Raw genomic sequence first — 56,923 nt, 5'->3', positions numbered from 1 at the left:
GCTGGTCTTGCGCGTGTCCCAGATCCAGACCTTGACGGTCTGGTTGGCATAGGCCTGCATGTGGTGCGCGAAGCGGCTGTCCGCGGGGCTTTGCTGCAGCACGCCGCTGGCCATGTCGTCGCTGGCCAGCGCGGCCAGGGCGTAGGCGGTTTCGACCAGCGTGTCCTCGGTCACCTTGCGCACGCTGGGCTTGACCTCGACCATGAAGACGCGCAGCACGAAGAATGCGGCCAGGCCGTTGATGACGAAAAAGGCGAAGAACAGCCGCAGTCCGAGGCGCATGGCGTGCGGCGGCGCGTCAGCCCGGCAGCGTCAGGCTGTAGCCCATGCCGCGGTGGGTGGTGATGAAGTCCTGCTGCGGCACCTGGGCACGCAGCTTGGCGCGCAGGGTCTTGACGTGGGTGTCCACGGTGCGGTCCGTGCTGTCGCTGTCCTGGCCCCAGATGCTGTCGAGCAGGAACTCGCGGCTCAGGATGCGTCCGGGGCGCTCCAGCAGGCAGCGCAGCAGCTGGTACTCGCGCCGCGTCAGCTCCAGGGGCACGCCCTGCATGCGCACGCGCTGGCCTTGCGTATCGATGCTGAACAGGGCATCTGCCGGCGGCGCTGTGCTGGATGTGGGCGCGGGCTGCAGGCGCTGCGCACGGCGCAGCAGGGCGCGGGTGCGGGCCACCAGCTCGCGCGGGCTGAAGGGCTTGGTCAGGTAGTCGTCGGCGCCCAGCTCCAGGCCCAGCACGCGGTCCATTTCCTCGCCGCGTGCGCTGAGCACCAGCAGCGGCACGGCGGCGCCGGCCTGGCGCAGTTCGCGGCACCAGTCCAGGCCGTTGCCATCGGGCAGGCCCACGTCCAGCAGCAGGGCATCGGGCGGCTGCGCCTGCCATTGCGCGCGTGCATCGGCCAGCTGCAGGCAGTGGCGCACGGCGATGCCGTCACGCTCCAGCGCATAGCAGACGGTGCGCGCGATGGCGGGATCGTCCTCCACCAGCAACACGCGCGGGGCGTTCGTCATCGGCATGCCTTGCATCGCAGTACTCCGGGAGCGGACCCTGGCGCTTCAGATGTCGTGCGCAAGCAGGTCGGCAGGCTTGGGGGTGGGCCGGCTGTCCAGCGAGCGGTGCCGGCACAGCGTGGGCCAGCGCGGGGCGAAGTGCCGCGCCAGTTCCTCGACCAGGAAGACCGAGCGGTGCTGGCCCCCCGTGCAGCCGATGGCCACGGTGACATAGCTGCGGTGGTTGCTGGCCATCATGTCCAGCCAGGACTCCAGGAACTGCTGGATGTCTCGGCGCATCTGGTCCACGCCGGGCTGCTGGCGCAGGAACTCGGCCACGGGCGCGTCCATGCCGGTCAGCGGGCGCAGCTGGGGTTCGTAGTGCGGGTTGGGCAGCATGCGCACATCGAACACATAGTCGGAATCCGAGGGCAGGCCGTGCTTGAAGCCGAAGGACTGGAAGACCAGCGTCATCTGGCCCACCGGGGCCGCAATCAGCTCCTTGATATAGCTTTGCAGCTGGGACGAGCGCAGGTGGCTGGTGTCGATGACATGCGATTTCTCGCGCAATTCGCCCAGCAGTTCGCGCTCGGTTTCTATGTCCTGCACCAGGGCGCGGCGGCCCTCGGCGACAGGCCCTTGCGACAGAGGATGGCGGCGCCGCGTTTCGGAGAAGCGCCGCACCAGGGTGCCCGTGGTGGCGTCCAGAAAGACCAGGTGGGGCACGACACCCTGGCGCTGCAGCCGCTCCAGCTGCCCGGGCAGGTGGGGCAATCCCCCGGCGCTGCGCGCATCCATGGCGATGGCCACCTTGTTGCTGTGGCGGCCGTGCTCCAGTTCGACGAAGGCGGACAGTAGCTCGGGAGGCAGGTTGTCCACGCAGTAGTAGCCGGCATCCTCCAGCGCATGCAGGGCGACGGATTTGCCCGATCCGGACATCCCGGTGATCAGCACGATCTCAAGCGACATGGCATCAGCCTCCATTGGTGTTGCGCGCGCCGTTGGCCGCACGGCCCGGCTTGGGCCGGGTACGCTGCGCGTCGGCCTGCGGCCGCTGCCGGCCGGGCCTGCGCGGCGCCGGGCGGGGCGGGGGTGCCTGGCGCGCCATGGCCAGCATTTCGCGGGCATGGGCCATCGTGGTTTCGGACTGGCGCTCGCCGCCCAGCATGCGGGCCAGCTCTGCCTCGCGCGCGGTGCTGTCCAGCGGCTGCACGGTGCTGAGCGTGCCCTGCCTTGCGCGCTGCTTGGCCACCAGATAGTGGTGGTCGGCACAGGCCGCGACCTGCGGCAGATGGGTGACGGACAGCACCTGGCGCGATCGGCCCAGCGCATGCATGAGGCGGCCCACGGTCTCGGCGACGGCGCCGCCCACGCCCGAGTCCACCTCGTCGAAGATCAGCGTGCCGGCCTCGCCCAGCTCGCTGGTGGTCACGGCAATGGCCAGCGAAATGCGCGACAGCTCGCCGCCCGACGCCACCTTGGCAATCGGCTTGGGGCTGGCTCCAGGATGGCCGGCGACCAGGAAGGCCACGCTGTCCACGCCAAAGGCACCGGGAGAATCGGCTGTGGACAGGGCGGCCTCGAACAGGCCGCCTTCCATGCCCAGGCCCTGCATGGCCTGGGTGATGGCGCGCGACAGGCGCGGCGCAGCCAGGGCGCGTTGCTGCGACAGCACCCGGGCGCTGGCCTGGTAGTGCTGCTGCGCGGATTGCTCTGCAGCGTGCAGGGCCTCTATGTCCACGGCGGCATCCAGCTGCTGCAGCTCCTGGCGCCAGCCGGCCAGCAGTGCCGGCAGCTCATCGGGCGTGCGGCGGTAGCGGCGCGCCAGCTGCATCCACAGCGACAGGCGTGCATCCAGCTCGGCCAGGCGTTCGGGGTCCAGGTCGGCGCGGCGCAGATAGGCCTGCAGCGAATGGCGCGCATCCTGCACCTGGGCCGTGCACGAGGCCAGCACGTCGGCGATGTTCTGGAACTCGGGCTCCAGGTGTTCCTGGTTCTGTATCAGATGGCTGGCGCGGCCCAGCGGAGTGATCACGCCGGCCTCGTCGTCCTCCAGCATCTGCAGCGTGGTCTGGGCGGTGTCTATCAGGGTCTGGGCATGCGACAGGCGCGTGTGCTGGGCATTGAGCTCGTCCCACTCGTCGGCCTGCGGGGCCAGCTTGTCGAGTTCGGTGATCTGCCACTGCAGCCGTTCGCGTTCGCGCTGCAGGCTGTCCTGGGCGGATTGCGCATGCTGCAGGGCTTGTCGTGCCTGGCTCCAGCGGCTCCAGCAGGCCTGGACCTCGCGGCTGTCTATGCCCGCATAGGCGTCCAGCAGCGCGCGTGCTGCGTCGGGCCGCGTGAGGCTTTGCCAGGCATGCTGGCCGTGGATGTCGATCAGCTGCTCGCCCAGTGCGCGCAGCTGCGTGGCCGTGGCCGGTGTGCCGTTGATCCAGGCGCGGCTGCGGCCCTGGGTGTCCACTGTGCGCCGCAGCAGCAGGCTGTTGTCCTCGCAGGCCAGGCCTGCCGCCTCCAGCCAGGGGCGCAGCCGCGCGCAGCCGTCGAACTCCACGCAGATATCGGCCTGGGGGCAGCCTTCGCGCACCACGTCGGCGTCGGCGCGGGCGCCCAGGGCCAGCTGCAATGCATCGATCAGGATGGATTTGCCGGCGCCGGTCTCGCCCGTCAGCACGGTGAAGCCCGCATGCCAGTCCAGATCCAGGGCCTGCACGATCACGAAGTCGCGCAGCACGATGCGCTTGAGCGCCATGGTCAGGCGCCTCCCTCGTTCCAGCCCAGTTTCTTGCGCAGCGTGGCGAAGTAGTTCCAGCCCTTGGGGTGCAGAAAGCGCACGCTGTGGTGGGCGCGGCTCACGAGGATGCGGTCGCCGTGCTGCAGCGAGGCCAGCGACTGCATGTCGAAATTGGCGCTGACATCGCGCCCGGCCACGACTTCGATCGTGACCTCGTTGGCATCGGACAGCACGATGGGGCGATTGGACAGGTTGTGCGGCGCAATGGGTGCCATCACCCAGGCGGGGATGGACGGATGCATCATCGGCCCGCCGGCGGACAGCGCATAGGCCGTGGAGCCCGTGGGCGTGGCCACGATCAGGCCGTCGGCGCGCTGGTTGGAGACAAAGCGGCCGCCGACCTCGATGCGCAACTCCACCATGCCGGAGGTGCCGCCGCGGTTGACCACCACGTCGTTCATGGCCAGGGCCTCGAACACGCATTCGCCCTCGCGGATCACGCGGGCGCACATCAGGGGACGCAGGTCCTCTTCGTACTCGCCCTGCAGCATGGGGGTGAGCGTGGCCTCGAAGTCCTCCAGCGCGATGTCGGTGACAAAGCCCAGGCGGCCCTGGTTCACCCCGATCAGGGGCGTTCCGTATTGCGCCAGGTGCCGGCTCACGCCGAGCATGGTGCCGTCGCCGCCGACGACCAGGCCCAGGTCGCAATGCCTGCCCAGGCCATCGACATCGAGGGTGGGGTAGTCTGTGAGCCCTGCGTGCAGGGCCGATTGGGTATCAAGCACGACTTCGCAGCCCTGGCGCCTGAGGAAGTCCGCAATGCGCTCGAGCGCGTTGCTGGCATTCTCGGACGGGGCGCTTGCGCTGGGAGCGTGGTACTTCCCGATCAAGGCAACGTGGCGAAACGTGGACGTCATTTCTGGAAATTACATCATTAAAATCATCACATGCTCGACGAACGTGCCAAGTTGTTGCTCAAAGCGCTGATCGAGCGTTACATCGCTGACGGCCAGCCTGTGGGCTCGCGGACCCTGTCGCGTGCGTCGGGGCTTGAATTGTCGCCTGCCACGATACGCAATGTGATGGCTGACCTCGAAGACCTGGGGTTGATCATCAGTCCGCACACCTCGGCCGGCCGCATTCCGACCGCCCGGGGCTACCGGCTGTTCGTGGACACCATGCTCACGGCGGACCGTGCAGATATCGTGACGCCCGAGCTCGTGCCCGAGCAGCCGCAGAAAGTCATCGCCAACGCCGCCAACCTGCTGTCCAGCCTTTCCCAGTTCGTGGGCGTGGTGCTGGTGCCGCGCCGCACCTCGGTGTTCAAGCACATCGAATTCGTGCGACTGTCGGAGCGGCGCTTTCTGGTCATCATCGTCTCGCCCGACGGTGACGTGCAAAACCGCGTCATCTTCACCGACGTGGATTACTCGGCCTCTCAGCTGATCGAGGCATCGAACTTTCTCAACAGCCACTACGCAGGCCTGGCCATGGAAGAGGTGCGCGAGCGCCTCAAGGGCGAGGTCGAGCTTTTGCGCGGCGAGGTGGCCACCCTCATGCAGGCAGCCGTCAACGTGGGCACGGAGGCCATGACCAGTGCCCAGGAGGACGTGGTCATCGCGGGCGAGCGCAACCTGCTGTCGGTCAGCGATTTCTCCAGCGACATGGGCAATCTGCGCCGCGCCTTCGACCTGTTCGAGCAAAAGACCCAGATCCTCAGGCTGCTGGATTTCTCCAGCCAGGCTGAAGGTGTGCGCATCTACATCGGGGGCGAAAGCCAGGTCGTGCCCTTCGAGGAGCTGTCCGTGGTCAGCGCGCCCTACGAGCTCGACGGCAAGGTGGTGGGCACGCTGGGCGTGATCGGCCCCACCCGCATGCACTACGACCGCATGATCCAGATCGTGGACATCACCTCCAAGCTGGTCAGCAACGCGCTGAGCCACAAGCGCTGAGCCGCGCAGGTTAGGATCTACAATAGCCGTTTGCCATGGCGTGCATCCGCGCTGCCTTGGTGAATCAGGGGCCTTAGCTCATGCTTGGTTAGAGCAGCGGACTCATAATCCGTTGGTGCCCAGTTCGACTCTGGGAGGCCCTACCATCCATTGGTATGAAAAAGCCTGCCGCCTTTCCGGGCGGCAGGCTTTTTTGCTGGGAGCGACGCTGCCGGCTGGCATGGCTGCGCCCGGCTGCCGTTGAATGCGACTTCCAGGTTTTTTGCAGAAATATGGCGCTTTTGCCTGGAAGCTCCAAAACCCGCTGCTACAATGCGAAGCGTTGCGGCTGTAGCTCAGCTGGATAGAGTACTTGGCTACGAACCAAGGGGTCGTGGGTTCGATTCCTGCCAGCCGCACCAAAAAACGCAAAGCCCTGAAGTTGAAAGACTTCAGGGCTTTTTCGTTTTCACGGGCCATCCGCTGGGATCCGCTGGGATGACACCCCCGGTCAGGCTTGCTGCGCCTTCGGCAGCACGATGCTGAAGGTGCTTCCCTGGCCTGGCGCGCTTTCTATCTGCAGCTGCCCGCCATGGCGTGCAGCCACGGTGCGGACAAAGGCCAGCCCAAGGCCTGCGCCGTCCAGGTGCTGATGGTGGTCCAGGCGCTCGAAGGGCTGGCTCAGGCGGGCGACGGCCTGCGCATCCATGCCGGGTCCGTGGTCCCGGATGGCGATGCGGCAATGGCCGGCGTCCTGCAGCAGCAGGCATTGCACCGTGGCGCCGCTTGCCGGTTGCCCGTGCGCTCCGTACTTGATGGCGTTGCCGATCAGGTTGACGGCTGCGCGGTGGAGCATGCCCGGGTCGCCCAGCACGGGGCATTCCTGCTCGGGCAGGCTGAATTCCAGCTGCACATGGGCGGCGCTGGCCTGGGCCCAGCAGCTTTCCACGGCCTGGTCCAGCACCAGGCCCAGGTCCAGCTGCTGCTGGCGCAGCGCCTGCTGCTGGGCACGAGCCAGGTGCACGAAATCGTCGGCCAGCTGCAGGGAGGCCTGGGCATAGCCTTCGATGCGCGGGAGCAGCATGCCCAGGTCGGGCGCTTGTACGGAACCACGCTGCATCTCCAGCAAGGTGATGATGGATGCCACGGGCGCCCGGATGTCGTGCGAGATGAACTGCATGGCCTGGTCGCGCTGGGCCTGGGCGCTGCGCAGATCGCTGATATCGACCAGGGTGATCAGCCAGCCTGCGGTGGGCGGAGCCTCGAAGGCCTGGACCAGCAGCATCAGGCTGCGGCCGCGACCGTCGCGCCCCTCGCTGCTGAGCGGCAGGCCGCCGGCGGCAAGCGCCCTGGCCGTGAGCAGCGGGCTGCCGGCTTGCGGGCCGGGCGCCGTGTCCAACGCCTGCAGGCCATCGAGCAGCCTGGGAAGGGAGTCGCCAGCGCGCAGGTCGTGATCCAGGCTGCGCGCATAGGCATGGGCCGCGGCATTGGCCAGCAGCACATGGCCCTGGCGGTCGCAGACAAAGGTGGGCGAGGGCAGCTGGCGCAGGCTTTCGCTGACGAAATGGTGCAGGGCGCGCAGTTGCCGCGAAGCCTGCTCGACGGCGGCAATGCGCTGGTCCAGCAGGTCGCCGCCCAGGCGCAGCGCGGTGGGCAGGCCCTGGCCCTGCAGGTCTCGCAGTTCCAGCGCCAGAAAGCGGGCGGCGGCGCGCAGGCGCAGCCAGCTCCACAGCGGATAGGCCAGGGCCAGGCCCAGCAGGGCTGCGGCAGGGGCCGTCTGCACCTGCCAGATGCGTGGTGCCAGCCCGGCCAGCGACAGGCAGGCCAGGGCCAGCAGCGCGCAGGCCAGCATGCCGCCCGAAGGGCCCAGCCAGGCCAGGGCCAGCAGGGCCAGCAGCACGGCTGCGGTGTTGAGCGCACGGTCCAGCCCCGCCGAAGCGCGGTGTACGTGCGAGCCCTGCAGGCTGCCGTTGAGCACATGGGCCAGCATTTCCACGCTGGAGATGGGGCGCGCGCTGGCACCCAGCGGTGCGGTGAACTGCGCTCCCAGTCCGGCGGCCGTCGTTCCTATGAGCACGTATTTGCCGCGAAATGCCGCAGCAGGAATGCGGCCGCGCAGCACGTCGATGTACGAATAGGTGGTGAAGGGCGAGCGGTCACGCGCGCCCTGCTCGGGCCTGGCCTGTGCGAAGGCAATGATCTCCCGCTGGCGGCGCTGCCATGCGGGTGTGCCGGGGTCCAGCGGCGGCACGGGTTCGGGGCGGGCGCATGCGCGGCCGTGCTGGCCCACGCAGTGCAGGGCCAGCGCCATGTGCCACCAGGGCTGCTGCGCGCTGCCTTCAATGGCATGGAAGCTGCGCACGGCGCCGTCGGAATCCACGGGCAGCTGGGTGTGGCCCAGCGCTGCCGCAGCCTGTGCAAAGGCCGGCAGCGGATCCGTGCCCGGCGCCACGGGCAAGGCGGTGCGGCCGCTGCGCTGCAGGACGCGCGCCAGCAGCAGGTCATCGCCTGGATAGTCCAGATCTTCTTCGCTGAGCATCACGTCCAGGCCGATGGCGCGCGGCGGGGCCTGGCTGATGCGCTCCAGCAGGCCCGCGTGCAGGGCACGCCGCCAGGGCCAGCGGCCTATGGCGTCGATGCTGGCATCGTCGATGGCCACGATGACGATGTCCTGAGATGCCTTGGGGCGGTGCAGCCAGCTGGCCGTGTCCTGCACCAGTCCGTTGATGCGCTCCAACTGCCCGTCACCGCTGAGCCAGAACACCAGGGACAGCAGTCCCGCCGCCAGCAGCAGCCAGTCCCGCCGCAGCCCCCGGCCACGCGCGGGCGCCGGCTGCACCTGCTGCGCCGGCGTGGCGGGACTGTCAGGCGAAGGCGGCAGGGTGGACAAGCGCGGTCAAGGATTGAACGGGTGCGGTTACTGGCGCTGCAGGCGCTCTCCGCTGCCCGATTGCATCATCTCGCCGCTGGCATCGACGATCCAGCTGCCGGTGCGGAACTGGCGTGCGGCCGAGAAATCGCTGCGCAGGCCGTTGGCGTCCTCGATCTGCAGCCGCAGGTAGTAGCTGCCTGCGGGCAGGTCCTCGGTGCTCCATTGCGGCTGGTCGGTCCAGAGGTCAACCAGCGGCGCGGTGAACTCCTGGTCGCGCGCCACCATCACGTGGTAGCGCTGGCCGGGCTCGCCACTCCAGCGGATCTGGCGGCTGCCCTCGGCGGGGCCGTCGCCCATCTGCAGCGCGCTGGCCGAGGGCTGGGGCGGCACGGCCGCCAGCTGCATGGCCTGGGCTGCGGCGAACGGGCCCTGGTCGGGCTTGCCGTCGGCCAGCGTGCGGATGCTGGCGGCGCGCCAAAGATAGCGGCCGGCCGGCAGCCGGGCCAGCGCGGCTGCGGGCAATGTGCAGTCGTTCAGGTCGCGCGCGTCGATGGCAGGTTCGGCAAAGCCGGCCTGGGCATCGGCAGAAACGACCTGGATGCGGTAGCGCACGGCGCCCACCACCTTGGTGCACTGCAGGCCGGCGCGGCCCAGGCCCACGGTGGCGTCGGCCTGCGGTGATTCGTACAGCGGCGGCACGGGATGGGCCTTGACGCGCAGGGCGCGCCGGCTGGCTGCACCCGGAATGCCCTGGGCGTCGATGCCGCGCAGGGACAGTACATAGTCGCCATCGTCCACGCCTGCCAGGCGCAGCGGTGAGGCCGTGGCCTGGAAGCTGGCGCTGCGCAGCACCTGGGTCATGTCCGCGTCGCGCGACAGCTGCAGCTGGTAACGCACGGCGCCGGGCAAGGCCGGCAGGGGCAGGCTGATCCAGTTGGCGTCTTCCGCCAAGGCGGGCCAGGCGGTGATGTCGGGCGCACCCAGCATGGGGCGGGGTTGGCCGACGCGGCCGTCTGCCGCCACGGCCACGCCCTGGCCGGGGTGCAGCAGCGCATCGCCGGAAGGTGCGCCAGAGGCGTCCGAGCCCACGGCGACCGTGCCTTCATCGACGGCGGCCGCTGTCCTGCCTGCTGCATCGGTCTGCACCAGGAAACGCGTGCCCCGCACGCTGGTCGATGCCGCAGGCGTGCGCACTTCGAAGCGGCGCTGGGCATTGCCCTGCTCGGGGGGGACCGAGGCCTCCACGCTGCCTTCTCGCAGGTCGATCACGGACTGCAGGCTGCCGGCCCGGCCCTTGCGGCGCATCTGGCGCAGCAGGACATCGGACTGCGACTGCACGCGCACCAAAGAGCCATCGGCCAGGCGCACGGCCACAAAGGCGTCCGGCGCAAGCTGCAGTCGATCGCCTTCCTGCAGCGTCTGTCCCTTGCGCAGGACCTGGCCTGCGTCTTCGGCCGAGCCGCTTTGCGTGTCGGCCAGATGGTCGAGCGCGCGTGTGCTGCGCGCATCGCCCTGCACGAATTCCACGGAGGCCACGGCGGCGCGCAGCAGGCGCACGGGAATCTCCAGCACGGAGCCGGGCCGCAGACGGTACGGGTTGGCCACGCCGTTGTGCTGCTGCAGCTGGGTCCACTGGCGTGCATCGCCCAGGTAGCGGCTGGCCAGCTGTTCCAGGGTGTCGCCTGTGGCCACGCGGTGGGCGAGCATGTCGCCGCCGCTGGCGGCGGGTTTGATCTGGGCCTGTGTGGCGGCAGCGCCCAGCAGGGCCAGGCTTGCCAGCAGGCAGGCCCGCGCGACGGGCCCGCGCAGGCTGGCGGCGAGCAAGAGTCTGTTCATGGTGTTTGAGGTGCCGCCTGCAATGCCTCGTCAGGCACGTCCAGGCGGTAGCCGTAGCCGTACACGGCGCTGATGGCGTAGGGCTGACCGGCGCGCAGGTTCAGCAGCGCGCGAAGGCGCGAGATATGTGTGTCCAGCGAGCGTGACTGCACTTCGGCGTTGTGGCCCCACACGGCTTCGCGCAGGTGTTCGCGCGACAGCAGGCGGCCCTGGTTCTGGAACAGCGTCAGGGCCAGCGTGTATTCGCGGTGCGTCACCTCGATGGGCTGGCCATTCATTTCCAGGCTGTTGGTGGTGGTGAGGAACCGGAAGGGGCCGAACTCCAGCACGCTTTGCGTGTTCACCGGATAGGCGCGGCGCAGCAGGGCGGCCATGCGCGCGCGCAGCTCGCCGTGGCGCACGGGCTTGACCATGAAATCGTCTGCGCCGCAGGACAGGCCTTCGACGATGTCGGCCTCTTCGCTGCGGTGGGTGATGATGAGGATGGGCAGCTCGCGGCTCACATGTCCGCGCGTCCACCGCACCAGGTCCGTTCCTTCCATGTCCGGAAGGTGCCAGTCCACGATCAGAAGGTCGAAGCTCTCGCGGCGCAGTTCCAACTGCAGGGCCGAGCCCGTCTGGTAGGTGTGGCAGCTGTGGCCCGTCTCCAGCGCAACCTGACGCAGCATCTCCAGTTGCAGCGGATCATCGTCCAGAGCAGCGATACGCATCCCAATGTCCTTTCACGCAAGCGCCAGAATCCCGGGCGCAGGGCTTGCGGGCAAGACTGCCCGCAAATATGCGGTTTCTCAAGCGAAGCTTACCCTTACTCCGAAGCATCGCGCAGTTGCTGCAGGGCGGCCAGCACCAACTGCGCGTCGGCGGGCTGCAGCCGGGACTGCAGTGCGGACAGGGCCGCCTCGCCTTCCCTTTGCAGTTGGCCGATGGCCTGGCCGGCTTCCTTGGGGGCGTCGAAGCCCAGGCTTTGCAGCAGCAGCTGGCCGTCGGCAGCCACGAGCTTGAAGTAGAACTTGCCGTCGGCTTCGCGGTATTGCTTGAACTGGGGCAGGGCCTGCTTCGCGGCCTTGGCCTTGGCGGCCACGGGGGCCTGGGCCAGGCTGCGCAGGCCGACGGCCGAGCGCAGTTCGCGGATCAGGGGCAGGGTCTCGCGGCGGGCCTTGGTGGCGCCGGCCTGCAGGATGTCCTCCAGTTCGCCTGGATGGGCCACCAGGTGCTCGTAGCGTTCGCGCATGGGGGCCAGCTCGCGGTCGATGCGCTCGAACAGCTGCTGCTTGGCGTCGCCCCAGGCAATGCCTTCGGCGTACTGGCGGCGCAGCGCCTCGGTTTCTTCCTCGCTGGCAAAGCCCTGGTAGATCTGGAACAGGGCCGAGCCCTCGACTTCCTTGGGCTCGCCGGGCGTGCGCGAATCGGTGGTGATGCTGCCGATGAGCTTGCGCAGCTGCTCGCGCGTGGAGAACAGCGGGATGGTGTTGTTGTAGCTCTTGCTCATCTTGCGGCCGTCCAGGCCGGGCAGCGTGGCCACGTTGTCCTCGACCTGTGCCTCGGGCAGCGTGAAGAACTCGCCGCCATAGATGTGGTTGAAGCTGGAGGCCATGTCGCGCGCCATCTCGATGTGCTGGACCTGGTCGCGGCCCACGGGCACCTTGTGGGCGTTGAAGGCCAGGATGTCGGCAGCCATCAGCACGGGGTACATGAACAGGCCGGCAGTCACGCCGTCATCGGTCTCGGCGCCGTCCGCGTGGTTCTTGTCCACGGCCGCCTTGTAGGCGTGGGCGCGGTTGAGCAGGCCCTTGCCGGTCACGCAGGTCAGCAGCCAGCACAGCTCGGGGATCTCGGGGATGTCGGACTGGCGGTAGAAGGTCACATGCTCGGGGTCCAGCCCCGCCGCCAGCCAGCTGGCCGCGATCTCGATGGTGGAGCGCTGCACGCGCGCCGGGTCCTGGCACTTGATCAGTGCGTGGTAGTCGGCCAGGAAGTAGAAGTTCTCCACCTCGCGCGAGCGGCTGGCCGCGATGGCCGGGCGCAGCATGCCGGCATAGTTGCCGAGGTGCGGGGTTCCGCTGGGAGTGATGCCGGTGAGGAAACGGATGGTGCTCATGACGGGAGACTGCGACAGGCAATAGAGAGAAAAGAAGGGAATCTGACGGGCAGGCTGGGCGGGTCTGCCGCGCGTTCAGCGCAGCAGCGCGATCAGCGGCGTCAACGCGAGATCGATCACGGCATAGCCGAGATCCATCAGCGGCCGCAGCCACAGGCTGCCGACCACGCCGGCGATGACCAGTCCCATGACGATGAAGAATCCCCAGGGTTCGATCCGCGCCACCCATTGCGCCTGGCGCCAGGGCAGCAGGCCGACGAGGATGCGCCCGCCGTCCAGCGGCGGCAGCGGGAAGAGGTTGAAGGCCCACATCACCAGATTGACCAGGATGCCGGCGCGGCACATTTCAATGAAGAAGCGCTCGCCCACTCCCGATCCGACCAGAACCACGAGCAGCACGCCCCACATCAGCGCCTGCACGAAATTGGAGGCCGGGCCCGCCAGGGCCACCCAGATCATGTCGCGCTTGGGGTTGCGCAACTGGTCGAAGCGCACGGGCACGGGCTTGGCATAGCCGAACAGGAAGGCGCCCGAGGTGGCGAAATACAGCAGCAGCGGCATCAGGATGGTGCCGATGGGGTCGATGTGCTTGATGGGGTTGAGCGTGATGCGTCCCATCATGGCGGCCGTGTTGTCGCCGAAGTGGCGTGCGGCATAGCCGTGGGCAGCCTCGTGCACCGTGATCGCGAAGAGCACGGGCAGGGCATAGATGAGTACGGTCTGGATGAGGTTGGAGATGTCCACGGCGGGCATTGTCTCAGACGGCGGCCACCCTTGCCGCTGGGCACCGCCAGAGCCCGTGCGCAGCGCTGCGGCCGACCGGATATGGTGGTTTCCCGCGGATTGGCAACAGCCGCCTCTGTGTTGCAAAATGAAACAGCAATGCGATGGGCGAATCAACAGGTTTTTCACCAAGGCCCTCGGGCCATATGGACAAGAGGTGGCACGTGGGCGTACTGGGCTTGGGCAGGCTGCCGATAGGCTGGCGGCTGGTGATTGCGTTCGGCGGTATCAATCTGCTGGTGTTCACGATGATGGCGGTCACGGTGCTCTCGCTGGGGCAGGCCGAGCAGGCGCTGGCGGCCGGCGGGGCGACCACGGTGGCCGAGCAGGCGCTGGTGCACACGCGCTGGTGGGTGCTGGGCCTGGGGGCGGCCGTCTGCACACTGGCCCTGGTGGCCTGGTTCAGCCTGCGGCGCGGCATCGTGCAGCCGCTGGGCCAGGCCATCCTGATTGCCGAAACGGTGGCCGCCGGCGACCTGAGTCAGGAGTTTTCGACCGAGCTGCAGGGCGACTTCGGCCGCCTGCTGGGCGCGCTGGGCACCATGGAAGACACGCTGACCGAGCTGGTCGGCCGCATCAAGCAGTCCACGGATTCCATCGGCCTGTCGGCCGGTGAGATCGACGCCGGCAACACCGACCTGTCGCGCCGCACCGAGGCCCAGGTCTCGGCGCTGGCCCAGACGGCGGCCAGCATGGAGCAACTCACGGCCACCGTGCGCCAGAACGCGGAGCGCGCGCATTCGGCCAGCGGCCTGGCCGTCGATGCATCGTCCACGGCCAGGCGCGGGGGGGCCGTGGTGGGCGAGGTGGTGCAGACCATGGAGGCCATCAGCGGCAGCTCGCGCAAGATCGTGGACATCATCCAGGTCATCGAAGGCATTGCCTTCCAGACCAATATCCTTGCGCTGAACGCGGCCGTGGAGGCGGCACGCGCGGGCGAACAGGGCCGGGGCTTCGCCGTGGTGGCCAGCGAGGTGCGCAGCCTGGCCGGCCGTTCGGCCGAGGCTGCCAAGCAGATCAAGGAACTGATCACCACCAGCGTGCGCCAGGTGGAAAGCGGCGCGGGCCTGGTCAACCAGGCGGGCGCCACCATGCAGGAGATTGTCGGCGCCGTGGGCCAGGTCTCGGGCCTGCTCGGCGAAATGTCGCAGGCCCTGCGCGAGCAAAGCGAAGGCATTGCCCAGGTCAACGCCGCCGTGGGCCACATGGACAGCGCCACCCAGGAGAACGCTGCCCTGGTGCATCAGGCCTCGCGTGCGGCCTCGGCGCTGAGCGAGCGCGCCCAGGAGCTGGAGCAGGCCGTGGGCGCCTTCAAGCTCGATGACGAGCCGCAGGACGCTGGCGTGCGGGTGCAGCGGCAGATGCCGTCGATGGCTCCCGCCGCAGCCTTGTCCGCCGCTGTGACGAGGCCGTTGCAGCGCGTGCCGGCTGCTGCACCCCGGCCCCTGGAGTGGGCGCAGCACTGAACGCCTTTCAGGATCAAGCTGCAAAAACAGACGCCGGGCATGCCCGGCGTTGATGCTTGTGCGGGGGGTGGGGTGATTCAGGTCATTTCCAGGCCCAGGGCCTCCAGGCTGCCCCGGCCTTGCCGCACCACGGTGGGCGGATTGCCCAGGGCCATGGGCACCAGGTCGATCACCGTGGTCGGCTCCGAGGGGCAGGCACCTGCATCGACGATGGCATCGAGCTCGTGGGGAAAGCGCTCCAGGATGGCATCCGCGTCATGCAGGGCCTCGGTCTCTCCGGGCGGGATCAGCGTGGTGGCGATCAGCGGCTCGCCCAGCTGCTCCAGCAGCAGCTGCGTGCCCTTGCGGTCCGGCACGCGCAGGCCGATGGTCTTGCGCGACGGATGGCTCAGGCGCTTGGGCACTTCCTTGGAGGCTTCCAGGATGAAGGTGTAGGGGCCCGGCGTGGCCAGCTTCAACAGCCGGTACTGGCGGTTGTCCACGCGCGCATGGCTGGACAGCTCCGACAGGTCGCGGCACAGCAGCGTGAGGTGGTGCTTGTCGTTGATCTGGCGGATGCGGCGCAGCCGCTCCACCGCAGGGCGGTCGTCCAGATGGCAGACCAGTGCATAGCTGGAGTCCGTGGGAATGGCCAGGATGGCGCCCTGGCGCAGCATGTCGGCGGCCTGCTTGATGAGACGGGGCTGGGGATTGTCGGGGTGGGCTTCGAAGCGTAGGACCATGGTGTGCGTTGTTTGCGGGAAGGGCTCAGGCCGGCTGAATGCGCTCGCCCAGCAGTTCCCATACCGGCGTCAGCTGGCCCGGCAGGTAGGGCAGGTCGCCCAGGTCGGTATGCGACTCCTCGGGGCTGTGGAAGTCGCTGCCGCGCGAGGCGGCCAGGCCGAACTCGCGGGCCATGTCGGCATAGACGGCGTACTCGCTGGGGCGGTGGCTGCCGGTGACGACCTCCACGCCCTGGCCCCCATGGGCCTTGAATTCGGAAAACAGCGCGTACTCCTCGTTGGCCGTCAGCGCATAGCGGGCCGGGTGGGCGATCACCGCCACGCCGCCGGCCTGCGTGATCCAGCGCACGGCGTCGGCCAGGCGCGCCCAGGTATGGGGCACGTAGCCGGGATGGCCTTCGGTCAGGTAGTGGCGGAACACCTCGCCGGTGTCGCGGCAGCGGCCGGATTCCACGAGAAAGCGCGCGAAATGCGTGCGCGAGATCAGCGCGGGATTGCCGGCAAAGCGCAGCGCGCCTTCGTAGCTGCCTTCAATGCCGGCCAGCTCCAGCTGGCGGGCCATCTCGCGGGCGCGGGGACCGCGTCCGTCGCGCGTGGCATGCAGGCCTTCGACCAGGGCCGGGTCGTCTGCGTCAAAGCCCAGGCCCACGATGTGCACCGTGGTGCCTGCAAAGCTCACCGAGATCTCTGCGCCCGTCAGGTAGTCCAGGCCGCAGGCGCGCGCTGCGGCGGCTGCGCGGTGCTGGCCGCCGACCTCGTCGTGGTCGGTCAGCGCCCACAGCTGCACGCCGCGGGCCGCGGCACGTTCGGCCAGTTGTTCAGGCGTCAGCGTTCCATCCGAGACCACGGAGTGGCTGTGCAGATCGGCATTCAGATAGGACTTGGGCACCGGCCCATTGTAGGTGTCGGTCCTTTTCCGAGCCTGGCGCTGCGGCTGGGGACTTCCCTGAGTGCGGGTTTACCGCCCTCAATAGTGACAGCGGCATGACGATGATCAGCCAGGCGCCGTCAAGGGTGGACAAGAATGATTGCCCGGAGCGAAGGTCGGCGGGGCGCCATGGCCAGGCTCCGGCATTGTTAGAAAAAAGATCGGTTTTTCCATGAATCTGAATCAAATCACCGTCGCCCAGAAACTCTGGGCCCTGGTGCTGGGACTGCTGGTGAGCATGCTGGCGGTCAACGGCGGCATCCTGTTCTATCTGCACGGAGTCAACGAGAAGATCAACACCGACGTGATGACCGCGCAGCGCGGCGCCACGCTGGCGCGCGAGTGGCGGCATCTGACCCAGATGAGCGTGGAGCGCTCCATCGTCGCGGCCATGTCACCCGACGAGACGCTGGCCGCGCAGCAGCGCGCGCTGATGAGCAAGGGCATAGAACGCATCAACGTGCTGCAAAAGCAGGTGGGCGAGCTGCAGCTCGATGCCAAGGGCAAACAGGCGCTGGAGGCCGTGGCGGCCGAGCGCCGGGAAACGCTCAAGGCCAACTCGGCGGCCCAGGATGCGCGCAAGGCCAGCGACTTCGCCTCCACCTTCGACATCGTGGAAAAGCAGCTGCGCCCGGCGGCCGAGCGCTACAACACGGCGCAGGAAGCCTTTGTGCAGCAGCAGGAGCGCCAAAGCGAGCTGGCGCGCGAGGAGGGCGTCGCCCACCGCACCCGGGCCTACTGGATCGGCGCCCTGGCCAGCGCGCTCATCGTGGCCCTGGGCCTGTTCATGGGCATGGCCATCATGCGTTCCATCACACGGCCGCTGGACCAGGCCGTGGCGCTGGCCGACGGCATTGCCGCAGGCGATCTCACGGGGTCGGTGCAAAGCAACCGGGGCGATGAGCTGGGCCATCTGCTGCAGGCGCTCAACGGCATGGCCCAGCGGCTGCGCGGCGTGGTGGGCGAGGTGCGTTCGGGCGTGGAGTCCGTGTCCACGGCTTCCAACCAGATCGCCAGCGGCAACCAGGACCTGTCCTCGCGTACCGAGCAGACGGCGGCGAATCTGGAGGAGACGGCGGCCAGCATGGAGGAGCTGACGGCCACCGTCACCCAGTCGGCCGATACGGCGCGCCAGGCCAACCAGCTGGCCGCCACGGCCGCGCAGGCGGCCGAGCAGGGTGGCGCCGTGGTGGCCCAGGTGGTCACCAGCATGCAGCAGATCACGGACAGCAGCCGCAAGATCGCCGACATCATCGGCGTGATCGACGGCATTGCCTTCCAGACCAACATCCTGGCGCTCAACGCCGCCGTGGAAGCGGCCCGCGCAGGCGAGCAGGGCCGGGGCTTTGCCGTGGTGGCCGGCGAGGTACGTTCGCTGGCGCAGCGCAGTGCCGAGGCCGCCAAGGAGATCAAGCTGCTGATCACCACCAGCGTGGACAACGTGCAGTCGGGCTCGCAGCAGGTGGAGCAGGCGGGGCGCTCCATGGAGGAAATCGTCTCCAGCGTGCGCCGCGTCAGCGACCTCATCGGCGAGATCACCGCCTCGTCCACCGAGCAGCGCGACGGCATTGGCCAGGTCAACCAGGCCGTGAGCCAGCTCGACCAGATGACGCAGCAGAATGCGGCCCTGGTCGAGGAATCCAGCGCGGCTGCGCTGGCCATGCAGGACCAGGCGCGGCGCCTGTCCGAGGTGGTGGCGGTGTTCAAGCTGGGGCAGGAAGGCAGTGCGCTGGCACCGGCCCGGGCGCAGGCGCCAGCCAGTTCAGCCGCCGTGGCGCGCCGACCGGCAGCAGCCCCTGCAGCGGCGGCGCGTCCCGCGCCCGCGGCACGCCCGGCTGCCGCCGTGCGCAATGCACCGGCGCGCCAGATCCAGCCGCCTGTGGCCAAGGCGCCCGCCCGGGCACCTGCCAAGGCCGGCGCGGACGACGACTGGGAGACCTTCTAGCGGGAGGAGCGGGGATGCAGGCCGGCGCGTGCATGTGCGCCGGCCTGCAGGCCTTCGTCAGTTGCGCTGTTTGCCGTAGTCGGGCGAGCGCGGGCCCGGCAGCAGTCCGCGCTGCGCCATGGGCGACAGCAGGCGCTGGTTGGCGATGGAGGCGATCTGCACGCTGCGGTCGTTCATGGTGTCCAGGATCTGGTTGAGCAGTGCCGTCACCAGAATGCCGACCAGTCCGCCGCCCGAGCTTTGGCCTTCGGCACTGGAGGCCGTGGCGCTGCCGTCCCACAGCTGTGTGCCGGTACGCAGGTCCACCAGTTTGGCGTCCAGCGTGACCACCGAGGCGCTGCTGATCACCGCATAGCTGGTGCCGTAGTTGCGGATGTTCAGGTACAGGGCCGCATCGGCGCCAAAGATTTCACGGAGCTTGGCCACGGGCAGTTCCTGCGCATCGTCGGCGCTGACGATGCCGTTCTGGCGGAACATTTCCTCGGTGACCGCCACGGGCAGGACGTAGTAGCCAGCCTCGGCCAGCGGCAGCGTGATCTGCGACAGCACGCCCGCCGGCGCATTCACTTCCGGCGACTGGTTCAGCGCGGGCATGACCAGGATGGATGCAGGCTTGGATGCCCGCAGTGCCGAATAGTCATAGGGCGCAGTGGTGGCGCACCCGGTCAGTGCGACGGTCATGGCCAGGGCCAGGGTCTTGATGTGTGTGCTCAGGCGCATCTCAATCCTTGCGGGCCGTGAAGGTTTGCAGCAGCGTGTCCATGAACTTGGCGGATTCGGGGAAATGCTGCTTTTCCTCTGCCAATTGCTGCACCGTCTTTTCGTTGTTGCCGGTCCGGGAATACAGCATGGCCATATGGGCGCGATAGCCGGGGGGCAAAGCCTTTCCCTCGGCCTGCACCTTCAGGCGGGTTTCTTCCAGCTTGAGCAATTGGTCCTCGGCGCCTGTGCTTCCGTCATCCTTGAGGTATTGATAGACCTGGGGCTGGTAATCGTTCCAGGCATACAGCGGCTGGCGCGGTGCGGCGCAGCCGGCCAACGAGGCGCAAATGGCCAGTGCAGCCAGGGTTGCGGCCGAATGGGGAATCTGCTTCATTGCGCGGGCTTCCATGCACCGCTGTCCATGCCGGCCGCCAGCTTGTCCACGGCTTCGCGGATGGCCAGATCCAGCACCTTGCCATTGAGTGTGGAGTCATAGCCGGCCGTGCTGCCGAATCCCACGATTTCGCGGTTCGACAGGCTGTATTCGCCTGCGCCCTGCACCGAATAGACGACTTCGGAGGTCTGCACCCGGACGATGTTCAGGCTGACCTTGGCATAGGCCACCTGCTCCTTGCCACGGCCGAGCACGCCGAAGAACTGGCGGTCCCCGACCACCTTGCGGCCGAACTCGCTCACGTCGCCGGTCACGACGTAGGTGGCGCCCTTGATCGCCTGCTCCTGCCGGTTGAAGCCCGCTTCCTGGCGGGTCTCGGACATGTTGTCGCGGTCCAGCACGCTGAATCGGCCGCTTTGCTGCAGGTGGGTTACCAAGATGGTTCTGGCCTGGCCACCGAGGCGGTCGACTCCGTCCGAGAAAATGCCGCGCTGGAAGCTGGAGCGGTTGTCGAACTTGCCCACGGAAATGGGGCTGCGCGGGCCTTGATAGGCGCTGTATGCAGAAGCGGGTTTGGCCGTTTCAAGCGTGCGCGATTGCTCGGTGGTGGCGCAGCCGGAAAGGCCGGCGGCCAGGGTGATGGCAATGGCCGTGCAAGGCCACAGGCGAGAAGTCATGAGTTTTTCCCCGGTTTTCTTGGAATGAATTTGCAATAAATTGTTGCAAAAAACCGGGGATATTAACCGAGCGGCGCCGTGAAGGGCCGGTGGAATCTCTAGGAAACGTCCGAATGAACGCCCTCGATCAGGAATTGCACCTTGCGCTCTCCGCGCCATTCATTGATGTCCATGCGAAATGCAATGCAGGCCGATGACGGCAGCGGGTCGGTATGGCCGAACCAGATGCCGTCCACGGTTTCGCCCTGATGGCGCAATTGCAGTTTCAGGTGCTTTTCCCCGACCAGGCGCTGTGACAGCACTTCCAGCTGTTCACTGAAGGTGGGAGGCGCAAAGCCCTGGCCCCAGACCGCGAGATTGAGCTGCTCGACCATTTCCGGCTTGCGGAAATCCGGGTCCAGAGGCCCGTCGGTTTCTATGCGCCGCGTCAGCGTGGCCGCGTCCAGCCATTCCTGGGCCACCTGGGCCAGGGCCTTCTCGAACACGGCGAATCCGGCTTCGGCAATGGTGCAGCCGGCCGCCATGGCGTGGCCGCCGAAGCGCAGCAGCAGGCCAGGGTGGCGCTTGGATACCAGGTCCAGCGCGTCGCGCAGGTGAAAGCCGGGAATGGAGCGGCCCGAGCCCTTGAGTTCATGCTCGTGCCCCGGCGCGCCGCTGGCTGCGAAGACGAAGCTGGGCCGGTGCATGCGGTCCTTGATGCGCGAGGCCACGATGCCGACCACGCCTTCGTGGAAATCGGGGTCGAACACGCTGATGGCGGCCGGGGGCGTCATGCCGTCCGTGCACAGGCCCTCGGCCATGAGCAGGGCCTGCTCGCGCATGCCGCCTTCCAGCTCGCGGCGCTCGCGGTTGATGGCGTCCAGCATCTGGGCCAGGTTGGCGGCGCGGCCTGCGTCGTCCGTGGTCAGGCACTCGATGCCGATGGTCATGTCGGACAGCCGGCCGGCCGCATTGATGCGCGGACCCAGCGCGAAGCCGAAGTCGAAGGTGGTGGCCGCAAAGGCCTTGCGGCCGGCCGCGTCGAACAAGGCCTGCAGGCCCGGCTGCATCTGGCCCCGGCGTATCTGCTTGAGGCCCAGGGCGACCAGGCGGCGGTTGTTGGCGTCCAGCCGGACCACGTCGGCCACCGTGCCCAGGGCGACCAGGGGCAGCAGGGCCTCCAGCCGGGGTTGGCTGGCCTTGTCGAAGCGGCCGCGCGCGCGCAGTTCGGCTCGCAGGGCCAGCAGCACGTAGAACATCACGCCGACACCGGCCATGGACTTGCTCTCGAAGCTGCAGCCGGGCTGGTTGGGGTTGACGATGGCGTCGGCCAGCGGCAGGTGGTTGCCGGGCAGGTGGTGGTCGGTGACGACCACCTGCAGGCCCAGGGACTTGGCCTCGGCCACGCCTTCGACGCTGGCAATGCCGTTGTCCACGGTGACCATCACGTCGGCGCCGGTTTCCTTGACACGGCGCGCGATGGGGGGCGTCAGGCCGTAGCCGTCCACCACGCGGTCGGGCACCAGGTAGCTGACCTCGGTCGCGCCCAGCATGCGCAGGCCGCGCCAGCCCACGGCGCAGGCGGTGGCGCCGTCGCAGTCGTAGTCGGCCACGATGCACAGGCGCAGGCCGCGTTCTATGGCATCGGCCAGCAGCCGCACGGCGGCCTCCATGCCCAGCAGGCCCGAGGGGGCCAGCAGGCGCGCGGGCGTGTTGTCCAGTTCGTCGGCGGAGCACACGCCGCGTGCGGCGTAGAGCTGGGCCAGCAGCGGGTGGACACCGGCCTGGCGCAGTGCCCAGGCCTGCTGCGCAGGGATCTCGCGGGGAATGATTTTCATGGGCAGTGTGTCAGAGCATGCGGCCCAGATCGGGCAGGGCGCGGGGGCCGAAAAGGCCCGCCAGCCTGTCCAGCCAGCGCGGCGGGCGGCTGCTCCATGCGATGGCATGGCGTTCGCCGCACAGCGTCAGCGTGAGCGGGTGGCCTGCGCGCACGCGCTCCAGCAGGCGGGCGATGAGCCCGGCGTCCAGCGCCTTCCAGGCCTCGCGCCACGCAGCGGGGTTGCCCTGCAGGGCTGCGGCGTGAAGGTCGTCCAGGCATTGCACGGCGGCCTTGGCGCCGGTGGCCGTGCCGGGCTGCAGGCGCCCGGCGCCGTGGACCCAGAAGGCGTTGATGGGCACCTGGCCGCGGGCGGCGCGGGCGTCGTTGAAGACATGGGTGTAGAGCAGCATCTGCACCTCGCTTTGCAGGCGGTGCAGGGCGCGTGCCTGCTGCGCGTCGGGCAGCCAGGGCCGCACGTCGCGGCCGATGACGCGGTCCATGGAGGCCGTGGCCAGGTCATCGAACAGCGCACCGCGCGCCAGCCAGCGCTGCGGCTGCTGGTACTCCAGCACAATGCCGTCGTCGGCGAACCAGGGCGCCAGCAGGGCCAGCAGCTGGCGGGATTCCTCATCGCTGAGGGGCGTGGTGGCGGGATCGCTCTGGTGGACCTGGTCTGCGCCTATGTGCCAGTGGCAGGGCGTGACATAGGCGCAGGCCTGTGCCGTCTCACCGGCCTGCCAGGCGGCCCAGGCAATCAGGCCCGGTGTATCGGGCAGGCCCAGCGAGTGCGCCAGGGCGCGTTCGTGGGGGGGAGAAAAATCCATCTCCGTGCCGGTCTGTGCGGGCGCGGGCTGCATCAGCGCCAGCAGCGATTGGAGATGGGGCAGCTCCAGGCCGCCCCAGACGGCCGCGACGGCAGCGTCATCCGCTGCATCCGAGGACGGACCGCCGGCATAGGGAATGATCCATTCGGTCGTTTCCTCCAGCGGGGCTTGGGTGGAGGACACCAGGGGCGCAGTCAAAAGCATGGCCGCTATTGTCGGGCATGGGTTGCCGCAATGCCGGCGCCTTCGTTTTTCCCCTTGGAGCGCGGTTCAGCGCTGGGGCATGTCGCGGGCCGAAGAGACCAGGCTGACCGTGGCGTCCTCGGGGATGGGTGGCATGCCCTGGTTCCAGTCTTCCCAGGCGCTGCGCATGGCGGCCAGTCTCTCGGGCGCGCGCACTGCCTGGTTGGCGCGCTCGCGCTCGTCGGCGGCAAGGTCGAACAGGTAGTCGATGCCGTCCACGCGCAGGTACTTCCAGTCGCCATCGCGCAGGGCACGTTGGCCGCGGTGCTTCATGCGCCAGTGCAGGGTGCGTGGGAATTCGGCATCTTCGGCGCGCAGCACGGGCAGCAGCGAGATGCCGTCCAGCGCATGGCCCTCTGGCGCCTGCACGCCGGCGGCATCCAGCACCGTGGCCGACCAGTCCATGCTCATGCAGTGCTGGGTGCTGCTGCGGCCCGGTGCGATCACGGCCGGCCAGTGCGCAATCCAGGGCACGCGTATGCCGCCTTCGGTCAGGTCCATCTTGCCGCCGACCAGGGGCCAGTTGTCGGAGAAGCGTTCGCCGCCGTTGTCGCTGGTGAAGACGATGAGGGTGTTGTCCAGCTGTCCGCTGGCACGCAGCGCCTCGACGATCCAGCCTATGCCTTCGTCCATGTGGTGGATCATGCGGCGGTACTGGTGGATGTTGCCGCCGTCCAGGTGGGCAATGCCTGCGCCCAGGGCCTCGGCCGTGCTGCGGTCATCGCGCGTTTCCCAGGGCCAGTGCGGCGCCGTGTAGTGCAGGCTCAGGAAGAAGGGCGCATCGCCTTGGGCCATGCGGTGGACGAAGTCCACGCTGCGCTGCGACAGCAGGTCGGTCAGGTAGCCCTCGTCGTGGTGCTCCTCCTCGCCCACCCACAGGTCGTGCTGGCCCGAGCTGCTCAGGTGGGTGAAGTAGTCCACGCCGCCTGACATGGGGCCGAAGTATTCCTCGTAGCCCGAGCGCAGCGGGCCGAAGTTCGGCGGGTAGCCCAGGTGCCACTTGCCGATCAGCGCCGTGCGGTAGCCCGCATTCCTGAGCATCGATGCGACGGTGGGCATGTCCGGCGGCAGGCCCAGCTTCTCGCCCAGCGGCGTGCCGCGTGTCCTGCTGTTGATGGGCTCCTCGGCCGCGCCGCGCAGGCGGTACTGGTAGCGCGCCGTGGCCAGGGCAAAGCGCGTGGGAGAGCACACGGGCGAGTTGGCATAGCCCTGGGTGAGCCTGAGGCCGCCGGCGGCCAGGCGGTCGAGCACGGGCGATACCGGGCCGAAGTCGGCCGCCCGGCCGCCGTAGCAGCCGAGGTCGGCATAGCCGAGGTCGTCGGCCACGATGAAGAGGATATTGGGACGGGACATGGAAATGCGCTCTGTGCAGGGTCGTGGGCGGGAAGCGGCGGCGCTCATTCCATCTTCATTCCGGTGGACTGGATCACGGTCCGGTAGCGGTCGGCCAGCGCCTGTATGCGTTCGGCGGCGGCCGGGCCGGTCAGGCCTTCGTAGAACAGGTCGTTGGCGCGCATGCGCTCGCGCAGCGCCGCATCCTTCATGGCCTTTTCCAGCGCGGACTGGATCCTGGCGACCAGGGGCTCGGGCGTGGCGGCCGGCACCCACAGGGCGAACAGCACTTCCTGCTCCAGGTCCTTGTGGCCCAGCTCGCCCACGGTGGGCACGCCGGGCACCAGCGGGTTGCGCTGGCGCGTGGTCACGGCCAGCGGCACGACCTTGCCGGCCGCCACTTGGCCCAGCATGGCCGAGGAGCTGATGATGCCGCCGTCCACCTCGCCGGCCAGCACGGCCGTGCTGGCCGGGGCGTTGCCCTTGTAGGGCACGTGGCTGACCTTGGCGCCCGTGGCATGGGTGAGGATGGCCGAGGCCAGGTGGCCCGGCGTGCCGTAGCCGGCCGAGCCCAGCGTCAGGCCGCTTTTCTTGCCCTGGGCGATGAACTGGTCCAGCGTCCTGAGGCCGGTGCGGGGATTCACGGCCACCATCATTCCCTGCGAGGCGATCATCATCACGGGACGCAGGTCCGTGCCCTTGAACGGCATGCTCTTGTAGATGAAGGGATTGACGGTGAAGGTCGTGTCGATGCCGACCAGCAGCGTGTAGCCGTCGCCGGGCGCCTTGGCCGCGTTGTCGGTGCCGATGTTGCCGCCCGCGCCGGGCCGGTTGTCCACGACGAAGGGCTGTTTGAGTTCACGCTGCAGTACCTCGCCCAGGCTGCGCGCAAGAATGTCGGCGGCGCCAGCGGGCGCGAAGGCGACGACGATGCGCACGGGTTTGGCGGGCCAGGCGGCAGCATCGGCGGCCGCATCGGCCCGGGCGCCAGCGCCGGAGCCCAGGCCCAGCAGAAGGGCCAGGCCGGCCCGCAGCAGCGGGCCGCGCAAGGCATGGGTGGCATGGGTGGCTTGGAACAGGGAAAACATGGTGGCGAACTTTCTGCGCTGCGGGGGCGCCGGGCTTTGCGAGAATCCCCAGGCCGGCTCCGGACGGTGGCTCCCGTTGTCTCCTTTCCGGACGGGGCCACTGTAGAAGTCCCTGCAGCAATTGATCTAATCAACTGTTCCCCGTGAATACCCGTCCAGCCCCCACGTCCATCCAGCAGATGCTGCTGTTTCGCATCAACCGCTACTTTGGTGCGGCCGGCGGCGTGGCCATGCGCATGTGCGAGGCGCATTTCGGCATCACGCGCCGCGAGTGGGGCGTGATGGCCACGGTGGCTGCCAACGAGGGCCTGCTGTCGTCGGAGCTGGCCGAACGCGCGCAGCTGGACCGCGCACGCACCTCGCGCGCCCTCAGCGGGCTGGAGGAAAAGGGCTGGGTGCAGCGCAGCCCCCTGCCCGGCGACCGCCGCCGCGTGGCCGTGTCGCTGACCGCCGAGGGGCGGCGCATGTACGGCCTGATCCTGCCGCGCATGGCCCAGATCCACCTGGACCTGGTGTCCGTGCTCAGCGACGAGGAGCTCGCACAATTCGATACCTTGCTGGCCAGGCTGCAGCGCCATGCGCTGACGCTGGAGGCGGAGGGCCGCTACGACGCCCTGCCGCGTGTGGACCGCGGACGGCACCGGCGCTGACACGCCGACGGCAAAGCCTGCCGCCATGCAGGGCCTGTGGGCGATGACACAATGCATGCCCATGCAATTTCCCTACGAACTGGCCGTCGGCTGGCGCTACACCCGGGCGGGGCGTGCCACGCGCCGCAACGGCTTCATCTCGTTCATCTCCGGCGTCTCCATGCTGGGCATCGCCCTCGGTGTGGCGGCGCTGATCATCGTGCTCAGCGTGATGAACGGCTTCCAGAAGGAAGTGCGCGACCGCATGCTCAGCGTGGTCTCGCACATCGAGATCTTCGCGCCCCAGGGCGCGGCGCTGCCCGATCTGGAGCGCACCATGCGCGAGGCGCGCGCCAACCCCGACGTGCTGGGCGCCGCACCCTTCGTCGCGGCCCAGGCGCTGCTGGCACGCGGCGAGGACATGAAGGGCACGCTGGTGCGCGGCATCGATCCGGCGCGCGAGGGGGAGGTCACCGACGTGGCCGCCACCAATGCCGAGGTGCTCCAGCGCCTGGTGCCTGGCGAGTTCAACGTGGTGCTGGGCGTGGAGCTGGCGCGCTCGCTGGGCGTGCGCCAGGGCGACATGGTCACGCTGATCGCCCCGGGCGGCCAGGTCACGCCGGCCGGCGTGGTGCCCCGCCTCAAGCAGATGCATGTGGCCGGCACCTTCGACTCCGGCCACTACGAATACGACTCGGCCCTGGTGATGATGCATTACGAGGACGCGCAGCGCCTGTTCCGCCTGGAAGGGCCGACTGGCATCCGCCTGAAGCTCAAGGACCTGCATGAGGCACCGCGCGTGGCCATGGAACTGGCCCACACCATCACCGACCGCCTGCTGATCCGCGACTGGACCCAGCAGAACCGCACCTGGTTCGCGGCCGTGCAGCTGGAAAAACGCATGATGTTCATCATCCTCACGCTCATCGTGGCCGTGGCTGCGTTCAACCTCGTGTCCACGCTGGTGATGACGGTGACCGACAAGCGCGCCGACATCGCCATCCTGCGCACGCTGGGCGCCTCGCCGTCCAGCATCATGGGAATCTTCATGGTGCAGGGCGCCATGGTGGGCGTCATCGGCACCTTCGCGGGCCTGCTGCTGGGCCTGGGCATTGCCTTCAACATCGATGTCATCGTGCCGGCCATCGAGCGCCTGCTGCATGCCAACTTCCTGCCCAAGGACATCTACCTGATCAGCAAGATGCCCAGCGATCCGCAGTACAGCGACATCATGCCCATCGCCGTGATCTCCCTGGTCCTGGCCTTTGTCGCCACCATCTACCCGAGCTGGCGCGCCAGCCGCGTGAACCCCGCCGAGGCGCTGCGCTATGAATGAAGTGAATGTGATGCCCGGTTTCGAAGTGTCCCAGCAGGGCGCCGTGGTCCTCGATGCGCGCGGCCTGACCAAGCGCTTCGCCGAAGGACGGCTCAACGTGCAGGTGCTGGCAGGGGTCGACCTGCAGGTGCGTGCGGGCGAGACGCTGGCCATTGTCGGCGCCTCGGGCTCGGGCAAGAGCACGCTGCTGCACCTGCTGGGCGGGCTGGATGCCCCCACCAGCGGCAGCGTCACCCTCAAGGGCGAGCCCCTGCATGAACTCAGCGCCCAGAAGCAGGGTGCGCTGCGCAACAGGCACCTGGGATTCATCTACCAGTTCCACCATCTGCTGCCCGAATTCAGCGCCCAGGACAACGTGGCCATGCCGCTGCGCATACGCCGCGACGACCGGGCCGAGTGCATGGAGCGCGCCGCACGCATGCTGGCGGCCGTGGGCCTGGGCGAACGCATGCTGCACCGGCCGGCCGAGCTGTCGGGGGGCGAGCGCCAGCGCGTGGCCATTGCCCGCGCCCTGGTCACGCAGCCTGCCTGCGTGCTGGCCGACGAGCCCACCGGCAACCTGGACCGCAGCACGGCCGACACCGTGTTCCGCCTGATGCTGGAGCTGGCGCGCAGCCATGGCACGGCCTTTGTGATGGTCACGCACGACGAGCAGCTCGCGGCGCGCTGCGACCGCATGGTGCGCCTGGTGCAGGGACAGCTGGCCTGACCCTGTACTGGGTCCTGCGTGCGCCGTCCTGCGCGCTCCGGCGTCAGGCCATGCGCAGCAGCTTGCCGCCCATGTGCGGCGTGCGCACAGGCACCACGGAGGGCGCTGGCGCCGCCTTGATCTGCGGGGCCTCGGGAACCATGGCCGCCGGCAGCGACTTGCGCACGGGTTGCGCGCGGGGCGTGTCGCCGATGTTCACGCTCTGGGCCGTCAGGTCGGCCGTGACCTCGCGCAGCCGCGCAGACTGCGCCATGGAGGCCTGCACCACGTCGCCCATGATGGCCGTGACCTGGTGGGAGGAATCCACGATTTCCTGCATGGTCCCGCCGGCCTGTCGCACCTGCTCGGCGCCCAGAGCCACCTGCTCCACCGAGGTGTGGATGAGCTGCTTGATCTCCTTGGCGGCGGCGGCACTGTTCTGCGCCAGTGCCCGCACCTCGCCGGCCACCACGGCAAAGCCCCGGCCCTGCTCGCCGGCGCGGGCCGCCTCCACGGCGGCGTTCAGCGCCAGGATATTGGTCTGGAAGGCGATGCCGTCCATCACGCCGATGATGTCGCTGATCTTGCGCGAGCTGGCGCTGATGGACTCCATGGTGCCCATCACCTCGTGCACCGTGCGCCCGCCCTGCTCGGCCACCAGGCAGGCCTGGCGGGCCAGTTCATTGGCCTGGCCTGCGTGCTCGGCGCTTTCGCTCAGGCCCTGCATGGCCTCGCCCAGGGTCTGCGCGGCCGTGAAGCGGCGCGTGATATCGCGGGCGTACTTGACTACCTTGAAGGGCCGGCCGTCGGCATCGAGGATGGGGTTGTAGCTGGCCTCGATCCAGACCTGGCGGCCGTGCTTGCCGATGCGCAGGTACTGGCCTGCATCGTGCTGGCCGCTGCCCAGCTTGCGCCAGAACTGCGCGTATTCGGCGCTTTGGCGCTCATGGGGCTGGACGAACATGCTGTGGTGCCGCCCCGTGACCTCGTCCAGCGTGTAGCCCATGGCCTGCAGGAACAGGCGGTTGGCATGGAGGATGTTGCCGTCCAGGTCGAACTCGATGATGGCCTGCACCTTGGAGATGGCGGCCAGCTGGCCTTCGGCATCGGCGTTGCGGCGCTGCTGCTCGGTGATGTCGGTGGCGTACTTCACCACCTTGAAGGGCCGGCCATGCCGGTCGAAGATGGGGTTGTAGCTGGCCTGCAGCCAGACATCGCGCCCATCCCTGGCGATGCGCCGGTAGCGCCCCGCATCGTGGATGCCGCTGCCCAGGCGCTGCCAGAACTGGGCGTATTCGGGGGATTCGCTGACCTGGCTGTCCACGAACATGCGGTGGTGCTGGCCGATGACCTCGTGCTCCTCGTAGCCCATGGTGTCCAGGAAGTTCTGGTTGGCAGCCAGCACATGGCCTTGCAGGTCGAACTCGATCACCGCCTGGGACTTGTGTATGGCGGCCAATTGCCCGTCAAGCTCCGCCTTGCGGCGTGCGCCACCGAGGTCCAGGATTCGACTCCATGCTGAGCGCTTCATGGGAATTCCTCTCTCCAAAGCATGCCGGCCGGTGATGCGGGAGCCCGATGCGGGGTGTAAGTGTTACTTTATGTATTTTTATGGAGGCGCAAGCCATTCGTGTATTGATTTTGTCAAACGGAGCCGACTCGCAATAAGCCAAGGGTTTGCCCTTGCTCCGGGCCTCGTCTGCCCCTTGGACGGGCGCTGCCCGGGCCGGTGGCATGATGCGGCCATGCCCGCCTGGATAGACACCCACTGCCACCTCGATGCCCCTGAATTCGATGCCGACCGCGATGCCGTGCGCGCGCAGGCGGCCGAGACAGGCGTTGCGCATCTGGTGATTCCGGCCGTGGCGCGCGAGCACTGGGACACGGTGGTGGCGCTGGCGCGGCGCCATGGCGACAGCTATGCGCTGGGCATCCATCCGCTGTACACGCCCAATGCCCGCGAGCAGGACATTGCCGCATTGCGCGAGACGCTGGACCGGCTGCGTGGCGATCCCCAACTGGTGGCCGTGGGCGAGATCGGGCTGGACTTCTTCGTGCCAGGGCTGGACGCACAGCGGCAGGTCTGGTTCTACGAGCAGCAGATCGCGCTGGCGCGCGAGTTCGATCTCCCGGTCATCCTGCATGTGCGCAAGTCCAGCGACCGGCTGCTCAAGACCCTGCGCGCGCGGCCCGTGGCGGGTGGCATTGCCCATGCCTTCAACGGCAGCGTGCAGCAGGCCCAGGCCTTCATCGACCTGGGTTTCAAGCTGGGCTTCGGTGGCGCCGTGACCTATGACCGCGCGCTCAGGCTGCGCGAGCTGGCAGCCAGCTTGCCGCTGGACGCGCTGGTGCTGGAAACCGACGCTCCCGACATTCCGCCGCACTGGCTCTACACCACGGCCGGGCAGCGCGCCCAGGGCCAGGCCCAGGGCCGCAACACGCCGGCCGAGCTGGCACGCATTGCGGATGTGATTGCGCAACTGCGCGGCATCACGCCCCAGGCCCTGGCCGAGGCCACGGGCCGCAACGCGCGTGCCGCGCTGCGAGGCCTGCCCGCCATGGCCTGAACCAGGCTTGAGCGGAACCTGAACCTGAGCGGTCTTGCCGCCCGCTGCCAGCAGCCCGGCGACCGCTGGGCGACAATGCCGGCCATGTCCTTGACCGTTCCCGACCTGCCGCCCCCCGGCACCCCGCGCTGGCAGGGCCTGGCGCCGGTGGCCGATGCGCGGACCCGGGCCCTGGTGCTGGGTAGCTTTCCGGGCCTGCGATCGCTGCAATTGCAGCAGTACTATGCCCATCCGCAAAACCAGTTCTGGCCCCTGCTCCAGGCCTTGTGGCCCGAGTATCCGCAGCCCGGCCGCGATGACTATGCGGGCCGCTGCGAATGGCTGCTGGCCCGGGGCCTGGGGCTGTGGGATGTGTACGCCAGCTGCGAGCGCGAAGGCAGCCTGGACAGCGCCATCCGCGCTGCCGAGGTGAACGACTTCGCTGGGCTGCGCACGCACTGCCCGCAGTTGACGCTGGCCTTGCACAACGGTGGAGAAAGCTACAAGCACGCCGGCCGCACGCAGGCCCTGGGCCTGGCTGCCGTGAAGCTGCCATCGACCAGCCCGGCCAACGCGAGCTGGCGTTTCGAACGCAAGGTCCAGGCCTGGCGCGAGGCGCTGGCTCTCCATCAACTGCTCTGAATCTTTCCATTTTTCCCGACGTGATACGCAAGACCCGTGGCGCCGCCAAGGCCGCCCCTTCCTCTCCCGCCAACGCCGCAGATGCCGAGCTGCCCGAAGTCAGCGTCTCCGACGATGGCGATGTGCGCCACCTGCACCTGGGCACGCCCTGGATACAGGGCTCCATGCGCATACGCGAGCCCTTCGAGATCGAGCTGGAGTACGTGCAGCGCATGATGGGCTGGCTGCTGTTCATGGAACCCGCCAGCGTGGCCGGCCGCCATGCCATGCAGCTGGGCCTGGGCGCCGCGGCCATCACCAAGTTCTGCCACAAGAAGCTGCGCATGCGCACCACGGCCATCGAGCTGAACCCGCAGGTGCTGGCCGTGTGCCGCAGCTGGTTCAAGCTGCCGCCCGACAGCGACACGCTGCGCGTGGTGCTGGCCGATGCGGCCCAGGAAATCCGCAAGAGCCAGTGGCTGGGCACGGTCGATGCGCTGGCCGTTGATCTCTATGACCACGATGCGGCCGCGCCCGTGCTGGACAGCGCCGAGTTCTATGCCGACTGCCGCAATCTGCTGACCGAGGACGGCATCATGACCGTCAACCTGTTCGGCCGCACCTCCAGCTACGAGCGCAGCCTGGCACGCATGGCCGAAGCCTTTGGCGAAGAGGCCATGTGGGCCTTCCGCCCCACGCGCGAAGGCAACACCGTGGTGCTGGCCCAGCGCACCCCGCGCGCGCTCGACCCCGCAGCGCTGCAGGCCGCCAGCGCCCAGGTGCAGGCCCGCTGGGACCTGCCCACCACGCGCTGGCCCAAGATCTTCGTGCGGCCCTGGTAGAGCGGGCTGGCCGGGCAGGGAGGCCGGCAGGCTTACCATAGGGCGCAGTTCAGCTTCCGGCCCAACGCCATGTCCGACCCGACCTCCACCGCACAGCCCACAACCGCCGTCGCTCCGCGCAATCCTTCGGGGCCCCTGGACTGGCGCAGGCTGGTGCAGTGGCTGCAGGCCGACGGCGTGATCACGGCCGAAGAGGCCCAGCGCACCGTGGCGCGCTGCTCGCAGGCCGAGAGCACCCAGCACCCGCTGGTCCGGCTGGCCAACGTGGGCGTGGCCCGGGCCGGTGACGGGCGCGCGCTGGACATCGAGGAGCTGACCCAGTACCTGGCGAGCCGCAGCGGCCTGGCCTACCTGCGCATCGACCCGCTGCGCGTGGATGCGGGCCGCGTGGGCGAAATCATGAGCGCCAGCTATGCCGAGCGCCACAAGGTGCTGCCCGTGCAGGTGTCGCCGCAGGAAGTGGTTGTGGCCACGGCCGAGCCGTTCATCGACGACTGGGTAGCCGAGGTCGAGCGCCAGGCGCGCCGCAAGGTGCGCCGCGTGCTGGCCAGTCCGGTGGACCTCAAGCGCTACACGGGCGAGTTCTTCGCCTTGGCCAAGTCGGTGCGCGCTGCCGAGAAGGCCGGCGGTGCGGCCAGCGCGGCCAGCTTCGAGCAGCTGGTGGAGCTGGGCAACAGCAGCAAGCAGCTCGATGCCAACGACCAGGGCGTGGTGCGCGTGGTGGACTGGCTGTGGCAATACGCCTTCGACCAGCGCGCCAGCGACATCCACATGGAGCCCCGGCGCGACCAGGGCGTGATCCGCTTTCGCATCGACGGCGTGCTGCATCCGGTCTACCAGGTGCCCATGGGCGTTCTCAATGCCATGGTCTCGCGCGTGAAGCTGCTCGGGCGCATGGACGTGGTGGAAAAGCGCCGTCCCCAGGATGGGCGCATCAAGACCCGCAACCCGCGCGGCGACGAGGTGGAAATGCGCCTGTCCACGCTGCCCACGGCCTTTGGCGAAAAGCTGGTGATGCGGATCTTCGACCCCGACAACACGGTCAAGGACCTGGACGCCCTGGGCTTCACCAGCCATGACGCCCAGCGCTGGAACGAGCTGGTGCGCCGCCCGCACGGCATCATCCTCGTGACCGGTCCCACGGGCTCGGGCAAGACCACCACGCTGTACTCCACGCTCAAGCGCGTGGCCACGGAGGAGGTCAACGTCAGCACCGTGGAGGACCCGATCGAAATGATCGAGCCCAGCTTCAACCAGACCCAGGTGCAGACGCAGCTGGACTTCGGCTTCACCGAGGGACTGCGTTCGCTGATGCGCCAGGACCCGGACATCATCATGGTGGGCGAAATCCGTGACCTGGCCACGGCCGAGATGGCCGTGCAGGCCGCGCTGACCGGCCACCTGGTGTTCTCCACGCTGCACACCAACGATGCGCCCAGCGCCGTGAGCCGGCTGATGGAGCTGGGCGTGCCGCCCTACCTGATCAACGCCACGCTGCTGGGCGTGCTGGCCCAGCGCCTGGTGCGCACGCTGTGCCCGCAATGCAAGCAGCGCGACGAGGAGACCTCGGCCGCCACGCTGGCCGAGGCCGTGCGGCCCTGGAAACTGTCAGGCAGCTACCAGCCCTACAAGCCCGTGGGCTGCGTGGATTGCCGCATGACGGGCTTTCGCGGGCGCATGGGCCTGTACGAGCTGCTGACCGTGAGCGAGGCGCTCAAGCAGCAGATCCACACCTCACCGTCCATGGATGCGCTGCGCCGCCAGGCCGTGCAGGACGGCATGCGTCCGCTGCGCCTGGCTGGAGCCCTGCGCGTGGCCGAAGGCGTGACCACGCTGCAAGAGGTCATGGCCAGCACGCCCCTGCTGGGCTGACTGGCGGATAAAAACGTAAGTGCCTGCTCTTGCGCAGGCCGTTGCCAATGATGGATGGGGTGCCTGGCATGGGCACCCTTTTTTCCTCATGCGGGTAGGACATGAGGGTATGCCCTTTGTAGGTGGAATCCACATTCGGACACAGTTTTTCTGAACGCAAAATCGCCGGGTCGTGATTCCGTAAGGAGACATTCTCGTGAAAATCAAGAGTCAGAAAGACTTTTTTTCCGGCGTGATGTTTTTGGTTGTCGGCCTCGCTTTTGCGATCGGCGCAACCAACTACACCGTCGGCACCGGTGCCCGCATGGGCCCGGGCTACTTCCCGCTGATCCTGGGTGTGCTGATGTCCATTCTGGGCACGGCCATCTGCTTCTCCGGCCTGACCAAGGGACCCTCCGGCGGTGACAAGATCGGCAAGTGGGCGTGGAAGCAGGTGTTCTTCATCCTGGCCGCGAACTTTGCCTTCGGCATCCTGCTGGTCGGCGTTCCCAATCTGGGCATTCCCCAGTTCGGTCTGATCGTCGCCATCTATGCGCTGGTGTTCATCGCCAGCCTGGGCGGCCATAGCTTCAACTTCAAGGAAGTGGCAATTCTGGCCACCGTTCTTGCCGTAGGCAGCTATGTGGCCTTCGTGTGGGCACTGAATCTGCAGTTCCCCGTCTGGCCCAGCTTCATCACCGGCTAAGCAGGAGCATCGTCCGTGGAACTTTTTCAGAATCTGGCGACCGGCTTCGGCGTCGCCTTCACTTTCCAGAACCTGATCTACTGCTTCGTCGGCTGTCTGCTCGGTACGCTCATCGGCGTGCTTCCAGGCATCGGCCCCGTGGCAACGATCGCCATGCTGCTGCCAGCGACCTACGCCCTGCCTCCGGTGGCGGCGCTGATCATGCTGGCCGGTATCTACTACGGTGCGCAGTACGGTGGCTCGACCACCGCCATTTTGGTGAACCTGCCGGGTGAATCCTCGTCCGTGGTGACCGTGATCGACGGCTACCAGATGGCCAGAAAGGGGCGAGCGGGACCTGCTCTCGCTGCCGCAGGACTCGGCTCGTTCTTCGCAGGCTGCGTGGGCACCGTGATCCTGGCCGCCTTCGCACCTCCGCTGACGGAAGTGGCCTTCAAGTTCGGCCCTGCCGAGTACTTCTCGCTGATGACCCTGGGCCTGATCGGCGCCGTGGTGCTGGCTTCGGGCTCGCTGCTCAAGGCCATTGCGATGATCGTGCTGGGCCTGCTGCTGGGCATGGTCGGTACCGACGTGAACTCCGGTGTGGCCCGGTACAGCTTCGACATTCCCGAACTGACCGACGGTATCGACTTCGTCGTGATCGCCATGGGCGTGTTCGGCTACGGCGAAATCATTGCCAACCTGTCCAAGCCCGAGGACGAGCGCGAAGTGTTCGCAGCCAAGGTGACGGGCCTGATGCCCACCGCCGAGGACTTCAAGCGCATGCTGCCTGCCATGCTGCGCGGCACGGCCCTGGGTTCTGCCCTGGGTATCCTGCCCGGTGGCGGTGCCATGCTGTCGGCCTTTGCTGCCTACACCATCGAGAAGAAGACCAAGCTCAAGCCGGGCGAAGTCCCCTTCGGCCAAGGCAACATCCGTGGCGTGTGCGCGCCCGAGTCGGCCAACAACGCAGGTTCGCAGACCTCCTTCATCCCGCTGCTGACGCTGGGCATTCCGCCCAACGCCGTGATGGCACTGATGGTGGGCGCGATGACCATCCACAACATCCAGCCGGGCCCGCAGGTGATGACCAGCAACCCCGAGCTGTTCTGGGGCCTGATCGCCTCAATGTGGATCGGCAACCTGATGCTGATCGTCCTGAACCTGCCGCTGATCGGCGTCTGGATCAAGCTGCTGACCGTGCCCTACCGCTGGCTGTTCCCGTCCATCGTGCTGTTCTGCGCGATCGGCGTGTACGGTACCAACAACAACACCTGGGACGTGTGGATGGTGGGTATCTTCGGCTTCGTGGGCTATGTGTTCCACAAGCTGGGCACCGAACCGGCTCCCTTGCTGCTGGGCTTCATCCTGGGCCCGATGATGGAAGAAAACCTGCGCCGTGCGCTGCTGCTGTCGCGTGGCGACTGGAGCGTGTTCGTGACCCGTCCGATCTCGGCCGGCCTGCTGCTCGCCGCCGTGGTGCTGCTGGTGGTGGTGCTGATGCCCGCAGTGAAGAACAAGCGCGAAGAAGCATTCGTCGAGGATTGATCGCCTCAGCGCTGCAACCATGTTGCTTGACGGCCCTTCGGGGCCGTTTTTTTTTGCGTCGACGAGAAATGCACGTGAAAGCTGTTGATCCCGGATGGCGGGAGGACGCAGCGCCCGTGCCTGCACAATAGCGCGCAGTCTTTCGAGGTCACGATGTCCCCACTTCTGTCATCCCAGCACCCGCTGCGCGTGCTGCTGCACAACGAGATCCATGCGCGTCCCGCCGAGGAAATGCAGGCGCCGCTGGCCATCACCCATGTGGTGATGCTCACCGACGCGGCCCAGCGCGAGGCCAGCCGCGCCCATGTGGCCACCCTGCTGCGCAACCACCACCTGCCCCCGCCCGATGCGGCGACCACGCATGTGCTCATCGATCTGGGCGCCTTTCACCTGCGCTGGGAGCTGCACACGGAATTCGTCTGCTGGACCTTCAGCAAGCCCATGTCGCAGGCCGGCATGGACGATGTGCGCGAGCCCGAGGCCGCCATCGACTACGTGCCGCGCGACTGGCTGGCTGCATTGCCTGGCCAGTGCCTGAGCGGCCTGCACCTGTGGGCCTTGCAGGAACAGGCGATCAACGAGCCGCACCTGGTGCGCCACCTGCTGCAGGAAGACACGCTGGTGGGCGCACGTGTGGCCGGCGATGCGGGCAAGGTCTACACGGACTTCGCCATCCATGCCGATGGCTTCTCGCGCATGCTGCTGCTGGCCGGCGAATCGCTGTCGCCGCGCCGCCTGGGGCGGTTGGTGCAGCGCCTGCTGGAGATCGAGACCTACCGCATGGCGGCCTTGCTGGGCCTGCCGGCAGCCCGCCAGGCCGCTGCCGTTCTGGCCACGGCCGAGCGGGACCTGGCGGCCCTGGCCCATTCCATCCGCCTGGCGGACCGCGATGCCGAGCCGGCGCTGCTGGACCGGCTCACGCGCCTGGCCGGGCAGGTGGAGAGCGAGTACGCCACCACGCACTCGCGCTTTTCCGCCAGTGCGGCCTATTTCGAGCTGGTGGACAAGCGCATTCAGGACATCCAGGAATCACGCATCGACGGCATACAGACCATCCGCGAGTTCATGGACCGGCGCCTGACGCCGGCGCGCAGCACCTGCGAATGGGCGGCGCGGCGGCAGAACGCGCTGTCCGAGCGCGTCTCGCGCGTCAGCAGCCTGCTGCGCACGCGCGTGGAGATCGAGCAGCAGCAAAGCAGCCAGCAACTGCTGGGCGCCATGAACCAGCGCCAGGACATGCAGCTCAAGCTGCAGTCCACGGTGGAAGGCCTGTCCGTGGCCGCCATCACCTACTACTTCACGGGCCTGATCAGCTATCTGGCCAAGGGCGCCAAGGCCCTGGGCTGGCCCTGGTCGCCGGAGAGCACGGCCGCCGTCGCCATTCCCGTGGTGGCGCTGGGTGTGTGGTGGTCCTTGCGCAGGCTGCACCACAGGCTGTTCCGTGGCCAGCACGGCGGCGGCGCGCATTGAAGGCAGCGCCAGGGGCTCGCCGGTGTGCCGGCGAGTTCACGTTTTCTCACGTTTGGCGTGAAAGCGTCGAAGCCTCGCGCACAATGTGCGCTGCCGTTCTGCAAGGATCGAGCAAGGTTGTGTTTGTTCAGGAGTGAGACATGGATCTGGGAATCGCGGGCAAGTGGGCCCTGGTATGTGGCGCCAGCAAGGGCCTGGGCTGTGGCTGTGCCAAGGCGCTGGCGCAAGAGGGTGTGAACCTGGTGATCAATGCGCGCAATCCCGAGGCCCTGCAGGAGGCCGCGGCCAGCCTTGCGGCCCTCGCGCCGCAGGTGAAGGTGCTGGCCGTTGCCGCCGACATCACCACCGAGGAAGGCCGTGCCGCCGTGCTGTCGGCCGCCGGCGGCCCGGGCGTGGATTTCGATATCGTCATCACCAATGCGGGCGGCCCGCCTCCCGGCGATTTCCGTGACTGGGACCGCGCGGCCTGGCTCAAGGCCGTGGACGCCAACATGCTCACGCCCATCGAGCTGATCAAGGCCACGGTGGACGGCATGGCGGCACGCGGCTTCGGCCGCATCGTCAACATCACGTCCAGCGCCGTGAAGGCGCCCATCGACATCCTGGGCCTGTCCAACGGCGCGCGCAGCGGCCTCACGGGCTTTGTGGCGGGCCTGGCGCGCAGCGGCATCGCGGCCAAGGGCGTGACCATCAACAACCTGCTGCCCGGCAAGTTCGACACCGACCGCCTGCGCACCACCTTCACGGCCGCCGCCAACAAGAGCGGCAAGAGCCTGGACGATGTGCGCCTGGTGCAGCAATCCCAGGTGCCGGCGCGCCGCTTCGGCACGCCCGATGAATTCGGCGCCATCTGCGCCTTCCTGTGCAGCGCCCACGCAGGCTACATGACGGGCCAGAACATCCTGCCCGACGGCGGCCTGTACGCAGGAACCTTCTGATGCGCCAGGGCACTGCGACCATGACCGCCTCCGGAGCCCGCAAGCCCCGGGCAGTGCCAGGCATGGCCGCGCAGTTGCAAACGGGCGGCGGACAGGGGCGGTCTTGAAAACCCCGGCCCTGCATCGCGGCCAGCGGCCTCGCCGCAGCCTGCCCATGTCGCATGCCATGCAGGGAGCCGGGAGATGAGCGAACTGTCCCACCAGACGGACTGGTCGCAGGCGATTGCAGGCCCCTCCGCGCGCCCGGCGGCTGCGCTCAGTCCCCCAGGCATGCGCCATACCCTGGGCCTGATGCTCGTGCTGCTTACGGTGGCCCTGGCGGCCGCCGTCGTCTGGCTGCTCAGCGGCATGCGCACCACCGCGCAGGAAGAGGCATCGCTGCGCCTGGTGCGCTTTGTGCTCGGTACCGAGGCGGCTATCAGCCGCAGCCTTGAATCCCTGGACGCACTGGCCATGGGGGTGGATGAATGGCTGGGTTCGCGCGATCCCGCATCGGCCTCGCAGCCGCAACTGCAGGAGATGCTGCACGCCATGGAGCGGCAGAACACGCTGGCGCGCCGCGCCTCCGTGCACGACTCCAAGGGCCGCGAACTGGCGGCTTCTGGCGATGGCCCGGCCATTGATCTGCCGGCCCAGGCCTGGGAGCGCCTTGCGGCCCAAAGCCGCTCAGAATTGCTGGCCAGCCCGCCCTCCGTGGCGCCGCAGCCGCCGGGCGGCGAGCGCATGCTCTATCTGGTGCGCCCGCTGAGTCGTGCACAGCAGGGTGGCTATGTGCTGATGCAGGTGCCGGTGGCGGCGCTGGGCGCGGTGCTGGCCCAGGGCGGCGTGCTGGACGGACTGGAAGTCACGCTGGAGCAGGGCAGCGGCGAGCTGCTGCTGTCCATGCCCCCCTACGGCGAGGCCTCGGCTGCGCGGTTGCTGCCGGCGACATCGCAGCTGGCGTCCAGCGGCGTCATGCCCATGGCCGCACGCCTGAGCCGCGTGCCCGCCCTGGTGGCCGCGCATCCGCTGCCCAAGGGCAATCTGTGGGTCACGGCCAGCCTGCCCATGTCCTCCGTGCTGGCGGGCTGGCGTGTGGCGGCTTGGCTGATGGTGCTGGCCGTGATGATCTTCGGCGTGCTGCTGGCCATACTGGGCTGGACGGTCCACCGCTACATGGATCGCCTGCATGCCGCGCGCCGTCAGGCACAGCGCTCCGAGCAATGGCTGGACCAGGCGCTGGACAGCATGGTCAGCGGCTTTTTGCTGCTGGATTCACAGCAGCGCGTGCTGCGCTGGAATCGCTGCTACGAGGAGATGTTTCCATGGCATGCGGATCAGCTGGAGCCCGGCCGGCCCCTGCAATCCCTGCTGGATGCCAGCCCCAGCGCCGTGGGCCTGGTGGCGGCGCCGGAGCAGATCGATGAGGCGAAGGACCTGCACCGGCAACTGGTGCTGCGTCCTGGCGTCCCCATGGAGCAGCAACTGGCCAGCGGCCGTTTCGTGCAGATGACGGCGCGCCCGGCTGCCGAGGGCGGCGTGGTCATCACCTACAACGATGTCACCGATATCCGGCTGGCCACGGCCGAGATCGAAAGCCTGGCCTTCTACGATCCGCTGACCAGCCTGCCCAATCGCCGCCTGCTGCTGGACCGCCTGGCCCAGGCCACGGTGCTGGCTGCGCGCGAAGGCTGGACCGGGGCGCTGCTGTTCCTGGACCTGGACCAGTTCAAGATGCTCAACGACACGCTGGGCCATGAAGTGGGCGACCAGCTGCTGCAGCAGGTGGCGCACCGGCTGCGCAGCGCCGTGCGCTCTTCGGACACGGTGGCGCGCCTGGGGGGCGATGAATTCGTGGTCATGCTCTGCGAGCTGTCGCACGAGCCTGCCGAGGCGGCCACGCTGGCCCAGCGCATTGGCGAGAAGATCCTGGCGCGGCTCAACCAGTCCTATGTGCTGGGTGCCCACCTGCACCGCAGCGCCTGCAGCATTGGCGCCACGCTGTTCGGCCGCCAGCCGCAGTCGGCGGCCGAGCTGCTCAAGCAGGCGGACATCGCCATGTACCAGATCAAGGCGCGCAACGGCAGCGGCCTGTGCTTCTTCGATCCGCAGATGCAGGTGGAGATCCACCAGCGCGTGCGCATGGAGGGCGACCTGCGCCAGGCCCTGGCGCAGTCCCAGTTCGAGCTGCACTATCAGCCCCAGTTCACGCTGGCAGGCGAGGTCATCGGTGCCGAAGCCCTGCTGCGCTGGCGCCACCCCGAGCGCGGCCTGGTGCCGCCCGGCATGTTCATCGCCGTGGCTGAGGAAAGCGAGATCATCGTGCCGCTGGGCATGTGGGTGGTGCGCACGGCCTGCGAGCAGCTGGCTGCCTGGCAAAAGGATGCGCGGCTGCGCCATCTGCAGGTGGCCGTGAATGTCAGTGCCCGCCAGTTCCGCCACCAGGACTTTGCCTCCCAGGTCATCGAGCAGGTGCGCAGCGCAGGCATCGCCCCCCATCTGCTCAAGCTGGAGCTGACCGAGTCGCTGGTGATCGAGAACGTGCAGGAGTCCATCGCCAAGATGAAGCAGCTGCGCAGCCATGGCGTGTGCTTTTCCATGGACGACTTCGGCACCGGCCATTCCTCGCTGACCTACCTCACCCAGCTGCCGCTGAACCAGCTCAAGATCGACCAGTCCTTCGTGCGCCACCTGGGTATGCGCCATACCGACGATGTGATCGTGCAGACCATCATCGGCATGGCTCGCAACCTCAACCTGGATGTGATCGCCGAAGGTGTGGAAACGCTGGAGCAGCGCGCCCTGCTGGCGCACTACGGCTGCGAGTACTTCCAGGGCTATCTGTTCAGCCCGCCCGTTCCCATCCGCGCGTTCGAACAGCTGCTGGCCAAGGTGCCCGTGCGCACCGCGGCACACGGCCTGCCCAAGGCTATCCCCGGCGCGAAGACACCATGATGCCGCCCACGATGAGTACGAACGCCAGGCCGTGATACAGGCGCGGCGCTTCGCCCAGCAGCGCGATCGACAGCAGGGCGGTGAACAGCGGGATCAGATTGCCGAAAAAGCCCGCCACGGCCGGGCTGCTGCGCTGCACGCCCAGCCCCCAGAAACGGTAGGCCAGGATGGCCGGGCCCAGGGCGATGAACAGCAGTGCCCCGCCCAGCGGCCAGCCCCACTGAATGTGGAACTGGCCCATGGCCATCTCGCCGCCTGTGAACAGGCCGGACCAGCCCAGGCCGAAGACCATCTGGGCCAGCAAAAAGCCTGCCCAGTCCGAGCGCAGCCGCTGCGGGACCTGCGCCTTGGACAGCAGCCAGGTGTAGAGGGCCCAGACCATGGTGGCCAGCACCATGAACAGATCGCCGGGCACGAGCTGCAGATGCAGCAGCAGCTCGGGATCTCCGCGCGACAGCACCACGGCCACGCCCAGCATCGACAGCAGTGCGCCCAGCAGTTGGCGCCGGCTGACGGGAATGCCCCAGACGATGCGGCCCAGGGCCAGCATCCACACCGGCATGCTGGAGCTGACCAGGGTGACGTTCAGCGGCGTCGAGGTCTTGAGCGCCAGATACAGCAGCGCGTTGTAGCAGCCGATGCCCAGCAGGCCCAGCACGGCGAACTGCCGCCAGTGGCTCCAGGTGCCGCTGCTGCGGCCCAGTGCCCATCCTGCCAGCGGCACAAGCAGGACAAAGGCAATGGCCCAGCGCAGGAAGTTCAGCGCAAACGGCGAGATCAGGTCATGGACCAGGCGGCCCACGATGGCGTTGCCGGCCCACAGCAGGGGCGGCAGCGTCAGGATGGCGGCGGTGGACAGCTTCAGCGGCGGGCTCGTGTGGCTCATAGGCCCGCCACTATAGGTGCTGCGAACGCTCTTTGCCGGCCTTGCGCCAGTCCTGTGCGGGCCCGGTGCAGCGTCTTGCGCGTGGCCTCCCGAAACATGGCACGATGCCGCTCTTGTTGGTTTTTTGCAGGAGTGCATCCCATGGGTATTGCAGTGCAGATCCGCCACAACGGCGGCCCCGAAGTCCTGGAGCTGGTGCAGGTCGCCGTGGGCGAGCCCGGGCCGGGCCAGGTGCGCATACGCCACCATGCGGTGGGCCTGAACTTCATCGATGTCTACCAGCGTTCGGGCCTGTACTCGCTGCCCATGCCCTTGAGCCTGGGCATGGAGGGCGCAGGCGTGGTCGAGGCCGTGGGAGAGGGCGTGCAGCACCTGGGCGTGGGCGACCGCGTGGCCTATGCCAGCAATCCGCCGGGCAGCTACAGCGAAGTGCGTGTCATGCCCGCCATGTGCGTGTGCCGCCTGCCCGACGCCATCGCGTTCGAGACGGCTGCCGCCATGATGCTCAAGGGCCTGACGGCCCAGTACCTGCTCAAGAAATGCATTCCGGTGGAGGGCCTGGCACCGGGTGATGCCGTGCTGTTCCATGCGGCGGCCGGTGGCGTGGGCCTGATTGCCTGCCAATGGGCCAGGGCCATGGGCCTGCAGCTCATCGCCACGGCAGGCTCGGACGAGAAGTGCGCGCTGGCCCTGGCCAACGGCGCGGCCCATGCCATCAACTACCGCAGCGAGAACTTCGCCGAACGCGTGCAGGAAATCACGGGCGGCCAGGGCGTGAAGGTGGTCTACGACAGCGTGGGCAAGGACACCTGGGAAGGCTCGCTGGCCTGCCTGCGGCGCTTTGGGCTGATGGTCAGCTTCGGCAACGCATCCGGTCCCGTGGCGCCTTTCGCTCCTGCCGTGCTGGCGGCCAAGTCGCTGTATGTGACGCGCCAGACCCTGTTCTCCCACATCACCAGCCGCGAGGCCACCCAGGCCATGGCCGACGATTTGTTCGCCGTGGTGGAAAGCGGTGCCGTGAAGATCCACATCGACCAGCGCTATCCGCTGGCCGAGGTGCGCCAGGCCCATCTGGACCTGGAGGCACGCAGGACCACGGGCTCCACCATCTTGCTGCCATGAACGGGGAAAAGAGCCCAGCCGACCCAGGCGTGCAGGCATGGCTGAACCGGGTGCGCGCCGCAACCCGCCAGCCTGCGCTGCAGCCGCGCCGGCCGCTTCAGGTGGCGGCAGAGGAAATCGGTTCGCTGGAAGATGGGCTGGCTGCGCAGTTGCCGGACGGGGTGATGCAGGCCCATGGCGTGGCGCTGCGGCAGCAGGCCGGCCACTGGCACCTGCAGGGCGAAGGTGATGCCACGGCCCTGCTCAACGCCCTGGCACGCGTGCTGCGAGCCTGCGGCCACAGCGGCCCCTGGCGCGATGAGCAACTGGCAGTGTGCAACGTGCAGGGTCAGCGCATTGGCACCGTGGAGCGTGGCGCCGTGCGTCCGCTGGGCATTGCCACCCTGGCCGTGCACCTGGTGGGCGAGACGGCCGACGGCCGCATCTGGGTGCAGCAGCGCGCCGACAGCAAGCCCACCAACCCCGGCATGTGGGACACGCTGATGGGCGGCATGGTGGCCGCGCACGATACCCTGGAACAAGCCGTGCAGCGTGAAACCTGGGAAGAGGCCGGCCTGCGCGTGGGCGAGCTGCAGGGCCTGCGCCATGGCGGCCACGTACTGTTCGAGCGCCCCAGCGACGAGGCCGAGGGCCGTGGCTTCATGCGCGAACGCATCGACTGGTTCAGCGCCACCGTGCCGGCTGCGCTGGAGCCCAGCAACCAGGATGGCGAGGTGCAGGCCTTTGCACTGATAGAGCGCGACCAGCTCGTGCAATGGCTGCTGCAGGACCGCTTCACGCCCGAGGCCGCCCAGGTGCTGGCGGCCTGGCTGGGCTGGTGAACGGGCAAGGCTTGCGGCGCCTCAGCGCGCCGCCTTGTCCAGCGCCGATTCCTTGAGCCGGCTGGGCGCCAGGGCGCCGGCCGATTCCAGGATGGGATAGGCCACAGAGCACAGCAGCGAGTTGATGCGCTTGAGGTCGCTGATGAGGTCGATGTGCAGCGAGCTGGTCTCTATGCTGGAGACGGTGTTGTCGGACAGGCGGGCCAGGTGGGTGGCCGAGTAGGCCAGTTCCAGATCGCGAAAGCGCGCCTTTTCCTCCAGCAGCTTCTGGGCCTCGCGCACATTGCCGTTGAGAAAGACGCTCATGGCCAGGCGCAGATTGTCCAGCAGGTGGTGCAGCAGCTCGCGGATCTCCTGCGTGCCGGCCTCGGAAAACTGGCGGCCCTTCTTGATCTTCTTGTCCTCGATGTCCAGCAGCACGCGCTCGATGATATCCCCGATCTGCTCCATGTTGATGGTGAAGCTGATGATTTCGGTCCAGCGCTGGCCCTCGCGTTCGTCGAGTTCGGCGCGCGAGATCTTGGTCATGTAGTACTTGATGGCCGAGTACAGGTCGTCCACCGTGCCTTCGAGTTCGCGCAGCTCCTGGGACAGCTTGAGGTCGTCGGTCTCCAGCACGCGCTGCATGCCGATCAGCATGGACTCGACCATGTCGGCCTGGTGCAGGGCCTCGCGCGCGGCGCAGGAAATGGCCAGCGACGGCGTGCTCAGCGCCGAGGGGTCCAGGTGGCGGGGCCGCAGCAGGCTGGTGGAACTGGCCTCGGGCTTGGGCAGCAGGGCCGTCACCCAGCGCGCCACGGTCTGCGTCAGGCCGATGAAGCACAGGCTGTTGAAGATGTTGAAGGCCAGGTGGAACAGCACGATGTTCTGGCCCTTGCCGTCGATCAGCGGCATCACATAGGTGGCCCACAGCCCCAGGAAGGGCGCCACGATGGCCACACCCATGATCTTGAACAGCATGTTGCCGATGGTGACCTGGCGCACTTCCACGCTGGACTTGGCCGTGGTCAGCACGGCCACCAGGCCGCTGCCGATGTTGGCGCCCAGCGTCAGGCCCAGCGCCACTTCCATGGGAATCGCGCCCGAGCTGGCCATGGCCGCGATCAGCAGCACGATGGCCAGGCTGGAATAGGCCATCACGGCCAGCAGCGCACCCAGCAGCAGCTCCATGAAGATGTCGCTGGTGACAGAGGCCAGCAGGGTGCGCACGGCGGGGGCTTCCAGCAGCGGCTCGGTGGCATCGACCACCAGGCGCAGGGCCAGCAGCATCACGCCCAGCCCGATGAGCACGCGGCCTATGCGCCCGGCCGTGGTGTCCTGGCGCGTGATGAACAGCACCACGCCGACAAAGATGAACAGCGGCGACAGCCAGGACAGGTCGGTGGAGAACAGCACGGCCATCAGCGCCGTGCCCACGTCGGCGCCGCGCATCACGGCCAGCGCGGCCGGCAGCGAGATCAGGCCCTGGCCCACGAAGGCCGAGGTCATCAGCGAGGTCGCCGTGCTCGACTGCACCAGCGCAGTCACGCCCAGGCCGGACAGCGCGGCCGAGAAGCGGTTGCTCATGCTGTGGGCGAGCAGGTTGCGCAGGTTGGCGCCGAACACCCGCAGCACGCCGGTGCGGACCATGTGCGTGCCCCAGACCAGCAGGGCGATGGCGGCCAGTAGATTGAGTAAGTGCTTCATGTGCTGTGAGCGGAGAAGCGGACCAATATAACCCCGGTCCCGGCTTGCGCGCAGGAGAGTCGGCCGCATGAGCGCACAGTTTGGTGCGAAATAAGGAAAATTGTAGAAATAAAACGAATCGAAAAGAATTTCGGTTGACCCAAAACGCACTCAGGAAAACCCGAGGAAAACCCGCCGGCATGCAGCCGGTGGCCCCCTCAATGAAAAAGCCCCTCGCAAGAGGGGCTGGCGGCTCCGGCTGCGGCAGGGATCAGGTGCCCTTGGCTCGCCGTGCGCGCAGCACCTCGTCCAGGATCAGCAGGGCCGCGCCCACGCTGATGGCGATGTCGGCCGCATTGAAGGCCGGAAAGTGCGAACGGCCCCAGTAGAAGTCCAGGAAGTCCACCACGTAGCCGTGCTGCAGGCGGTCCACCACGTTGCCGATGGCACCGCCCAGGATGCTGGCCAGCGAGAAGCAAAACAGCTTCTGCCCCGGATGCTTGCGCAACTGCCAGACGATGAGCAGCGTGGCCGCCGCGCCGATGCCCACGAACAGCCAGCGCTGCCAGCCACCGGCTCCAGCCAGGAACGAGAAGGCCGCCCCCGTGTTGTGGGCCCGCACGATGTTGAAAAAGCCCGTGATCGGCGTCCAGTCGCCCAGCTGGTAGGCATCAAGGATCCACTGCTTGGTGAGCTGGTCGATGGCGATGATCGCCAGCGACCAGGCCAGCCAGGGCCAGATGCGGCGGCTGCGGGATTCGGGGACTGCGGCAAAGCTAGGGGTCATGGCAGCGCCTCGGTGGGATTACGCCTTGCGGCGCTCTTCGCCGGCACCGTGCAGGTTGCTGTCGCAACGGCCGCACAGGCTGGGGTGCTCGGGATTGATGCCCACGTCGGCACGGTAGTGCCAGCAGCGGTCGCACTTGGCATGGCTGCTGGGTGCGACGGCGGCCTGCAGCGTCTCGCCCGCCAGGGCCTCGGCGGCCGAGGTGATGAAGACGAACTTCAGGTCGTCGCCCAGGCTTTGCAGCAGGGCCAGGTCTTCGGGCTGCGCCGAGACACGGACTTCGGCCTGCAGCGAGGAGCCGACCCGGCCTTCGGCGCGCACGGCCTCGATGTCCTTGTTCACCACGTCGCGGATCTCGCGCAGGCGGGCCCACTTGGCCAGCAAGGCCTCGTCGCCGGCCGGCAGGTCGGTGTAGGTCTCCAGGAAGATGGACTCGCTGTTGCCGAAGACCTTCCAGGCCTCTTCGGCCGTGAAGGACAGGAAGGGCGCCATCCAGCGCAGCATGGCGTGCGTGATCTGGTGCAGCGCGGTCTGGGCGCTGCGGCGGGCCAGGCTCTTGGGCGCGCTGGTGTACAGGCGGTCCTTGAGCACGTCCAGGTAGAAGCCGCCCAGGTCTTCCGAGCAGAACAGCTGCAGCTTGGCCACCACGGGGTGGAATTCGTAGACCTTGTAGTGGGCCAGCACCTCGGCCTGGAACTGGGCCGCGCGGGCCAGGGCCCAGCGGTCGATCTCCAGCAGCTCTTCGGTGGGAACCGAGTCTTTCGCCGCGTCGAAGTCGCTGACGTTGGCCAGCAGGAAGCGCAGCGTGTTGCGGATGCGGCGGTAGGCGTCCACCACGCGGGCCAGGATCTTGTCGTCGATGCCCAGGTCGCCCGAGTAGTCGGTCGAGGCCACCCACAGGCGGATGATCTCGGCGCCCATCTTGTTGCTCACGTCCTGCGGGGCGACGGTGTTGCCCAGCGACTTGGACATCTTCTTGCCCTGGCCGTCCACGGTGAAGCCGTGGGTCAGCAGGCCGCGGTAGGGCGCGCGCCCGAAGATGGCCGAGGCCAGCAGCAGCGACGAATGGAACCAGCCGCGGTGCTGGTCATGGCCTTCCAGGTAAAGGTCGGCCTCGGGGCCCTGGTCGTGGTGCATGTCGGCGTGCGTGCCGCGCATCACATGCCAGAAGGTGGAGCCGGAGTCGAACCAGACTTCGAGGATGTCGGTGCTCTTGGTGTAGTGCACGGCTTCCTCGGCGCCCAGGATGTCCTCGGCCGTCACGCGGCTCCAGGCCTCGATGCCGCCTTGCTCGACCATGGCGGCGGCCTGGTCGATGATCTCCATGGTGCGCGGATGCAGTTCGCCGCTGTCCTTGTGCAGGAAGAAGGGCAGGGGCACGCCCCAGCTGCGCTGGCGCGAGATGCACCAGTCGGGCCGGCCGGCGATCATGTCGCGCAGGCGGGTCTTGCCGTTCTCCGGGTAGAACTGGGTGTGCTCGATGGCTTCCAGCGCGATCTGGCGCAGCGTCTGCGCGGGCTTGTCACCGGGCTTGGTGAACACGCCCTCGCCCTCATCCATGCGGATGAACCACTGGGCGGCGGCGCGGTAGATCACCGGCGTCTTGTGGCGCCAGCAGTGCGGGTAGCTGTGGGTGATGGTCGTGGTATCCAGCAGGCGGTCGCCCAGCTTGAGCGCATCGATGATGACGGGGACGGCCTTCCAGATGTGCTGGCCGCCGAACAGCGGCAGCTCGGGTGCGTAGACGCCGTTGCCCTGCACGGGGCTCAGGATGTCATCGCGCGTCATGCCGTTGTTCATGCAGCTGTTGAAGTCGTCCACGCCGTAGGCGGGCGCCGAGTGCACGATGCCGGTGCCGTCATCGGCCGTGGCGTAGTCGGCCAGGAACACGGGCGAGACGCGGTCAAAGCCCTTGTCCACGTGGGCCAGCGGGTGCTTGAACTGCAGGTGGTCCAGCTTCCTTCCCACGGCGGTGGCAAGGACCTGGCCTTCGAGCTTCCAGCGTGCCAGGCATTTGTCGACCAGGGCGGAGGCCACGATCAGCAGGCCGCGCTCGGTATCCACCAGGCTGTATTCCAGCTCGGGGTTGACGTTGAGCGCCTGGTTGGCGGGGATGGTCCAGGCCGTCGTCGTCCAGATGACGATGAAGGCGGGCTTGGCCAGCGAGGTCAGCCCGAAGGCGGCCGCCAGCCTGTCGGGCTCGGCCGTGGGGAACATCACGTCCAGCGTCTGGCTTTGCTTGTCGGCGTACTCGATCTCGAACTCGGCCAGCGAGGAGCCGCAGTCAAAGCACCAGTACACCGGCTTGAGGCCGCGGTAGACGAAGCCGCGCTCCATGACGCGCTTCAAGGCGCGCAGCTCGGCGGCCTCGTTGGCGTAGTTCATGGTCTTGTAGGGATGGTCCCAGTCGCCGAGCACGCCCAGGCGCTTGAAGTCCACCATCTGCTGGGCGATCTGCTCGGTGGCGAATGCACGGCTCTTGGCCTGCATCTCGTCGCGCGGCAGATTGCGGCCATGCAGCTTTTCGATGGCGTTCTCGATGGGCAGGCCGTGGCAGTCCCAGCCCGGCACGTACATGGCGTCGAAGCCCTCGAGCTGGCGGCTCTTGACGATCATGTCCTTGAGCGCCTTGTTCACCGCATGGCCGATGTGGATCTTGCCGTTGGCGTAGGGCGGGCCGTCGTGCAGGATGAACTTGGGCGCACCGTGGCGCGCATCGCGCAGCTTCTTGTAGATGCCCTTGTCCTCCCATTCCTGGACCCAGCCCGGCTCGCGCTTGGGCAGATCGCCGCGCATGGGGAAGGGCGTGTCGGGCATGTTCAGCGTGGCGCGATAGCCCGCATTGGCGTTGGGAGAGACTTTCGAATCAGACATGGAGAACCTTGAAAGCAGGCCAGAGCCCGGACCGTCTGGTCCAGGCACGGGAAAAAGGGGAGGAAGCCTGGTGCGCACCCGCGCCCGGGCAGGTGACGGAGATCGTCAAATTCGGTCGCGCGTGGTCTGGCGACGGGTCTCGGTGTAGATGGGTGTGTGGATGGTGGCGAAGAACGCGCGCGCGTCATCGCAGTCCTTGGCGATGCCGGCGGTGAGGGCGTCGAGACTGTCGTACTTCAGCTCGTCGTGCAGTTTGTGCAGAAGTTCCACGCGGATGATTTTACCGTAGGCCTCTTCGCCACCCGGCGCGCCGGGCCAATCGAGGCAGTGGGTTTCCAGCAGGACGCGCCCGCCGTTGACATCCGTCGGGTCCAGGGAAGGGCGCACACCGAGGTTGGCCACGCCGCGCAGAGGACGCTCATGCAGTCCGTGGACCAGCACCGCGAAGATGCCGCTGGCCGCGGGCTTCCAATGGTTGAAGCGCAGGTTCAGCGTTCGAAAGCCGTCGCCCGCGCCCTGGCGGCTTTCGGCCAGGCTGCGGCCCAGCTTGCGCCCGTGGACCACATGGCCGGAGATGGTGTAGGGATGACCCAGCAGCCGCGCCGCATCCTGCATGCGCCCCTCGGCCAGGGCGCAGCGCACATGGGTGCTGGACACGCGCAGGCCATGCACTTCGTAGCTGTTCATGCGGGCCACGTCAAAGCCCTGGCGCTGGCCTGCCGCGTCCAGCATGGCGTAGTCGCCCGCGCGCTGGGCGCCGAAGCGGAAATCGTCGCCGACCAGCACGTATTTCGCGCCCAGGCCGGCCACCAGCACCTCATCGATGAAGGCCTGGGGCGCCTGGCTGGCCAGCGCCCGGTTGAAGGGCAGCACCACGGTCTGGTCCACGCCGCAGCGCTGCAGCTCCGACAGCTTGTCGCGCAGCGTGCCTATGCGCGCCGGCGCGATCTCGGGCCGGCCCAGGGCCTGGGCGAAGTAGTCGCGCGGATGGGGCTCGAAGGTCAGCACGCAGGTGGGCACGCCACGCTGGGCAGCTTCAGCCGACAGCAGGGCCAGCATGGCCTGGTGACCCCGGTGAACACCATCGAAATTGCCGATGGTGACGGCGCAGGCCGGTTCTCGCCCTGGATGGTTGAAGCCTCGAAAAATCTTCATGGGACGCTTTGTTTTCAATAGCGGCTGGCACGCGCGCAGCCAGCGCAGGCTGTCAATCCGACACGGAAACAGAGTATATTGCCTCGATAAGGCCTGCCTTGCAGGCCCTGTGCACTGGCTGCATTCCCGTTCACCTTGGTGTCAGAGGAGGCGTGTCGTGAAGGTCTTGAAGCTGTCGGCCCAAGGGCTGCCCCAATCCTGGATTACGCTGGAGCAGGCGGCGCTGCATTACGCGGCGGACGATGTGCGCTGGGAGTCCGGCGGGGAAGTCGCCTGTTTCCGCGGTGGCCACAATGCCGTCACGGGCTGCCAGTCGGTCATTCACATCAACAGCATCATCGGCACGCGCGGTGCGCCCTCCATCAACCCGCACAGCCTGCAGCCGGGCCTGACCAACGGCAAGCTGTTCGCACGCGACCGCTGCATCTGTGCCTACTGCGGCCGGGTCTTCCACGAAAACGACCTCACGCGCGAACACATCGTGCCCATCTCCGCAGGCGGCGGCCATCACTGGATGAATCTGGTGACTGCCTGCCGTTCCTGCAACCACCGCAAGGGCGCCCGCACGCCTGAACAGGCGCGCATGCCCCTGCTCTACACGCCCTATGTACCCAGCCTCTGGGAAGACTTCATCCTGCGCAACCGGCGGATTCTGGCGGACCAGATGGAGTTTCTGCTTCTGCATGTGCCCAGAAGCTCGCGCTGGGCGCGCGATAGCCTCGTCGGGGACGGTGGGGCGCCCACGCACGAGGTGGCATGGGCTTGATGAGAACTGTCAGGCAGCGGTCTTGGTTGCGGTCACGACGAAGCCCTGAACCGGTTGCCCGCCTTCCTGCCGCAGCACCAGTTCCTCGGTCGATACGCTGAAGCCCGCTTGCTTGCACAGTGCTTCGATATGGCTGCGCTTGTGGGCGTAGCGTTGGCTGTTTTGCAGCACCAGGTCGGGGCCGTCTTCTGGCGCAGTTTCGCAGGAGAAGATGAATTCGCCACCCGTCTTCAGAATGCGCGCCGCATTGGGGATGACCGTAGCTGCATCGCCAACGTAGATCAGTACATCGAGGCAGGTGATCACGTCATACTCGCTGTCCGGAGTGTCGCGCAGGGCATCCAGCAGGCTCACGTTGTGGAAACGGTCATAGATGCCGTGCCGTGCCGCCTGTTCGATCATTTTCACGGAACTGTCCACGCCGATCAGGAAGCCCTGCATGGAGCCCAGACAGACACCCAGCAGGCCTGTGCCACAGCCCAGGTCCAGCAGGTTAAAGTCCTTTTCTGGATTGCGCGCGACCAACTGTTCTGCGACGCGTTTGGGCAGCTGGTAGCCGAGGCCACGCACCATGTGCATATCGTATTGCTCGGCCATTCCGTCGAACAAGGGCCTGTGCATCTCAACAGGCTGGTGGGCCGGGGTTTCGCCCCGGGCCAGGGCTGCGTAGTAGATCAGCGTGGCATCCTCGGGGGATCGTTCCTGCAGCATGCGGATGTCAGGCAGTGCCGCAGCAGGCTCGCCGCGTGCGATGCAGGCCTTGATTCGGCCAATGCGCAGTGACGGCTGCTCGGGCTGCTCCTGTACCAGGGCGTCCCAGATCTGCCCTGCCTCGGCGTGTTGCTGCAGGCTGCTCAGATCGTTGGCCAGATACTGGCGCAGCATGGTGTCGCCGGGAAATAGCTCCAAGCCTCTGCGCAGGTGCTCCACGGCCATTGCGGTATGACCGGCGCGGTGGGCGATGTCCACCACGCCTGCCAGTACCTGCGGATTTCCAGGCTCGATGCGCGCCACTTTCTCAGCCAGTTCCAGAGCAGAATCGAATTGGCTGCGACGAGCCCGATAGAGCGCGGTTTCCAGCAGGCCTGGTCCCCACATGGGCGCCAGTTCGAGGCAGCGTTCGAATGTCTCTTCGGCTTTGGCGTGATTGCCGGCTTTCTCCGCCATCAGCGCCGCCAACATGAAGACGCGTGCGTCGTTCGGCATCTGGCGCTGGGCCTTGTTCAGAGTCTGTGCGGCCTTGCGCAGATCGCCGTTGGAGATCTGCTGGCGAGCCATTTCCAGGTGCTTGCGGTTGATATCGGCGGGGATGGAAGTAGCGCTCATGGACAGGTGTGTGTTTATGGCCAGAATGAGGCGGGCTTTGATGGCGGCAAATGCCGACAGGCCACGCCAGTGGCGAACTTTTCATTATCGTGGATTCTTCGCCGCATCATGTTTCAAGCCGCTGTCTGCAAGGTTTTGGACTGCGCAGCGGGAGCGGGATGCGGCGGCAGCGTGAGCGTGAAGCTCGTGCCGCCCTCCGGTGAAGGTGCCGCCTGTATGTCGCCGCCATGCAGTCGTGCAATGCGTCGGGCGACCCACAGGCCCAGGCCGAAGCCGCGGGCCTGGTCGGAGCGGTGGCCGCGCTCGAAGCGCTCGAAGATGCGCAGCGCCAGCTCGGGCGCCAGGCCTGGGCCCTGGTCGCTGACGGTGAGTTCCAGCTGACCACGGTCGTCGGTGCGCGCGCGCACGGTGATTTCTCCGGCCTTGGCGTACTTCACGGCGTTGTCCACGAGGTTGGACAGTGCGATGCGGATGAGCGTGGAGTCGCACTCCCAGATGGCGGGCGCCTGCGCGCTGTCCAGGCGCAGACGGTGGCGGCGGGACCAGTGCACGAGCTGCGCGGCATCATCGACCAGCTCCATGACGGGAGCGCGGTGCAACTGCAGCCTGAAGGCGGGAGCGTCCAGGCGGTCGCTGATCAGGCAGTTGTCCACCAGGGCCGTGAGGCGTCTGCAGGCGCGCCGGATCTGGGCGGCGCGTTCGAGCTGGGAGTCGATGTCGGGGGAGGGAAAGGAAAGTTGCTCGGTGGCGGCACTGTCCACCACGGCCAGCGGCGTGCGGAACTCATGGTTGACCATGTTGAAGAACTGCCGCTGCTCCAGTCGCAGCGTGCGTTCGCTGTGCAGCGCCGCCTGCAGCGCGTTCTGCGCCCGCAGCAGCTCGGCCGTGCGCAGCCGCACGCGCTCTTCCAGCGCATGCTCGGATTTGGCCAGGGATTCGAGCAGTTGTGCCTGGCGCGCCATGGAGTCCCGGAATTTCTGGATCAGGCTGGCGCCGACGGCCACGGTGATCACGATGTTGACCAGCAAGGTGTTGAGCTGCCAGAAAACGCTGGTCTCTATGGTAGGCAGGCTGGCAAGGCCCACATAGGCTGCCGTCACATACAGCCCCATGAGCCCGTACATGGTGCTGGGAACGACCATCAGCACATGCACCAGGCTGGCACGATCGCGCAGCAGATTGCTCCATGCGACCACCGCAAACAACGCGCTGATGGCCCAGGGCGCGCCGACCCCTATCCAGGCCCAGTCCTGGTAGCGGCCGAGCGGGATGCTTGGCAGGCACAGCAACGGGATGATTCCCAGGGCGAGCAGGGCCCGGTCCATGCGCCGCCAGCGTGTGTCGCGGGTCAGCAGCTCGCGCATCTGCCAGGCCAGGGCGGCGGGAAGCATCAGGGTGCCAAGGCTGACGCACAGATGGCCCCAGTGCGCCAGATGGTCGGGCAGCCAGATCTGCAGGTAGCCCCGGTCGCTGGCGCCATGGATCAGTACGGCGATGGCTGCCACGGCCATGGCGGCCAGTTTGCGCAACCGCAAGGCCAGGGCTGCCCCGATGATCAGCAGGGCCAGCATGAGGTTGATGCCCTGGTGGATGCCCGATGCCCATTCCACGGCCGAGAACTGCGTCATCAGACCGCTGCTGCGCCAGATCGTGGCGTCCAGCTGCATGGGGCTTGAGGTCTGCACGCGCAGGATGAAGGGCTGGTCCGTGTACAGCGGAAACACGAGCTGGCGCACATGGACCCGTGGTTCGCCGGTTGCCGTATCGCCGCTGCTGCGCATGCGCCAGGCGCCGTCCATGTACTGGTACAGCGCGACCTGGTCCAGGTAGCTGGGCAGGATCTCCAGCCACAGAGGGTCCTGCTCGGGGTCGATCTTCCCGGCCGCGATATAGGGAGCCTGCACCTTGAGCCAATACACATCGCGCGTGTAGCCCTTGTTCAGCGGTGTGTCGAGCGCGGTGAAGTCCGTATCGGGCAGGGCTGCCACCTGGTCGATGGTGAGGCTGCCCTGCGCATCGACAAGCGCCAGCATGGGCAGGTCCGTGCCCAGCTGCAGGCGCTTGGCTGGAAGGGACTGCCAGGCCGGACTGAGGATGAAGCAGACCACCAGCACCAGCGAAAACACCAGCCAGCCCGGCAGCGCCAGACGGTTCAGGACACGCAGCAGGTTCAGGATGCGCATGGCGAGGCGGGCTGTGTTGCAGCTGCGGCAAGGCCGCTGTCTTCGGGAATGCTGCAGGGCAGCGTCAGCGTGAAGCAGGTGCCGCCGCCCGCAGCTGGCGTGACCTGCACATCGCCGCCGTGCATCTGGGCCACGCGCCGGGCCACCCACAGGCCCAGGCCGAAGCCTCGGGTCTGGTCCGAGCGCTCTCCGCGCTCGTGCAGTTCGAAGATGCGCTGCGCCAGCTCGGGCGCCAGGCCAGGGCCCTCGTCGCTGACGGTGAGCTCCAGCCGGCCCTGCCCGTCCAGGCGGGCACACACGGCGATTTCGCCGGCCTGGGCGTATTTCACGGCGTTGTCCACGAGGTTGGACAGGGCGATGCGCACCAGCGTGGGATCGCACTGCCAGGAGGCGGGGATGCCGGCAGTCTCCAGCCTCAGATGATGGCGGCGCGACCAGTGCACGAGCTGTACGGCATCGTCGATCAGGTCCGTCACCGGAACCCGGTCGAGCTGCAGCCGGAACGCAGGCGCGTCCAGGCGGTCGCTGACCAGGCAGTTGTCCACCAGGGCCGTGAGGCGCCTGCAGGCACGCCGGATCTGGGCGGCCCGCTCCAGTTGGGAGTCGATGTCGGTGGACGGAAAGGTCAACTGCTCCGTGGCCGCGCTGTCCACCACGGCCAGCGGCGTGCGGAATTCATGGTTGACCATGTTGAAGAACTGGCGCTGCTCCAGCCGCAGGGTGCGTTCGCCGTGCAGCGCGGCCTGCAGCGCGTTCTGTGCATGCAACAGTTCGGCCGTGCGTGTGCGTACCCGGCCTTCGAGCGCGTGCTCGGAGCGGGCCAGCGACTCCACCAGTTGCGCCTGCCTGTCCATGGAGTTCTGGAATTTCTCGACCAGGCTGGCGCCCACGGCAATGATGATGAGGATGTACAGCAGCAGCGATTCCAGTTGCCAGTACATGCCGGCTTCGATGTCGGAGGACACCAGCCCCGTGAACGCTGCAGCCACGTGGATGCCCATGACCGCATGCAGCGTGTAGGGAATCAGCACCAGCAGGTTGACGATGCTGGGGCCCAGCCGGAGCAGGTTCTTCCAGGCCACCAAAGCGCTCAGCATGCTGGCCATCCAGGGGACGCTGACTCCGAGCCAGGCCCATTGCGTGTAATGCCCCATGGGAATGCTGAGCAAGGCCAGCAGCGGCGCCAAGGTCAGCAGCACCAGCATGCGGTCGATGCGGCGCCAGATCGTTCCGCGCGTCAAGGTCTCGCGTGCCTGCCAGGCAAAGGCGGCAGGCAGCAGGAAGACGCCCACGCTCACCCAGATATCCGCATGCGGCGCCCAGGGCTCGGGCAGCCACAGCTGGGCATAGCCGCGCACATTGGCGTTGTGGGTCAGAACCACGAACGCCAGCAGCGTCATGGCCATCAGGCTGCGCATGCGAAGGGCCAGGGCTGCGCCGGCGATCAGCAAGGTCAGCACCAGGTTCACGCCCTGGTGCACCCCCGAGGCCCACTCCACGCTGGACAGCCAGGCCATCAGCCCCGTGCTGCGCCAGACCGTGGCGTACAGCTGCATGGCGCTGCTGGTCTCGATGCGCAGCACAAAGGGCTGGCCGGCGCGCAGTGGAAACACCAGCTGGCGCACATGGATGCGCTGGGCCATGGGCACCGTGTCGCCGCTTTCGCGTGCCTGCCACAGGCCGTGCGCCTGCTGGTAGAGCGTGACCCTGTCCAGATAGGTGGGCGTGATCTCCAGCCACAGCGGATCATTGCCGGCCAGCGCACTGGCGGGTGCGAGGGCAGGCATGGCAACCCTCACCCAGTAAGCCTGGCGGGTATAGCCCTCGTTCAGAGGCGTGCGCCGGGTTTCGAAGGCATCATCGGGCAGGGCCGCGACCTGTTCAATGGTCATGCT

46 protein-coding genes and 2 tRNA genes (2 of these 48 only partly in view) are annotated in these 56,923 nt (G+C 67.7%); 20 read left to right on the top strand and 28 right to left on the bottom strand.

Going from position 1 to position 56,923, the window contains the following annotated elements; genetic code table 11:
- The 5 genes in view from creC to AC5I49_RS15040 are tightly spaced (at most 30 nt apart) and all read right to left on the bottom strand, a layout consistent with a single transcriptional unit that may run on beyond the window.
- Positions 1-282, bottom strand: the beginning of a protein-coding gene (gene creC, locus AC5I49_RS15060) for a two-component system sensor histidine kinase CreC (RefSeq protein ID WP_495789578.1). It extends 1,179 nt beyond the left edge of the window; 282 of the gene's 1,461 nt are visible here — the first part of the coding sequence; the start codon lies at positions 280-282; its stop codon lies off the left edge, out of view.
- A 16-nt stretch (positions 283-298) separates the two neighbouring features.
- Positions 299-1,021: a two-component system response regulator CreB gene (gene creB / locus AC5I49_RS15055; RefSeq protein ID WP_082138027.1), complete on the bottom strand. Its 723-nt coding sequence runs from the start codon at positions 1,019-1,021 to the stop codon at positions 299-301.
- 30 nt (positions 1,022-1,051) lie between these two features.
- On the bottom strand, positions 1,052-1,954 hold the full coding sequence (gene rapZ, locus AC5I49_RS15050) for an RNase adapter RapZ (protein WP_016445709.1): 903 nt from the start codon (positions 1,952-1,954) through the stop codon (positions 1,052-1,054).
- A gap of 4 nt (positions 1,955-1,958) precedes the next feature.
- Positions 1,959-3,734, bottom strand: coding sequence for a DNA repair protein RecN (gene recN, locus AC5I49_RS15045; protein ID WP_046986090.1), 1,776 nt, complete (start codon positions 3,732-3,734; stop codon positions 1,959-1,961).
- 2 nt (positions 3,735-3,736) lie between these two features.
- Entirely contained in the window at positions 3,737-4,633 is an 897-nt protein-coding gene (locus AC5I49_RS15040) for an NAD kinase (protein ID WP_016451050.1), read from the bottom strand.
- Between the two features lie 30 nt (positions 4,634-4,663).
- On the opposite strand from AC5I49_RS15040, the gene hrcA reads away from it, so the two are divergent.
- The 3 genes from hrcA (at position 4,664) to AC5I49_RS15025 (ending at position 6,069) form a co-directional block, all read left to right on the top strand.
- Positions 4,664-5,668 (top strand): heat-inducible transcriptional repressor HrcA, encoded by a 1,005-nt coding sequence (gene hrcA / locus AC5I49_RS15035; protein ID WP_016445711.1) that lies wholly within the window; start codon positions 4,664-4,666, stop codon positions 5,666-5,668.
- Positions 5,669-5,735: 67 nt separating this feature from the next.
- Positions 5,736-5,814: transfer RNA gene (locus AC5I49_RS15030), tRNA-Ile, on the top strand.
- 178 nt (positions 5,815-5,992) lie between these two features.
- Positions 5,993-6,069 (top strand) — tRNA-Arg (locus AC5I49_RS15025).
- An 89-nt stretch (positions 6,070-6,158) separates the two neighbouring features.
- Here the strand turns inward: AC5I49_RS15025 and AC5I49_RS15020 are convergent.
- The 5 genes from AC5I49_RS15020 to AC5I49_RS15000 form a co-directional block, all read right to left on the bottom strand.
- Positions 6,159-8,537 carry a CHASE2 domain-containing protein gene (locus AC5I49_RS15020; RefSeq protein ID WP_495789577.1) on the bottom strand — a complete coding sequence of 793 codons (2,379 nt, stop codon included), beginning with the start codon at positions 8,535-8,537 and terminating at the stop codon, positions 6,159-6,161.
- Positions 8,538-8,564: 27 nt separating this feature from the next.
- Positions 8,565-10,355, bottom strand: a complete 1,791-nt coding sequence (locus tag AC5I49_RS15015; RefSeq protein WP_495789576.1) for a FecR family protein — start codon at positions 10,353-10,355, stop codon at positions 8,565-8,567.
- Positions 10,352-11,065, bottom strand: coding sequence for a response regulator transcription factor (locus AC5I49_RS15010; RefSeq protein WP_016445714.1), 714 nt, complete (start codon positions 11,063-11,065; stop codon positions 10,352-10,354). The genes AC5I49_RS15015 and AC5I49_RS15010 overlap by 4 nt, the downstream gene beginning before the upstream one ends.
- 95 nt (positions 11,066-11,160) lie before the next feature.
- Positions 11,161-12,453 carry a tryptophan--tRNA ligase gene (locus AC5I49_RS15005; RefSeq protein WP_017404606.1) on the bottom strand — a complete coding sequence of 431 codons (1,293 nt, stop codon included), beginning with the start codon at positions 12,451-12,453 and terminating at the stop codon, positions 11,161-11,163.
- Positions 12,454-12,528: 75 nt separating this feature from the next.
- On the bottom strand, positions 12,529-13,206 hold the full coding sequence (locus AC5I49_RS15000; protein ID WP_016445716.1) for a site-2 protease family protein: 678 nt from the start codon (positions 13,204-13,206) through the stop codon (positions 12,529-12,531).
- A 176-nt stretch (positions 13,207-13,382) separates the two neighbouring features.
- Here AC5I49_RS15000 and AC5I49_RS14995 point away from each other — a divergent pair, with 176 nt between their 5' ends.
- The gene (locus tag AC5I49_RS14995; protein WP_495789575.1) at positions 13,383-14,702 is read left to right on the top strand and encodes a methyl-accepting chemotaxis protein; all 1,320 of its coding nucleotides are present in this window, start codon (positions 13,383-13,385) and stop codon (positions 14,700-14,702) included.
- A 77-nt stretch (positions 14,703-14,779) separates the two neighbouring features.
- Here the strand turns inward: AC5I49_RS14995 and AC5I49_RS14990 are convergent, their stop codons facing one another.
- On the bottom strand, positions 14,780-15,424 hold the full coding sequence (locus AC5I49_RS14990) for an L-threonylcarbamoyladenylate synthase (RefSeq protein WP_016445718.1): 645 nt from the start codon (positions 15,422-15,424) through the stop codon (positions 14,780-14,782).
- 25 nt (positions 15,425-15,449) lie between these two features.
- Positions 15,450-16,313 (bottom strand): 3',5'-nucleoside bisphosphate phosphatase, encoded by an 864-nt coding sequence (locus tag AC5I49_RS14985; RefSeq protein WP_016445719.1) that lies wholly within the window; start codon positions 16,311-16,313, stop codon positions 15,450-15,452.
- Positions 16,314-16,524: 211 nt separating this feature from the next.
- Between AC5I49_RS14985 and AC5I49_RS14980 the strand changes: the two genes are divergently transcribed.
- Positions 16,525-18,297 (top strand): methyl-accepting chemotaxis protein, encoded by a 1,773-nt coding sequence (locus tag AC5I49_RS14980; protein ID WP_016451080.1) that lies wholly within the window; start codon positions 16,525-16,527, stop codon positions 18,295-18,297.
- A 57-nt stretch (positions 18,298-18,354) separates the two neighbouring features.
- On the opposite strand, the gene AC5I49_RS14975 is transcribed toward AC5I49_RS14980, so the two are convergent.
- The 7 genes from AC5I49_RS14975 to AC5I49_RS14945 all read right to left on the bottom strand — a co-directional run bounded on the left by AC5I49_RS14975 (position 18,355) and on the right by AC5I49_RS14945 (position 25,355).
- On the bottom strand, positions 18,355-19,017 hold the full coding sequence (locus AC5I49_RS14975; protein ID WP_016451081.1) for a DUF799 domain-containing protein: 663 nt from the start codon (positions 19,015-19,017) through the stop codon (positions 18,355-18,357).
- 1 nt (position 19,018) lies between these two features.
- Positions 19,019-19,393, bottom strand: a complete 375-nt coding sequence (locus tag AC5I49_RS14970) for a DUF4810 domain-containing protein (RefSeq protein ID WP_016445722.1) — start codon at positions 19,391-19,393, stop codon at positions 19,019-19,021.
- Complete coding sequence (locus AC5I49_RS14965; protein WP_016445723.1) at positions 19,390-20,070, bottom strand: CsgG/HfaB family protein; 681 nt, start codon at positions 20,068-20,070, stop codon at positions 19,390-19,392. Before AC5I49_RS14965 ends, AC5I49_RS14970 begins: the two co-directional genes overlap by 4 nt.
- 98 nt (positions 20,071-20,168) lie before the next feature.
- The gene (gene recJ, locus AC5I49_RS14960; RefSeq protein ID WP_495789574.1) at positions 20,169-21,887 is read right to left on the bottom strand and encodes a single-stranded-DNA-specific exonuclease RecJ; all 1,719 of its coding nucleotides are present in this window, start codon (positions 21,885-21,887) and stop codon (positions 20,169-20,171) included.
- A 10-nt stretch (positions 21,888-21,897) separates the two neighbouring features.
- A complete protein-coding gene (locus AC5I49_RS14955; protein ID WP_495789573.1) occupies positions 21,898-22,896 on the bottom strand; it encodes a phosphoglycerate mutase in 999 nt (332 codons plus the stop codon).
- Positions 22,897-22,962: 66 nt separating this feature from the next.
- A complete protein-coding gene (locus tag AC5I49_RS14950; RefSeq protein ID WP_495789572.1) occupies positions 22,963-24,288 on the bottom strand; it encodes a sulfatase family protein in 1,326 nt (441 codons plus the stop codon).
- 44 nt (positions 24,289-24,332) lie between these two features.
- Positions 24,333-25,355, bottom strand: a complete 1,023-nt coding sequence (locus AC5I49_RS14945) for a tripartite tricarboxylate transporter substrate binding protein (RefSeq protein WP_495789571.1) — start codon at positions 25,353-25,355, stop codon at positions 24,333-24,335.
- 179 nt (positions 25,356-25,534) lie between these two features.
- On the opposite strand from AC5I49_RS14945, the gene AC5I49_RS14940 reads away from it, so the two are divergent.
- The 3 genes from AC5I49_RS14940 (at position 25,535) to lolD (ending at position 28,029) form a co-directional block, all read left to right on the top strand.
- On the top strand, positions 25,535-26,005 hold the full coding sequence (locus tag AC5I49_RS14940) for a MarR family winged helix-turn-helix transcriptional regulator (RefSeq protein ID WP_313281218.1): 471 nt from the start codon (positions 25,535-25,537) through the stop codon (positions 26,003-26,005).
- Positions 26,006-26,066: 61 nt separating this feature from the next.
- Positions 26,067-27,320: a lipoprotein-releasing ABC transporter permease subunit gene (locus AC5I49_RS14935; protein ID WP_034347641.1), complete on the top strand. Its 1,254-nt coding sequence runs from the start codon at positions 26,067-26,069 to the stop codon at positions 27,318-27,320.
- Entirely contained in the window at positions 27,313-28,029 is a 717-nt protein-coding gene (lolD, locus tag AC5I49_RS14930; protein ID WP_013800885.1) for a lipoprotein-releasing ABC transporter ATP-binding protein LolD, read from the top strand. The genes AC5I49_RS14935 and lolD overlap by 8 nt, the downstream gene beginning before the upstream one ends.
- Positions 28,030-28,072: 43 nt before the next feature.
- Here the strand turns inward: lolD and AC5I49_RS14925 are convergent, their stop codons facing one another.
- On the bottom strand, positions 28,073-29,539 hold the full coding sequence (locus AC5I49_RS14925; RefSeq protein WP_392413464.1) for a methyl-accepting chemotaxis protein: 1,467 nt from the start codon (positions 29,537-29,539) through the stop codon (positions 28,073-28,075).
- A 214-nt stretch (positions 29,540-29,753) separates the two neighbouring features.
- Between AC5I49_RS14925 and AC5I49_RS14920 the strand changes: the two genes are divergently transcribed.
- The 9 genes from AC5I49_RS14920 (at position 29,754) to AC5I49_RS14880 (ending at position 41,443) form a co-directional block, all read left to right on the top strand.
- Positions 29,754-30,575: a TatD family hydrolase gene (locus tag AC5I49_RS14920; protein ID WP_016451088.1), complete on the top strand. Its 822-nt coding sequence runs from the start codon at positions 29,754-29,756 to the stop codon at positions 30,573-30,575.
- Between the two features lie 75 nt (positions 30,576-30,650).
- The gene (locus AC5I49_RS14915; protein ID WP_016451089.1) at positions 30,651-31,196 is read left to right on the top strand and encodes a DNA-deoxyinosine glycosylase; all 546 of its coding nucleotides are present in this window, start codon (positions 30,651-30,653) and stop codon (positions 31,194-31,196) included.
- 20 nt (positions 31,197-31,216) lie between these two features.
- Positions 31,217-32,017, top strand: a complete 801-nt coding sequence (locus tag AC5I49_RS14910) for a class I SAM-dependent methyltransferase (protein ID WP_016445733.1) — start codon at positions 31,217-31,219, stop codon at positions 32,015-32,017.
- A gap of 69 nt (positions 32,018-32,086) precedes the next feature.
- Complete coding sequence (tfpB, locus tag AC5I49_RS14905) at positions 32,087-33,889, top strand: type IV pilus assembly ATPase TfpB (RefSeq protein WP_016445734.1); 1,803 nt, start codon at positions 32,087-32,089, stop codon at positions 33,887-33,889.
- A gap of 196 nt (positions 33,890-34,085) precedes the next feature.
- Entirely contained in the window at positions 34,086-34,574 is a 489-nt protein-coding gene (locus AC5I49_RS14900) for a tripartite tricarboxylate transporter TctB family protein (RefSeq protein ID WP_016445735.1), read from the top strand.
- 15 nt (positions 34,575-34,589) lie between these two features.
- A complete protein-coding gene (locus AC5I49_RS14895; protein WP_016445736.1) occupies positions 34,590-36,101 on the top strand; it encodes a tripartite tricarboxylate transporter permease in 1,512 nt (503 codons plus the stop codon).
- Between the two features lie 153 nt (positions 36,102-36,254).
- Positions 36,255-37,571, top strand: a complete 1,317-nt coding sequence (locus tag AC5I49_RS14890) for a DUF3422 family protein (RefSeq protein ID WP_016445737.1) — start codon at positions 36,255-36,257, stop codon at positions 37,569-37,571.
- Positions 37,572-37,711: 140 nt separating this feature from the next.
- Positions 37,712-38,509 (top strand): SDR family oxidoreductase, encoded by a 798-nt coding sequence (locus tag AC5I49_RS14885; RefSeq protein ID WP_495789570.1) that lies wholly within the window; start codon positions 37,712-37,714, stop codon positions 38,507-38,509.
- Positions 38,510-38,692: 183 nt separating this feature from the next.
- Positions 38,693-41,443: a bifunctional diguanylate cyclase/phosphodiesterase gene (locus tag AC5I49_RS14880; RefSeq protein WP_016445739.1), complete on the top strand. Its 2,751-nt coding sequence runs from the start codon at positions 38,693-38,695 to the stop codon at positions 41,441-41,443.
- Here AC5I49_RS14880 and AC5I49_RS14875 read toward each other — a convergent pair.
- Positions 41,418-42,329, bottom strand: coding sequence for a DMT family transporter (locus tag AC5I49_RS14875; protein WP_034364101.1), 912 nt, complete (start codon positions 42,327-42,329; stop codon positions 41,418-41,420). The genes AC5I49_RS14880 and AC5I49_RS14875 overlap by 26 nt on opposite strands.
- Before the next feature lie 141 nt (positions 42,330-42,470).
- Between AC5I49_RS14875 and AC5I49_RS14870 the strand changes: the two genes are divergently transcribed.
- Both AC5I49_RS14870 and AC5I49_RS14865 read left to right on the top strand, forming a co-directional pair.
- Positions 42,471-43,451, top strand: coding sequence for a quinone oxidoreductase family protein (locus AC5I49_RS14870; RefSeq protein WP_016445741.1), 981 nt, complete (start codon positions 42,471-42,473; stop codon positions 43,449-43,451).
- Positions 43,448-44,272 carry an NUDIX hydrolase gene (locus tag AC5I49_RS14865; protein ID WP_016451091.1) on the top strand — a complete coding sequence of 275 codons (825 nt, stop codon included), beginning with the start codon at positions 43,448-43,450 and terminating at the stop codon, positions 44,270-44,272. Before AC5I49_RS14870 ends, AC5I49_RS14865 begins: the two co-directional genes overlap by 4 nt.
- A 21-nt stretch (positions 44,273-44,293) precedes the next feature.
- On the opposite strand, the gene AC5I49_RS14860 is transcribed toward AC5I49_RS14865, so the two are convergent.
- The 4 genes from AC5I49_RS14860 to AC5I49_RS14845 form a co-directional block, all read right to left on the bottom strand.
- Positions 44,294-45,958 (bottom strand): Na/Pi cotransporter family protein, encoded by a 1,665-nt coding sequence (locus AC5I49_RS14860; RefSeq protein ID WP_016445743.1) that lies wholly within the window; start codon positions 45,956-45,958, stop codon positions 44,294-44,296.
- 250 nt (positions 45,959-46,208) lie between these two features.
- On the bottom strand, positions 46,209-46,724 hold the full coding sequence (lspA, locus tag AC5I49_RS14855) for a signal peptidase II (protein ID WP_046238068.1): 516 nt from the start codon (positions 46,722-46,724) through the stop codon (positions 46,209-46,211).
- Positions 46,725-46,742: 18 nt separating this feature from the next.
- Complete coding sequence (gene ileS, locus AC5I49_RS14850) at positions 46,743-49,598, bottom strand: isoleucine--tRNA ligase (RefSeq protein ID WP_203400467.1); 2,856 nt, start codon at positions 49,596-49,598, stop codon at positions 46,743-46,745.
- A gap of 105 nt (positions 49,599-49,703) precedes the next feature.
- On the bottom strand, positions 49,704-50,753 hold the full coding sequence (locus AC5I49_RS14845) for a bifunctional riboflavin kinase/FAD synthetase (protein WP_034399628.1): 1,050 nt from the start codon (positions 50,751-50,753) through the stop codon (positions 49,704-49,706).
- Positions 50,754-50,910: 157 nt separating this feature from the next.
- On the opposite strand from AC5I49_RS14845, the gene AC5I49_RS14840 reads away from it, so the two are divergent.
- On the top strand, positions 50,911-51,519 hold the full coding sequence (locus AC5I49_RS14840; protein ID WP_016445747.1) for an HNH endonuclease: 609 nt from the start codon (positions 50,911-50,913) through the stop codon (positions 51,517-51,519).
- A gap of 9 nt (positions 51,520-51,528) precedes the next feature.
- On the opposite strand, the gene AC5I49_RS14835 is transcribed toward AC5I49_RS14840, so the two are convergent.
- The 3 genes from AC5I49_RS14835 to AC5I49_RS14825 form a co-directional block, all read right to left on the bottom strand.
- Complete coding sequence (locus AC5I49_RS14835; protein WP_244387875.1) at positions 51,529-52,845, bottom strand: methyltransferase domain-containing protein; 1,317 nt, start codon at positions 52,843-52,845, stop codon at positions 51,529-51,531.
- A gap of 113 nt (positions 52,846-52,958) precedes the next feature.
- The gene (locus AC5I49_RS14830) at positions 52,959-55,028 is read right to left on the bottom strand and encodes a sensor histidine kinase (protein WP_017405185.1); all 2,070 of its coding nucleotides are present in this window, start codon (positions 55,026-55,028) and stop codon (positions 52,959-52,961) included.
- On the bottom strand, positions 55,016-56,923 hold the 3' portion of the coding sequence (locus AC5I49_RS14825; protein WP_016451095.1) for a sensor histidine kinase. The gene runs 72 nt beyond the window's last position; only the last 1,908 of its 1,980 coding nucleotides appear in the window; the start codon falls outside the window, past its right edge; the stop codon is at positions 55,016-55,018. Before AC5I49_RS14825 ends, AC5I49_RS14830 begins: the two co-directional genes overlap by 13 nt.

The organism is Delftia sp., assembly GCF_059499305.1.
The sequence above is the reverse complement of the archived record's forward strand: the minus strand, read 5'-3'. Positions and strand labels throughout refer to the sequence as shown.

Bases quoted from the DNA above. Each gene is read 5' to 3' on its own strand.
- creB (WP_082138027.1), bottom strand. From the start codon at position 1,021: ATGCAAGGCATGCCGATGACGAACGCCCCGCGCGTGTTGCTGGTGGAG.
- rapZ (WP_016445709.1), bottom strand. From the start codon at position 1,954: ATGTCGCTTGAGATCGTGCTGATCACCGGGATGTCCGGATCGGGCAAA.
- recN (WP_046986090.1), bottom strand. From the start codon at position 3,734: ATGGCGCTCAAGCGCATCGTGCTGCGCGACTTCGTGATCGTGCAGGCC.
- AC5I49_RS15040 (WP_016451050.1), bottom strand. From the start codon at position 4,633: ATGACGTCCACGTTTCGCCACGTTGCCTTGATCGGGAAGTACCACGCT.
- hrcA (WP_016445711.1), top strand. From the start codon at position 4,664: ATGCTCGACGAACGTGCCAAGTTGTTGCTCAAAGCGCTGATCGAGCGT.
- AC5I49_RS15015 (WP_495789576.1), bottom strand. From the start codon at position 10,355: ATGAACAGACTCTTGCTCGCCGCCAGCCTGCGCGGGCCCGTCGCGCGG.
- AC5I49_RS15010 (WP_016445714.1), bottom strand. From the start codon at position 11,065: ATGCGTATCGCTGCTCTGGACGATGATCCGCTGCAACTGGAGATGCTG.
- AC5I49_RS15005 (WP_017404606.1), bottom strand. From the start codon at position 12,453: ATGAGCACCATCCGTTTCCTCACCGGCATCACTCCCAGCGGAACCCCG.
- AC5I49_RS15000 (WP_016445716.1), bottom strand. From the start codon at position 13,206: ATGCCCGCCGTGGACATCTCCAACCTCATCCAGACCGTACTCATCTAT.
- AC5I49_RS14995 (WP_495789575.1), top strand. From the start codon at position 13,383: ATGGACAAGAGGTGGCACGTGGGCGTACTGGGCTTGGGCAGGCTGCCG.
- AC5I49_RS14990 (WP_016445718.1), bottom strand. From the start codon at position 15,424: ATGGTCCTACGCTTCGAAGCCCACCCCGACAATCCCCAGCCCCGTCTC.
- AC5I49_RS14980 (WP_016451080.1), top strand. From the start codon at position 16,525: ATGAATCTGAATCAAATCACCGTCGCCCAGAAACTCTGGGCCCTGGTG.
- AC5I49_RS14975 (WP_016451081.1), bottom strand. From the start codon at position 19,017: ATGCGCCTGAGCACACACATCAAGACCCTGGCCCTGGCCATGACCGTC.
- AC5I49_RS14970 (WP_016445722.1), bottom strand. From the start codon at position 19,393: ATGAAGCAGATTCCCCATTCGGCCGCAACCCTGGCTGCACTGGCCATT.
- AC5I49_RS14965 (WP_016445723.1), bottom strand. From the start codon at position 20,070: ATGACTTCTCGCCTGTGGCCTTGCACGGCCATTGCCATCACCCTGGCC.
- recJ (WP_495789574.1), bottom strand. From the start codon at position 21,887: ATGAAAATCATTCCCCGCGAGATCCCTGCGCAGCAGGCCTGGGCACTG.
- AC5I49_RS14955 (WP_495789573.1), bottom strand. From the start codon at position 22,896: ATGCTTTTGACTGCGCCCCTGGTGTCCTCCACCCAAGCCCCGCTGGAG.
- AC5I49_RS14950 (WP_495789572.1), bottom strand. From the start codon at position 24,288: ATGTCCCGTCCCAATATCCTCTTCATCGTGGCCGACGACCTCGGCTAT.
- AC5I49_RS14945 (WP_495789571.1), bottom strand. From the start codon at position 25,355: ATGTTTTCCCTGTTCCAAGCCACCCATGCCACCCATGCCTTGCGCGGC.
- AC5I49_RS14940 (WP_313281218.1), top strand. From the start codon at position 25,535: ATGCTGCTGTTTCGCATCAACCGCTACTTTGGTGCGGCCGGCGGCGTG.
- AC5I49_RS14935 (WP_034347641.1), top strand. From the start codon at position 26,067: ATGCAATTTCCCTACGAACTGGCCGTCGGCTGGCGCTACACCCGGGCG.
- lolD (WP_013800885.1), top strand. From the start codon at position 27,313: ATGAATGAAGTGAATGTGATGCCCGGTTTCGAAGTGTCCCAGCAGGGC.
- AC5I49_RS14925 (WP_392413464.1), bottom strand. From the start codon at position 29,539: ATGAAGCGCTCAGCATGGAGTCGAATCCTGGACCTCGGTGGCGCACGC.
- AC5I49_RS14920 (WP_016451088.1), top strand. From the start codon at position 29,754: ATGCCCGCCTGGATAGACACCCACTGCCACCTCGATGCCCCTGAATTC.
- AC5I49_RS14915 (WP_016451089.1), top strand. From the start codon at position 30,651: ATGCCGGCCATGTCCTTGACCGTTCCCGACCTGCCGCCCCCCGGCACC.
- tfpB (WP_016445734.1), top strand. From the start codon at position 32,087: ATGTCCGACCCGACCTCCACCGCACAGCCCACAACCGCCGTCGCTCCG.
- AC5I49_RS14890 (WP_016445737.1), top strand. From the start codon at position 36,255: ATGTCCCCACTTCTGTCATCCCAGCACCCGCTGCGCGTGCTGCTGCAC.
- AC5I49_RS14885 (WP_495789570.1), top strand. From the start codon at position 37,712: ATGGATCTGGGAATCGCGGGCAAGTGGGCCCTGGTATGTGGCGCCAGC.
- AC5I49_RS14880 (WP_016445739.1), top strand. From the start codon at position 38,693: ATGAGCGAACTGTCCCACCAGACGGACTGGTCGCAGGCGATTGCAGGC.
- AC5I49_RS14875 (WP_034364101.1), bottom strand. From the start codon at position 42,329: ATGAGCCACACGAGCCCGCCGCTGAAGCTGTCCACCGCCGCCATCCTG.
- AC5I49_RS14870 (WP_016445741.1), top strand. From the start codon at position 42,471: ATGGGTATTGCAGTGCAGATCCGCCACAACGGCGGCCCCGAAGTCCTG.
- AC5I49_RS14865 (WP_016451091.1), top strand. From the start codon at position 43,448: ATGAACGGGGAAAAGAGCCCAGCCGACCCAGGCGTGCAGGCATGGCTG.
- AC5I49_RS14860 (WP_016445743.1), bottom strand. From the start codon at position 45,958: ATGAAGCACTTACTCAATCTACTGGCCGCCATCGCCCTGCTGGTCTGG.
- lspA (WP_046238068.1), bottom strand. From the start codon at position 46,724: ATGACCCCTAGCTTTGCCGCAGTCCCCGAATCCCGCAGCCGCCGCATC.
- ileS (WP_203400467.1), bottom strand. From the start codon at position 49,598: ATGTCTGATTCGAAAGTCTCTCCCAACGCCAATGCGGGCTATCGCGCC.
- AC5I49_RS14845 (WP_034399628.1), bottom strand. From the start codon at position 50,753: ATGAAGATTTTTCGAGGCTTCAACCATCCAGGGCGAGAACCGGCCTGC.
- AC5I49_RS14835 (WP_244387875.1), bottom strand. From the start codon at position 52,845: ATGAGCGCTACTTCCATCCCCGCCGATATCAACCGCAAGCACCTGGAA.
- AC5I49_RS14830 (WP_017405185.1), bottom strand. From the start codon at position 55,028: ATGCGCATCCTGAACCTGCTGCGTGTCCTGAACCGTCTGGCGCTGCCG.